The following is a 57,671-nucleotide window of genomic DNA, read 5'->3' as shown; positions in this document are numbered from 1 at the left end:
CCAACGGAATGATGTCGCTGTCAATCAGCGCATCATTTGCGATCAGCATCTCGAGATATTTTCTGTCTTTGGAGGTCAACATTGCCGTATCAGGCGATTTCCAGTGAATTTCGTTGTTCAATACCTGCGATATGCTTATCCAACTCTTGTGCCAGTTCTGCCCGGCGGAGACGTGAGTTGTGCATCGTCGCAACGAATTGATTGACAAGGGGTTAAGAACTGCGGGGGCTTACGAGGTTATTGCCGGAAGCTGGAGAAGTGCGGGAATTTGACCCAGGAAGTGCCGGAACGATATCCGTACCGGCAGAAATTCGTGTAATTGTTACAAGGAAACAGGTTTGCTGCGGCTGAATGGAAAAAAGCATCGTCAAGCGCCTCGCTGCTTCCCATTCTTGATTCTGACTTCTGGATCTTGTCTTCCCGAAATGAATTTCGGACTACAATTCTGGCTTCCGGATCCTGTCTTCCCGAAATGAATTCCCGCCTGCCTCGGTGGAACAGAATGGGCGTGCAGGTCGGATTACCCTTCGACTCGTCCGGGGTGAACATCTCACATCTCACCTCCTGGAACCAACAGCGCCTTCACCTTTCACCGGGTAGTTCTTGACGTCTCCGAAATGAATTTCGGATTACAGTCTCCACCTCCCATCAAGATACGATCTGACCACTTCATCGAGGATTGTATGGTACCGTTGAGGCAAATTCTTGTATTTCGGACGAAGTGACTGCCGCAGCCCTTCAAAATTCTGCCCCGCCGAAACTCCTTCAACCACGTTGGCAAGGTACTCACGAAGTTTCTTCTGGACCTTCTCCCGGGATTCAGGATCTCCCTCCCTCACAATGGCGTCGATTGCCTTTTCTTCACTCCAGCTGCTTTCGAAGAAGTGCTTGAAACAGATGCCACGGAAATACTCCGCCACGGTCCCCCTGTTCAGGCCCCCCAATTCTTCGGCGGTTTCTGAGATTGAGCTTCTCGAGAATCTCTTCGACCTGAGAATCTCGATGATCTGGTCTTCGATATCGACGCGTCCCTTTACGGATGATGCGATCTCTTCCGACACATCCCGAAGTTGTATGAGCGTGCGCCGTTCGGACCGCGCGAGAATGCCGGCCCTTGTAATCGCGCTCTGGAGCTCGCGGACATTCCCGGGCCACCTGTACTGGATGAACGCGTCCATCACTGTTGAGGAAAGCGACAGCGAACCTTCTTCCTTCTTCACAAAATATGCTGCAAGGTACGGGATATCCCCTTTTCGTTCCCTGAGCGCCGGGAGCTCGATCGAAAACACATTCAACCTGTAGTAGAGATCTTCCCGGAAGCGTTTCGCGGCGACGAGATCGCGCAGGTTCTTGTTCGTTGCAGCAATGATCCGGGCATCGGTTTTCATCGCGACGGTGGAGCCGACCCGCTCGAATTCGCCGCTCTGGACTATGCGCAGCAATTTCACCTGGAAGGCCTCACTCGTTTCTCCAATCTCATCAAGGAATATCGTCCCACCGTTCGCGTGTTCAAACCGCCCGATTTTTTCTTTCACGGCCCCTGTGAACGAACCCCTCTCATGGCCGAACAGCTCGCTCTCGAGGAGCGTCTCCGTCAACGCCCCGCAATTGACCGCAACGAACACTTTCCCCTTCCGGCTGCTTAAGTCGTGAACCGCCCTTGCTACGAGCTCTTTGCCGGTACCGCTCTCTCCCAGTATCAGCACGTTCGCGTCACTGACCGAAATTTTCTCGATCAGTCCTACCGCATCCTTCATCTTGCCGGATTTGTCATACACAATCCCGCCGAACACAGAGGCTCCGCTTGACGGTTCTGGTTCCACCGCCTCGAATTCCACCATGTCGCTCACCTGGGCCGACAACGTCTTGATCTCCTCCTTGTAGCGATTGATTTCATCAAGGAGCTCCGATGAACGCGGCGAGCTGTCCGTCGATTTCTGATCGAACAGCTCCTTCTCCAGCATCTGGAGTTTCAGCTCTCCTTCGCGGAGCTTGCTCTCGATCTTCACCTTCTCCGACTCCAGTCTTGCGACGTGTTTTCCGACGACGAAGTAGTCATAGAGGACAGGACCCAGCCACGCGACAGCCAGCATCATCACCGGCGATACGATCGGCAGAACCACGTGGCCTGCGACAAACGCCAGCTGGGCCGACGTGATATACAGTATGGCAAGAAGGACTCCGAACACTCCTCCCCGGAAATAGCCGAAGCGGTGAATCAGCAGGATAAGAATGCACGAAAGAAGAAGAGGGATAAGAACCTTCCCCACGATCGGAGAGACTCTTTTCAGGAACCTTCCTTGAAGCGCGTTGTCAATCAGCGTCGCGTGCAGCCCTACCGCAGGGAACTGGGTGTCGAACGGTGTGGCGACAAAATTCCCCCTCCCCACGCCGATGACGCTGACGAAAACAATCTTGCCCTGCAATCCGGACAGGCTTGTGGAATCACCCGAGAACGATCGGAGCACGTCGACGCAGCTGTAATGCCGGAAGGAGTTGAGTGGTCCGGGGAAATTCAACGACGTCGTGCCATCCCCGTTCATCGGGACTGTGATTGCGCCGGCGCTCGCCGGCAATGAGACCTCGTGGTCGTCCAAACGGACGCGCGAACCGTCGACGGCGGCGAACACGCGAAGCACTTCGAGTCCAAATGCCGGCACTGTTCTTCCGTTTGCATCGAAGAGCAGGGGAAGTTCTGACGGAGAGCCGTCAGTCGTGTTCAGGTGCCCGATCCCTGCAGCCGCCTGGAGAAGCTCACGATACGGCAGCTGGAGCTGGACTCCGTAGAAAACGGGTCTGGGCATCCTGCCAAGGGCCGGGAACTGGTCGGGCGCCAGTGTCGGTGAGGAAAGCTCCTTTGTATCGACCCGGCCGAAGTACGAGGAGCACACAACTCTTCCTGATGAAGCGGCCTTCGCTGCGAGGAGCTCGTCGTGTTCTGGATATTCCAGGTTAGGCTCGCCGAATAGGATGTCGAACGCGATTACTTTCGCGTTGCTCCGCCGGAGAACATCGATGAGGAGCGCGTAGATGTTCCGCTTGAGAGGAAAGCCGCCAAGGGATGAAATATCGTCGTTGTCGAAATACAGGATGACAATATTCGTGTCGGCGGGAACCTGTCCACGCATGTGATACTGCACATCAAGCAGCCCTTGCTCCAGCTTGTTCATCGGTCCGGAAGCGATCCGAAGAAGAAGGAGCACCAGGATGACCACTCCGCTTACTATGATGTATTTCCGTGACATTGCGGCGCGTTGTGATGGGAAATTGTGCTGCTGTACCATGCGGACGAGAAGCGCAGAGAACGACTACCTGCCAAGCCGCTGCATTTGAGCCGCTGCGTACCGTTCTCCGGAGGCGCTCCCCTTGGGGATGGCCTCGGCGATTGCCCGATTCTCTTCGGGCGTGAGCGTGACCTGGACGGCCTGAACATTCTCGCGAAGATACTGAACTGTTTTCGTTCCTGGAATCGGGACAATGTCGTTCCCCTGAGCCATGACCCAAGCCAATGCAAGCTGCGATGGGGTACACCCCTTGGCAGCGGCCAGTTGTTCTATTTTTTCCACGATTTGGAGATTCTTCACAATATTCTCAGGCTGAAAACGAGGATGCGCTTTCTTGCGGAAATCATCCTCGCTCATGTCGGCAGTTGATTTGAACCTCCCCGTCAGGAATCCCCGGCCGAGAGGTGAGTATGGAACGAACCCAATACCGAGCTCACGGCACGTCGGAAGAATCTCCGCCTCAACGTCGCGAGTCCAGAGCGAATACTCCGTCTGCAGCGCCGTAATCGTATGGACCGCTGATGCCCGTCGAATCGTGGCCGCTCCCGCCTCAGAGAGGCCCAGAAACCTGATCTTCCCTTCGCTCTTCAACTGTGCCATGGCGCCCACCGTGTCTTCGATGGGGGTATCAAGATCGACCCTGTGTTGATAATAGAGGTCGATCGTGTCGATGCCGAGCCGCCGCAGACTTGCCTCGCAGGAAGCGCGGACGTACTCCGGCTTGCCGTTCACTCCGAGGAAGCTTCCATCCGGTCCGCGCACGTTGCCGAATTTGGAGGCAATGAAGAGCCCATCCCGCTTCCCCCGGAATGCCTGACCGAGCAGTTGTTCATTGTGACCGATGCCGTACATGTCGGCCGTATCGAAGAACGTTATGCCGAGCTCGATGGCTGCGTGTATCGTCGCAATCGATCCCTGATCGTCTCTCGCACCGTAGAATTCCGACATCCCCATGCAGCCAAGGCCCAGCGCAGAAACCCGTGGGCCGTTCTTTCCTAGTGTTCGTTGCTCCATTTCGCTCCTCAGTGTTTGTTCCCCATCATTCCTTCATCGCGTCTTGCCGGGTCATTCGTCAAGATAATGATGAGCCCGTAGACATTCAATAGAAAAATCTTCCTCGCGTTGCTCATGCCGACAGTGGCCGGATGTTGAACAACTAACCGCAAAGGGCGCAAAGGAACGCGGAAAAAATATTAAGCACTCTTCTTCATCCAAAACCTCAATCTCTTGGCGGCCTTGGCGGTTCATCTTTCTTCCTTCATCTGGATTCTAAGCAAACCGTTAGATGCTTTCAACGATCAGATTTTTCTCGAGATCTCTCAGTCGCCGCGCTTCAAGAAAGAGCATGGTCGCTGCGAGGCACGCCGCAAGGAAATCGGCGATGGGCACCGCCACCCATACGCCATCGAGTCCCAGGAAGTGCGGGAGGATGAGAACGAGAGGAATAACAAACAGTACCTGCTTCGTCGTCGTCAGGATCAACGATTGTTTCGGTCTCCCCACCGCCTGAAAATAGGCCCAACTGACGATCTGGAATCCGGCGAGCGGGAGCATGAAGAGGAAGATCTTCAGCGCCCGCGCCCCCATGCGAATCAGTTCCGCGTCGTCCGAGTTGAAAACACTCATGATCTCAGTGCTGAAGAGCATCGTCACGACGAACCCAAACAGGCATACCGAGGTCGCGATGATGATCCCTTTCCGAAGCGCTTCACGAACGCGCGTGAAGTGTCTGGCACCATAGTTGTACCCGATGATGGGTTGAAGCCCCTGGTTGAGGCCATAGAGAGGCATCCCGATCAGCATCATGAAGCTCGTCCCAATGCCCATGACCGCGATCGCAAGATTGCCGCCGAAGGAGAAGAGCGTTTTGTTGAAGATGAACGTGATGAAGCTTCCTGCCACCTGCATGATAAGAGGCGAAATCCCGATCGCCAGAATTCGCCAGACGATACTCCGGTCAAACGAGAGTCTTCTGAGCTTCAAATAACTCCTTGTTCCGCTGAAGTACACGAGCACCCAAACCGCTCCGATGATCTGTGACAGGACTGTGGCGAGAGCCGATCCGCGGATCCCCATATGGAGCAGGAAAATGAAAATGGGGTTGAGGATAATGTTGAGAAACCCGCTGATAAGGATCGTGACCAACGCCATCCTCGGACTTCCTTCGGCCCTGATGATTCCGTTCATCGAAAAGGAGACGAATTGGAAGGGAATGCCGAAGATCAGGACGCTCAGGTACAGAAGTGCGAGATCGTGCACCTCGCCCACTCCGCCCAACAACGAGAGAAGTGGACCCATAGCCAGATAGATCAGTGTCGAGAGGGTCAGGCTGATGAGAATAACAAGGAGGAAGGCATTCTCCAGAACCCTCTCTGCTTCGTCTCTTTTCTTCTGTCCCAGACTGATCGAGACGACTGCCATCGCACCCATGCCGATGAGTTGGCCAAACCCCATGATCACGATGGTGATGGGAAAAGTGATCGCGATCGCGGAGATGGCGTCAGTCCCAACTCCCCTGCCAACGAATATCCGGTCAACGATATTGTAGGAGGCCAACACCAGCATGCCGACAATAGAGGGGATGGAGTAGCCGGCAATGAGACTGCCTATGGTATCCCGTTCCAGCGCGTCAACGTTCGAGGTCATAGGAGATGGACAAAGTGGATAAGAGCAGAATTGAACGGCATTGTTTAAGATACCACCAAAGTCCCAGTGGTTCAACCGTCTCCTCGTTTTCCGGCAATAATTCGCCACCTGCGGCGCGGCGCTTGTTCCCAAGCCCAGTTCCGCTTACATTGCACACAATCGATACCCCGTCAGAAGGACAATCCGGAATGAAATTGTTCAAACTGATCGTCTTGTGTACCGCGCTTCTCGCATCGCCCGGCCTCATGGCTCAGCCGGTCCATCGGACTCCGGCTCACTACACTCCTCTCCCTTCCATTGTCGAGGGAGCGGGAGCTGAACAGATTTCGCTGAACGGTGCGTGGCGGTTCAATCCGTCTCCCCCTTCCGCGTTCTGGATGTTGAAAGACATCAGCCTCCAGGGGTGGACAACTATTCGTGTCCCAAGCGATTGGACCATGCAGGGATTCACAGTGCCTCCGGGAACACCGGCGGGGTACATCAGATCATTCGAGGTCCCCCGGAGTTGGAAGGATCGCACCATCATACTTCGCTGTGACGGCATTCAGAGCGAGGCGACTGTCTGGGTGAACGGTCACCCTGCCGGATCGCACCTCGGCGGCTTTACCCCATTCGAACTCGACGTGACGCCGTTCGTCAAAGCAGATGGATCGAATACACTCGCAGTGTCCGTCATGAACGAATCTCTTGCCGACACGCTCGCGAGCGGCACGCAGTACGCCGCGTATCAGTTTGGCGGCATCTCCCGCAAAGTGACGCTCTTCGCTGTGCCGCGCGTGTACTGCTCTTCCCTGTCCATCAACACCGATCTTGACCGGAGGTATGAGACTGCGCAACTCGAAGTAGAATTCACGATCTCCAACACAACGGCGATCTCCGCTTCAGGAGGTGAGGTATCCTTCGCTGTTGAAAACGGCCGCGGAAACAACCTTCTTCTGAAACAGAAGACGCTGAAGCTCCCCCTCATCGGGGCTGGCGGACTGGCGAGGCAGAAGTTCAGCGCGATCATCGAGCACCCCGAGAAATGGGATCCCGAACATCCGCGTCTCTACTTCCTGACGATGACGATGAGCCATAACAACCGGTTCGTTGAAGTCGTCCGGAAGCGGTTCGGGATCAGAAAGATTGAAGTCGTCGGCAGCCAGGTGTTCGTGAACGGCTCGCCTGTGAAACTGCGGGGAGTCAACCGGCACGAGACGCATCCGCTTCTGGGCCGGAGCCTGACGAATGAACTTTGGCGCCAGGACGCCGCCCTCTTTCGCGAGGCTAACATCAATTACGTCCGGACATCCCACTATCCGCCGGCCGAGGAATTCCTCGATCAGTGCGATGAACTCGGGCTCTTCGTTGAACTCGAATCGCCGCTCTGCTGGGTCGGCCACGGTGCAAATGAAACTTGGAGCAAGCAGAACCCCCACTCGAACAGATTTTCGGAGCTGATCCTGCAGGCCGTCAGGGAAACTATAGAGTTCAATCGCAACCATCCATCTATCCTGATGTGGTCTCTCGCCAACGAATCGGCATGGGGACCAAACTGGGTCGAAGCCAAGCGGCTTGCTGACAGCCTCGATCCAACGCGCCCCAAGACGTTTCACGACCAGGCGGTTGGGCAGTATAACAACTATGGCAGCACGAGCATGCCGATTGCGAACATTCACTACCCCGGACCGAAAGGGAGCGAAACCGCTTCAGCATTCGACCGCCCTGTTCTCTTTGGCGAGTACTGCCATCTCAACACCTACAACCGCCAGGAGGTCCTGACGGACCCCGGCGTCCGGGACAATTGGGGCATCGGCTTCGCACGAATGTGGGAGAAAATGTACACCACGCGCGCCTGTCTGGGCGGCGCCATCTGGGCCGGCATCGACGACATCTTCTACCTCCCGGGCGGAAAGACAGTCGGGTACGGACCGTGGGGAATCATCGACGGCTGGCGAAGGCCAAAACCGGAATATTGGCATGTGAAGAAAACCTACTCACCCATCCGCGTCAACAACACACGGCTTCCGGTTCCGGCCGCGGGCGAACCGCTTTTGCTGCAGGTAAGCAACCGTCATGACTTCACGAATGTCAACGAGCTATCCATCGTCTGGCGTATAGGCACCGATTCGGGGCATGCATCAGCAGACATCAGGCCGCACAATGACGGCATACTTCCTGTGTTCCTGAACACTCCACCCGCACCGGGAATGACGTTGTCTGTGGACGTTTCCAGCCCGCGCGGTTTCGTTATCGATTCATATTCCATCGCGGTCGGAGATCTCCCATCGCCTCACGTTGTCACGCGCAACGATGAAACCGCGATGAAACTCGACACGGCAGGGCAGACCATGACGGTTACCGGGAAGCGATTCTCGCTGGTCTTCGACAAATCGACCGGAGCGCTCACGAGTGCGGAATTCGACAATCGCACAATCCTCGTCGGCGGTCCCACCTTGATGATACTTGAGCAGCGGTGCAACGAGTGCGCCCCGAATTTCAGCCTCGAAACAAAGCCGTTGAACGAGACATGCACGGCCTGGAAGACAACATCGGTCTCCGTCGCTCAACACCTCGACACTATTTCGCTGATCGTGAAGGGTTCGTACGCGGAAGCCGAGGGGGAATATCGGATACATATCCTCCCCAACGGCGAGCTTGATGTTCGCTATGCGTTTGCCTGTGCGAAAGACATCAACCCGCGACAGTACGGGATGGTCTTCTACGCACCGACGACATTCGACCAGATTGCATGGAAGCGGAACGCACAGTGGTCCGTGTATCCTGAAAATCATATCGGGCGCCCGGAAGGATCTGCATCCGCCCGCCGAACCGGCGGTGAATTCCGGTTCAGAGAAGCACCGACCGGTGATTGGCGATTCGACCGGACGGACCTTGGTACGGCCGACTTCCGATCGACGAAATCGAACGTGGTGCAGGCATCGCTACGCGACAGCGATGGCAATGGCGTTGGCTTGAAATCGGATGGCACACATTCTGTCCGGTCATTCCTGGACGGAAACCGCGTCGCCCTTTTCGTCGCCGATTTCAATTCCGGCGGAGGGGAAATATTCTTCGCGCCGCATCACGCGGCAGACGATCACCCGTTGAAAAAAGGGGACTCCGTGAAGGGGGCGTTTCGTCTGACGCTGATCGGGGCACATCCATGACGATGCACGTGGGCGTTTGACAATGTGGCCATTCCATTGGATATTTGTGAGATGAGCTGTCCCAAAAGAACTTTCGACCTCTTCGAGTAAGTCAAGATTTCTTTAGTTTCGGAGATTTCAGGATCCTCAACGTGGTCGAAATAGCATTGCGACCTACATTTGGGACAGCCCCTTGTTTCAAAGACGATTGACCGAACTACGCAGACATTTCATCACCGACGAACATCCCGAGAACCCAAATGAGAACCCGACTCCTTTTGTCGCTGGCAGCACCGATTCTCTTCCTCTCACTGTCATTCTGCCAAACAAAAAGCGGAGCGACCGCGGACAACGGCACGTGGCTGTTTCTTGACAGTACCGATGTACCTTCATTGCACCAGCACACGAACCACGAAGCAATCCTCAGAAAGTACGTTGACGGATATAATCTCCTTGTTCTCAAAGCGGTCGATATTGTCCAGGCGCACGCAATGGACGGGGGCGGCTACTTCACGGGTATGAAGGCCAAGCCCACAGAATCTCCGATTGGTTACGAGCTGAAGCTCTTCGGCAAATCGCTGCTGAGTCCGCCCCGGACGACGAGCTATTGCAGCGGCTCGAGCTACGGAGTTCTCATCGAGGCATTGAATCTCATCTTCCCCGACGGCGCGTCCCTTATTCCCGATGACCGCTACGAATCGCTCCGCATGCAGGAGCCCGACGGAGGACGCCGGGAAGACGAGATCAAGTTCTGGGGAAAGTGGAACGACGACGGCTGGGGAACGCAGTATGCGTTGGTGCAGTATTCCGGCATGGGCGAGGAGATCACGCCCGAGCGGGCCCGCCCGGGAGATTTCGCAAACATCGCATGGACGTCAGGCCTCGGTCATTCAGTGGTTTTTCTTGGCTGGTTCAAGAAGGACAATCAGCTCGGAATGGTCTTCTGGTCGAGCCAGAAGAGTACCAACGGGTATGGCGACGTGGCGATGTGTCCACTCACCAAAGTGAAGAGCGTGAAGATCGTGCGATTGACCCACCCGGAGAAGGTTTTCACATTTGACGTTCAGCAGAACGTGAACCGGGATCTTCCGGGAGACATTGTGGTCAGTCCAAATAGATGACGGCCCTTTTTCAAACAACTTCAGAGACACAACACTAGTTCTCCTCTGCACTCCGGGCCGCCAGGAAATCGAGAATTGCCTTCAGGCTTTCTTCTGGGGCTTCCTCGTGCGGAACGTGTCCGCATTGAGAAATAACTACCAACCTTGAACTGCGAATATCCTGATGCAACCGGCGGGCCTGCTCGACAGGAATTGCCGGATCGTCCGCGCCCCACAAGATCAAAGTTGGCACTTCGATTGTCTTGATCAAAGCAGAAATTGAATCCGGGTTTGCCGGAACCAGCTGCTTTGCGCACTCAACAAAGGAGTTGAAACTCCCGGGTTGATTGAGGAATGCGGCATGTCTTGAGATCTTCTCGTCTGACAGTCTGGCGTCATCATGAAAGAGACGATGCAGGACATAGCTCGCCCTCGACTGAGCCGGCACAAGATTCATGACAATCCAGTTTATGACCGGTATCCTGAGAATGCCGATGAAAGACGGAAAACTCTGCACGTACGCAGCGGCATCTATCAAGGCCAGCCGCGTGATAGATCCTCCATCATGGCTGGACCGGTCCTTGAAGTACGTGAACAAACAAACCGCCCCGCCGTAGGAATGGCCCACAAGAGTGACATCGTGAAGGTTCTGCGACTTTAGGAAAGCAAGAACGATCTCAGCCTCGTCATCAATGGAGTACTTGCCATCATCAGGCTTTGAAGACAGGCCAAATCCTTTCAGGTCCAGGAAGTACAATGTATTGTCCCGGGCCAGTCGGGATTGGATGTCACGCCAGGTTTCGACAGATGCGCCAAACCCGTGGAGAAACACAATTGTGGAGTTCCCTCTGCCGTGGACCTCATAGCTGATCTGAATCTGATCGGTGTAGGCAAATGTCCGTTTGGATTCGCTCGGTGGCCGGGTGACATCCATCGAACAGCTGCAGAGGAGCAGGATTGAACAGAGAATGCCGATTGTCTTGTACATCGTTCCTCGAGTTCGGTTATATGTTGTTGCCTTGGAAGAAACTACCGTGCACCACGATAGGCACGTTCTTTTACCCAGACCTGGCCCGAACTCCTGGTCGGGATCCATTCCGTCGGAACGATAGCGCTGCAGTCTATCGAATCAACATCAGTTTTTTCGTCTGAATAATGCGATCCGCAGGCGCTCCGCCGACAGGCTCCACCACAAGCCGGTAGAAATAGACTCCGCTGGGTCTCGATGATCCGTTCCATTGCGCGAGGTAGCTGCCAGGAGAGAGCGTCGATCCTACGACCTCTGAAATCTCTCTACCGAGTATATCGTATACTTTCAGGCTCACGTTGCTGAGTTCCGACAATTGGAATGTGATTGCAGTGCTGTGATTCGCTGAAGCAGACACCGGATTTGGAAAGTTCTGAGCGAGCAGGGAGCTTTCAGGTATCCTCAATGAGAACATGGTTTGAGTGCATTTCATCAACGTGTACATGTTCCAACCGGGGCCTCCAATCTGTCCGGCGAGATAGATACCACCTGACGGAGTCAGCGCTACTCCAAAGGGGGCGACAGCTTCGAGCTCAAGAGCCCATAGCAGAGTTCCATCGGGAGCATACTTGATGAGCAGTGGAGTGTTGCCCCCGAACGCCGGGACGCTTCCGGTGATATAGATGTTCCCGGCGACGTCGAGCGCAAGGGCAGAGACTCCATCGTATGGATCGGATGTAGGGTAACGCCTTTCCCATACCAACCTTCCTCTGAAATCATACTTGAGGAGGGTGAACGGGCTGACTGCGACGTAGACGTTTTGCATGTTGTCCACGGCGAGTCCGCGGGGCCAGTCAGAATATGGAATTCCCGGCGAAGTCGATGGTCCATCGTATCGCGCACTCCACAGCAAGTGCCCTTCTTGATCTATTTTTGCCGTCACGACATCGGACATGGTAGTGGAGGTTCTGCTTGTCCCTACGATGTAGCAGTTTCCCAGGATGTCGAGTTCCATAAAATTGGCCGCATCGGATGCTTGGGATCCCCAATCAAACGAATTCGCCCACAGAAGTGTTCCATCTGGATCGTACTTGACGACCAGGAAGTCCCTTCCGGCGGACGACATTGTGGTCGATGAGATGATATAGATCTTGCCAGAGGCATCGATGGAAAGGTCGGCGACATTGGAGGCATTAGAAGGACCTCGAATCGCCCAGAGTTCTCTGCCCTGAGCATCATATTTGATCGTTAGCAGAGCCATCCCCCCATCGGGTTGGGCGGAAAGCCCGGCCACAAACACATTTCCAGAAACGTCCACGTCGAGGGATGTCGCCCAGTCGCTTCCATGTCTCCCGCCATCATACCGCGCAACCCATTGCTGCGCTCCGCTTGCGTCATATTTTATTGTGGCGAAGTCCCGGTCCGAGTTGGCGCCATCGCTTTCTCCGGTAACGTAGACATTTCCCGCCGGATCGACTTTAATCGCCGATGGCCCATCGTACCAATCTCCGGGCCCGTTGTAGCGGGCAGACCATTGCACGCTTCCTTCTGAATTGAATTTCACAGTCAGGTAGTCGGCGGCTTCCGCCGAACCCGAGCTCCCGGTGATGTACATGTTGCCGGCAGCATCCACTGTGAATGCCCTTGGACGTTCGAAGCTGGTGCGAGGTCCATCGTAGCGTGCAACCCATTCTTGTGTTCCGGCGGAAGTGTATTTGAGAGTCGCGTAGTCTTCATTCCCACCCGGAGCCTCACTCGTTCCGGTAACGTACACATTGCCGGAGCGATCAACGGTGATGGCTGTCGCATCATCATATTCACTGCCGGTTCCGTCATAGCGGGCAGTCCACAATCTTGTTCCGGAAGGCGAGTACTTGATTGTGAAATAGTCATCACTCACGTAACGGGTTCCATACGAGCGGCTCATACCGGTGACGTACAGATTGCCCGAAGAATCGAGGGTCACTGCATCAGCCTCGTCGTAGTCATTCACTGCACCGTTGTACCGGTCAAGCCAAACCATGGTCCCCGATGCATCGTATTTCAGTGCCACGAAATCGCCGCGACCGTTTTGTCCATCGCTTCTGCCGACAACGCAGGCATTCCCCGCGTCGTCCACCGCAATTCCGTATGCCATGTCCCCGGAGTTGGCGGGGCCGTTATACTGCTTCGCCCACAATAATGTTCCGCCCGGGCTGTATTTGAGAGTTGAGAAATCAGACCAGTTCGGATCAGTCCCTCCCAACTGGCTCGAGCCCGTCACGAAGATATTCCCCGAAGCATCGGCTGCAATTGACGCGACCCTGTCGTCTTCATGACGCGGCCCGTCGTAGCGTCGTTCCCATATGCGCGTCCCGGTTGCGGTGTACTTCAGCACGAGGTAATCAGTATTGGTTGTGGCATCACCCGTCATCCCAGCAACACACACATTTCCTGCGTTGTCCAGACACAGGTTCATCCCGCGATTGGAGTTGGTTCCCGGCCAGGCATACTGATCGGACCACACCAGGGTTCCACCCGGGGAATATCTCGCAATCAGTGCGTTCGAGAGGCCCTCGTTTGGCATGTCTTGTGCAGCTGCCAAATAGACCCCCCCGCTCCCGAGCACTTCCAACGCAGGCGGGCGATATGGATCCGATAATGAGACCTTCGTACGAACTGCCCATTCCTGATTTCCATCGGTTGAATACTTCACCGTGACGTAATCGTATTCGCCGGTCGTTGAACGGCTCGTTCCCGTCACGTATACATTCCCGGTAGAATCGGCGCCAAGGGCGTAAGCGGCGTCGTCACGCCCACCATCGTACCGCGCGACCCAGAGTCGGGTCCCAGCCGGACTATACTTGATGGTTGAGTAATCCGAACCATTGGATATCGAGCTGCTCGATCCGGTGACAAATACATTTCCGAATCGGTCAACTGCAATGGCAGTCGCATTGTCGGTGCTCGGGCAGTCCTGGGAGCCGTACTGCCGGAACCAATCAATGTGCGCGCTATCAGACGTAGTGTGAGCCAATGCGATCCTGTTTTGCCGGGTGATATGCGGGCGAACACTTGCCGGATTAACATCTGAAGAGAGAAGTTCCTCGGCAGGAGATTTCGACGCCGGGATTCTTCCATGTCGTTGATGCGGCATCTGTGGAGCATTGCTTTGAGTCTGACCGGAAACTGTGATCAGCGCAGAAAACACGCAGAGCAAAAGGAGAACACCAATCCACCGGTATCGGCAGATCCGTGAAAGGCGTCGGAACATTTTGGGTGAGGAGAGAATCATATATCGACGTCCTGAGTCCCGTTGGCGGGGTTTACGATTGCACGCGCAATGGCGCCTGATGTTTTTCCCAAATTCATATCGATGTCATTTGTCGGGATCACTTGCCCCGAGTTGATTACCCCGAATTGTCCCGATGATTTTGATCGGGCCGTTCTGTCGGGGTAAACAATCCATGGTGCCGTTTGTGAGGCGCTGCCGCCAACCCCCCACCCATCCATTCTAACATGGCTAACTACGCCACCTTCATATTCGAAATAGGTGAATACTCCACCCGAGTAGTAAGTGTCACGCCAACCGAACGAAGTCTCCTCCGCGAGTGTTGGTTTGCCTAACTTGGACCACGCTTCCTCACGCGTTGAACCCAGCCCAATTCCGTTGGAGGTCTTACCTTCGTACGGTGGCATCAAATCCATTCTGTAGAATCCTGCATGAGGTGTCTCCGTAAGATCGATGTCCATGTAGAGCATGGCATGCGGTCCCTGATCGTAGATCAGTACCAAGTTCGTTGGGCCGTTACGCCACCATCTATTCGGTCGTCCAAGCTTGCGCACAACAGTAGCTGAATCATCCTTGAATACGACGCCGTCCACGCCCTGATTGAGTACTATCCTGCCCAGCTCTGGATCTGGATCCACGGCGTGTTTGCAGGATGAGGTACAAAGAGAGACTAGGAAGGCCAGGGTCAGAAAGCGACTAGTCTGCATTGGTATTCTGTGCTCCTGTGACTTGGCGGCGGCTAGCGTTTGGGCAACACGTTTACCCCGAAGTAGTTATTCGGGGCCATTGCGTCCGCTCAGTACATTACTTTCCATACGCTCCACAGAACGACGTGCTTGCCATCCGGTGAGAACTGAGGATACTTGAGCGACTTTATTGAGTCCAGCACGGCAATTGTCTTCACGTGACTTCCGTCAGCATTCGTCGTGACAACATTTGACCCCTGAATAAAGACAATTTGTGAACCGTCCGGTGAATAGGAAGGGTCGCGTCCTTGACCCACCGTGCGGACAGTGAGATTATCGACATCAAAGATTCTTATCCCATCAATTCCGCTCATCAGGAAGTGCGAACCATCCACCGTCTTGCCAGATAAGGGGAATGAACCTGACAAAAGTTCTCCCATCAGCTTGTCATCCTGACTCGCCGTGTTAAAAACCCTTATCGAGTTCTTGTTGGTGCCCCTGTCACTTACTTCATATACGATGTGGGTTTCGTCGACGTACGTAGCGAACCATGCATACGTTGAACCTGTATCCTTCCAGATGTACTGGAAGTTGGTGCCATCGATTTTCATCCTCCCGATGCTATGATCACGGTAAAACACGATCTCGTCGAGATTTGGGGATATTCCTGGGTTCACATACAATCCGTTTGGCACACCGAGCTTAACCAGATTGCTGCCATCAGCATCCATAAGATACAACCCCGATGCGGAAGCGGTTGCGGTGCCAAGTAAGATCTTCTTCCCATTTGGCAGGAGGGAGGTATAATTCCATTGAATGGTTGGGTACAGTTGCATTGTGACCGATCCATCATAGCTCACCCGAAAGAGCGCTCCCCCTTCTTTGACAACAAAGACTCCATCGTCCGTGGGGATCGGCGCGCCGCCCACATCTTCCGCGATTACCCAATGGCCACTTCCATCAGTCTCCACAACCTCGGCTGCATAGTGCGTAGGATTTATCACCTGACCATCGTTGGGCATCGCGCAGGAAGCGAGCACACTGGAAACAACGATGGCAAGAGCACCTGTCACAGAACAAAGAGGACTGAGCCGAAGAGTAATCATTGAACTTTCTCACTGACGATGGTTGCGTGCACCGGCTTGCCCCGCTCCGCGGGGTTTGCTGCTTCGTTGTATGTTGCGCTTCCAATTCATGTAAGTTCTAATAGAACGCGATTCCGATCCCGGCTCTGACCATGCGCACGATGGGGGAAACCTTTGGGTTCAGACCCTGACTCATCCGGCCTTCCGCGAATGCGAAGAATCCCCTGAAGATGAAGAGGTCAACACCCACAGCACCAACGATTGTTGCCGTCGTTCCCGAGACTCCGCGAGAAACCACAATATCCGGCCAATGTAAGTAGAAAACACTGTCCTGAGCTGGCTTTGCGCTGGATACTCCAACATATCCTTCCATGTATGGTGAGATGATCCTCCTGGGGGTCGGCCTGCTAAATTTCACGCCGATGAAAAGAGAACTCATATGGAAGTATCCCGCGCTGTGGGAGTCATAAGAATGAGACCCGTGAAACGAATATGTATCATAGTCGAAATTTCCGACTGCCATCAAGTTCGAAGTGAGACTGTAACCGGCTGAGATGTTTGCATTGCTCTCGTGACTCCACAGCGCGGCACCCGCAGCGGAATAAAGTCCCTTGCCTGCTGAAATGAAAACTTTCGGATCCTGCTGTGCGACGGCTGAGATCCAAAGAAGGGCAACAAACACGGCAACAGACATCGATCTCAATGTGCTCAATCTCCTTTCCATCGACGGCACAGTATTACCAACCCCTGCCTTGGCAGCGCAGGGCCTAGCGAGTGCAAAATCGCATTGCGACTCTGAAGTTTTGTTGAGCGAACATCCACCTGCGATTATTTACCTCAGATCTGCACACCGATAGCCCGACAGTAGAAAAGTATCCGGACAACATCAACGTCCGGAAAGTACCGACATGCCTGTAGCGTGGAGTACCGACAGAGAAAAGGCCCTATCCACCAATCCTGCCCATTCCTCCCTGGGAATTCGGAATGGTGAGTTTGAAATATGTGCCGACTTCGTGCTCGCTCCCTGATCGAACGAGAAACTGATAATTGTAGTATGGTACCAGGATGAATCCTCCGTACGGAGTAACTCTCAATCCGTAGGTGGTGGTGTCAGATCGATGGGATACCACCGGTCCAACGCAGATGCCGAAATAGCCGATACCGTATTCAACGCCGAAGTGGTAGTCCAGGGTTTTCGAAGTTCCGTCACCGGCAAGCACGAAGCCATAATATCCCTTCTCGTTCCAAAACATAATGCTTATCTCAAAGCCGCCAACAAAGCCTCCCCCCTCACCAAAGCGATAGCCGAGCTTCAACCCAGGATTGATTAACGTTTGGGCTGGGACTGCCATAGACGACCCAAGCATAAGGATCACTGGGAGAATACGACGACACTGTTTCATGACTTTTTTCATATTCAGTGGTCCGAAGGCGGTTGCAGCTGACGTTTACGCAAACCGGCTTTTTTACGCCAAAGTCGATGGGCGGGTGGTACCACGGCAAACTCACCTGATCAAAATCATTTTCTTCGTCTCCAAAAATCCTCGTGCTGAGCCTATCGAAGCATCTACAGCTTGAAGCCGATAGAAATAGATGCCACTCGGGACATCGGCTTTCCAGGTTACTTGATAGAATCCGGGCGACTTTAGTTCGTTGAGAAGCATGGCGACTTCCTGCCCAAGCAGATTGAAGATCCTCAGACTCACCATACCCGACACGGACAACTGAAAGCTGATCACTGTTGTGGGGTTAAACGGATTTGGAAAGTTCTGAGAGAGAGAATACCCGGATATCCCTTTGCCAGGATCTGAAGCCACGGCGGTGACAAAATCCTGCCGATAAAGAACGATGAATCCATCCCCCCCCACCCACTCATGAACGGTGTTCCCGGTCCGATATGTCGTGATATCAAACAGCGGGGCATTTGTGAATGTATTTAAAGAACGCATGGGGAAGGTGTCCGTGTATTGCAGGAGAGAGCCGTCATAGCCCGAGACAAGAACGCGTTGATGTCCGGAATAGTCGGCTCCGAGGATTTCGAGATCGAGTGATTGGGACGCGAAAGGCTTGTCAAAGTATTCCCACGTCATTCCGCCATCAGATGTCCTGGCCAGTTTCTTCTGATCGCTAGTCGCAATCCAGCCATGGAGTGAGTCCGAAACATCGAACGCTGAATCAAACGACCCAACATTTGACACGAGTGTCCATGTTCTTGCAGTGTCACGCGAGAGCCAAAGCCCTTGCGAATTGGCAAACCAAATATGACCGGGATCTGTCGCCTTGACCTTGAAGAATGAGGAAAGAAGCGTTCCGTTGCCCGCAGGGAATCGTGTCCAACTTGCTCCGCCATCCACGGTCACGAGATTAAACGGCAAGTTGTTTGGTGAGTACCGCACCTCATACGCAAGCCCAATCTGGCGATTGTAGAAATACACGCCTCGCAGTGATTGGGCATCCGGGCCGAAGGGGATCGAAGTCCAGTGTCCCCAAGCGTCTATTGTCTTGTATATCGTCGTCCTGCCCGCGATCCACCCGTTGGTCGAATCAAGCATCTGAATGCTCCCGAGAACCTCATTGCCCAGAGCGAATACCAAAGACCACGACTTGCCCCCATCGGTGGTCTTCATTACCTCGCCGCTGGTTCCATCGACACACCATCCGCGATGATCATCCACGAACGCAAGCCTATACACGCGATTGGTACTCGAGTGACTCACGTTCCGCCATGTGTGCGCGGTGTCGGAGGTGATCCGTAGCCGTGCACCTGAAATGAGGCCTTTCCACGGCGTCGGGAAGAAAACCTTGCGCGGTCGATCAGATGTCGCCTCGATCAGAGTTTGATTCCAGGACTTCCCCCCATCGCGCGATTGAATGAGCACACCTCTCGATGTGATTGCATACGCAGTCATTGAATCCACTGCAAAGAGGCTTGAGATAGAACCGTGGTCGGCCTCTGCGTACTGCAAAGTCCACGTGTGCCCCCCATCAGCCGTCTTGTAGATTCTGTTTTCTTCCCCACCGATCCATCCGACATTCGAATCTGCGAAGGCTATAGTTCCCATGATGAAGCGGAGGCCGCACCAAAGTGTATCCCACGATGACCCCTTGTCCGCACTTCGAAGGATGAAGGAAACCGAATCCGATATCACATGAGAACCGCGCGCGATGGTGCTGGCTCCCAGGGCAAGAATGGCTCCATTCTTCAGCTCGGAGAATTTCGACACAGTGCCGTACGGTGCGAAGTAGTCGCCGGCGAAAAATCGAGGCACCTGGTAGGTAGTCCTCCAGAGCCCATAGAAATTGTCCAGTGTTTGAATCGCTCCTGTTGTTGTCCCTTTTAGCAGCGTTGTTGTCGAAACGGGATGAAATGTCACCGCGTCGGTCATAGACACATTTGTGGAATTCCATGAGCTACCACCATCTGTCGTGTAAACCAATGGGATGTTGTCGCCGGTGTAACTATGTGGAGAAAACACAAAGCCATGAAGTGCGTCAACGAAGGCTATCTCTTTGAGCTCGACCCGCTGGTAGTGGGCTCTGACTTTCCATGTTTCCCCGCCGTCTGTTGTGGCAAGAATGCTGCCTGCCGCATTCACCGCAAATCCGATGCGATCGCTGAGGAAACACATGTCGTTGATCGGGGAAGCAGGAATATCAGGATAGAGCAATGCCCACTGTGAGACAAGGCGGGAAGGAGTTAGAAGAAGCGAACTGAATACTCCGAGACAAACCGCGATTGTCAAATTTGTAGAGAATCTTTTCAAGTGAGTAATCCTCTTAGATTGGCCATGAGGCGAGACCAGGTCGCCTTCTACTTCACAAAAAGTACATTTTGTTTACGAAAGTCCTCCGCGCGTGCCAGATAACCGCGGGAGGGGAAACCGAGGCACCATCAAGACCTATCTCAACAATATCATCTTCTTCGTTTCCATGTATTCACCCCCCTGCAGGCGATAGAAATAGATGCCGCTGGGGACGTTGGAAGCATTCCACGCCAGTTGATAAGTGCCAGCTTCCTTCAGTTCATTGACGAGCAAAGCAACCTCCTGACCGAGTGTGTTGAAAATCCGGATTGAAACGATTGCTCTCTTCGGCAGTGAGTAGGATACGGTTGTGCTTGGATTGAAAGGGTTCGGAAAATTCTGGACAAGCGAGAACATGGTCGGAATTGCAGATTCATTCTTGATCCCAACAAGGACAGTAGTCGCCGGGTCATTGGTCTTTGTATAGAACAGACTGCTTTCGAGTCCAGCGGGTGCTGCGGGTGTTCGGGTGGCTGCATCACCGGCAAAGGCGTTTCCGAACGAGGTGATGTAATAGTAGTATGAAATGCCACGGATTGCCGTGAGGTCGCTGAAGGCATATGTTTTTGTCGTATCATACCTGATGTTGGGGCCGGTCGGTTTCGAACCGCCACATTGATAAATCATACGATATGTGCTGTCTGCCCGACCCGTCGCCCGATAGACTCTATACCCCACAAATCCGTTTGCAGATTCTTTCGGATTGGGATCCCAGGACAACGCAATGCGATCTCCGCCGCCGCGCACGTTAAACGTCGCAGGTGGAAAAGGAGGCTCCGGGATATTAAATCCGGAGTTGAAGTTGGCGACGGCTCGTCTCATCGTTTCAAACAATCTAAGTCGGCCGTTGAGAACGGAATCGTTCTTTGCCTTGGTATTGATCCTTCCGAGTTTGTACTGCAGACCAACGCTCACGCATTCGTCAAACGTCAATCCGTTGACCCCCTCCACCCAGACTACCCTAACACTCTGACCGGGTGCAATGGTGTATGGTCCGAATCCCATTCCGTGCGACCAACCACCCGGAGCGCCGGAGCCGATATTGCCCATCACCGTCTGTTGGTCGAATTTCCCAAGAGAATCAACAAGCCATGCCTGGCGTGGAGCGTGTCCCTCCGTCATTTTCGCGTACTGAATTGCCATCGACGCCTTGTCGAACTGCATGTCAGCGTTCGAGGTCATTGGTACATCCGAGCCCAGGAAGCTTGTGGTCGATGGCTGACTGAGACCAGCATCCGTGTGGTCTGTCGAAGATTTGTCGGCATAGATCGGCCCGTTGCCGGCGATCTGAGCAGCCCCAAGTCTCCAGTTGGTGTCTGCTGCCTGGATATAGGTCGAAACTCCACCGAACGATGTGTTGAATATCGGTGAGCCAATATTATCAAATGTCGCCGCATTTGGTGAACTCACCGCCTGCGGCTTGTTGGCTGCATTGTGGAGGCCCAGCCAAGTAAACATGCATCTGACATCATTCTCCGATTCTTGGATCAGATTGTTTGCAGTGTCAGGGGGATATCCCCGCGCGTCATTCATAGAGTTGGTCCCCCAGCGGGCCGAGTTGTTCACCTCAAACCCCGGACCGGGCCCACCGGGAGCATATCGAAACTGCCAATAGAACGCTACTCCCGTCAGAGTCTTCGCCGTAAGAGGGGGCGTGAGATCAGTATTGCCGGTGTTGGTGAACGTGTAATCCATAATGTGATAGTTATCATGGAACTGTTGGCTGAACGCATAGATCCTGCGTTCGACCGTCAAGCCGAGAACCGTCGTCACCTTGCTATAAATCATACGGTCGGACTTGAGTGTATCGATCACCGCCTTCATGACCTCAGGGTTGGCAATCGAAAGGTTGCCGTTGACGTACACTCGTGGCGGATCGAACTGGGCGTACAGCTCAAACTTCTTTGGAAAGAACTCATTGTCGCCGTTCCACCGCGGTCCGACCACAATGACCTTTGGGTTCCAGGTGGTTCCCGAGTTGTCGGTGAAATTCGTGGCACCGATCCAGAAACCTTTTGCCGCCTGACCGTCGGTGCGGTTGACCAACGCCGGCCAGCGCAAGCCGTATTGCTGCTCGAGCACATTTCCATCTTCAGATTCCCCGCCTTTTTCCGAATACCAATTGTGTAGCGAGCCTATCTGCAGCCACTTGGTCTGTCCTTGGGCCTGAGCCTGATCATTCATAAGGAACAGGAACATTGCCACACTGAGAAGGTGGATCAATGCCACTATTGATTTCACAAGCTTATTCACTTTGTCCTCCATTCTATATCAGCGAAGTCAAATGGACAACAATCAGGTCTTCTTAAGACGCACTTTGAGCAACGGTTTGCGGCAGTTTGTAGTGCTTCTTCGCCGAAGTCCTTCCATTCTCTGCCTTCGGCCCGCGAGAAGGTTCGCCGTATCTGTGCATAGTGAATCCTCCAGATTTTGCCCGGCAATGGCACACAACTTTTAGGCACACCGCGGCATCCGCCGAACTCACCTGAGCAAAATCATCTTCTTCGTCTCCACACAATCTCCTGATTGCAATCGATAGAAGTAGATGCCGCTCGGATATGGCGACGCATTCCATGTTGTTTTGTATGATCCCGCGCTCAGCGTTTCATTCACCAGGGTCGCAACTTCTCTCCCGACAATATCGAACAGCCTGAGAGTCACATGACTGATCGCTGACACCTGAAAGCTTACTGCTGTTGACGGGTTGAACGGGTTTGGATAGTTCTGATAGAGAACGAACTCCTTTGGAAGAGAGAGACGGGGAGCATCAATATTGGTGATACTTCCGTTCGATGCCCGAATAATCAATCCACCACTTCCAACGAGGAGCCCGTTTTGCGCATCATAGAAGGAGATCGCATGCGGACTCTGCCCAATGCCGTCAAGTGATTTGGTCCAGCTCCTTCCTCCATCACTGGTGCTCAGCACTCCCCCTGTTGCTACGGCATAGCCAGTGGTGTGGTCAGGAAAAGACAAACGTTCAAACGTCTGACTAAACGAGAAACCTGCGACGAATTGCCAGCTATAGCCCCCGTCTGAAGAGCGAAGGATGTCCGAAGAGTACATCGTTGCATTGTAGTATCCTACAGCAACGACTGTGTTTGAGTCCACGAAAACAACATCTACTAACACATGCACTACTCCCGGGGACCCGGGAGCTCGAGTCCAGACGGCGCCGCCATTCGTAGTTCGCAGGACAATAGCGCCCCCGCCGAGGGGGCCATTTCCGCCGACGGCAATGCCGTGCGAGTCATCGAAAAAGGAAACAGCGTTGAGGAAATCGGTGATGCCGCTCGATTGCGGCAACCAAGTGGTCCCGCTATCAGTCGTGCATATGATCGTGCCGCCCGATCCGACAGCGTAGGCTCTGCGGTCACTGGTTCGGCAAACATCGACGAGCGTCGCAGTGGTGTTACTCGATTGAGCATACCAGGATTGACCAGCGTCCAAGGTTTGCAGAATCGTTCCTCCATCCCCCACAGCCGTTCCGAGTCTCTTCCCCCAAAAAGAGACAGATCGAATTGCTTTCGACGTACCACTCACGCAGGACTTCCAGGTTTTTCCACCGTCGTTGGTTCTGAGAATCCCTCCACCCATTCCCAAGGCCACCGCGGAGTCTGAATCAAAGGCGTTGACACACGTAAAATTTTGAGATGTGAGGTTTATCTGGAGGTTCTTCCATGTCGTTCCACCATCCGTCGTTCGGACAATTATTCCGGCCTCACCTACGATGAATGCAATATTCGTCCCCCAAATGGACACCGAAGCAAAAGTCCGGTCCAACGCGAGTGGACTATCTGTCCATGTTGCCCCAAAGTCGGTCGTCCTCTGGACCAGGCCAGCCCTGACTCCTGAGCCAACAACAAATCCGAAGCCCGAGTTTGTAATGCAAACTCCTGACCTTGGCAAGCCCGCGTTCAAGGTCTGAAGTTTCCATGTATTTCCGGAATCAGCAGTACACATGACACCATACCCTGCTGCCACGGCGTGTCCGTTCCTTAGACAAGAGATCGCAAAGAGGGGTTGCCCCCGCTCGTTCATAACAAGAATTTGCCAACTGTTCCCACCATCGGTCGACCGGTAAACTAATCCTGTCTGCGTCACAAGGAGAGCAACCCCTGGGCTAGTGAAACTGACAGCGTTAATTTGATCACCTGGAGCGCGCCCGGTGGTCTTCGCCCAGCTCACACCGCCGTCAGTTGTCCTCAGGATCACCCCCTCAAACAATGATCCGCCGACGATAAGGCCATTAAGGGAGTCCGCGAAAGCCACACTGCGTAGCAGTAGGGTGGTGCCGCTTGCCCGCAGAGTCCAATCAATTCCTCCGTTTGTAGTGAGCAAAATGGTCCCCGAACTCCCAACTGCCGCTCCATGTCGGGAATCAGAGAACGAGACCGACGAGAGACCGTACAACGTCGATGTGTTTGTCGTCTTCCAGGATTCTCCCGAATCTGTTGACCGGAGAATAGTCCCGGCAGCACCCACAACAATGATTGTCGATGAGTCGATACACGCAACGCCGGCATAGGTCAGCGTGGGCACGGATGGATTCAGCCATGTCCACTGAATCTGAGAAACGGCTCTTGGACCTTGCCACAAGAAGCAACTAGCGACAAGCAGGACGATTCGTCTACTCATTTTATAACCAACATCCTCTCTGTATATCAGCCGTTCGTTTAAGGGAAGACCTCCACAGAATAAATATCCACAAACAAGTTTGAGCCGATGAGAACTAATGATGATCGCTGAATCGAAAACGGTCACGAATGACATCTAGCCAAGCCTGGTCAGAACTTCTATCTGAGCAGGAGCATTTTCTTAGTTTGCACGAATTCCTCGACCTGCAGTCGATAGAAGTATGTGCCGCTTCGGACGTTGGAAGCATTCCACCGCAGTTGATAAGTGCCAGCTTCCTTCAGGTCATTGACGAGCAGCGCAACTTCTTGGCCAAGGGCGTTGAATATCCTGACTAAAACCATCGTGCTCCTTGGAACCGAGTAGCTGATTGTTGTGCTCGGGTTGAATGGATTGGGGTAGTTCTGAGCAAGCTCAAGTTGACTCGGTATGACGTGCTGGTCAGAGACTAAGTCGGGTGGGAGGAGCCTCCAGTACGTCGAATCACTTAAGCCACCGGGATCTGAAAAGACACAGATGATGGTAACTGCCGAGCCGTGTGGGTCTGGGGCGGACAAGAGAAGATAAGAGCTGTCACTTCCAGACTGAACGATAGAGCTGTTTTGCTTCCAAGTGAAGGTAAGACCATCACCGTCAGGGTCATAGGCGCTGACAGAGAATCTGATCGGTAGGAATCTTGTGTCTGCGAATACCGGACGATGAGAAACGAAGACGGGTTTGTGATTAACCTGCGCCTGCGTTTGTGCGCTGATCAGAACACAGATCGTAAAGAGAGTTACGATTGATATCGACAGTTTCATATGATAACACCTGTGTTGCTGCGAAAGCGGTGACAGCCTACGTTTATTCAGCATGGCGTGGCAAACTCACCTGAGCAAGATCATTTTCTTCGCCTCCAACAACCCTCGTGCTGAGCCTGTCGAGGCATCTCCAGCTTGCAGTCGGTAGAAGTAGATTCCGCTGGGCATCCCAGAACCATCCCACTGCACTTTGTAGACACCCGGTTGGCCTATTTCATTCACGAGTGTGGAAACCTCTTTGCCGAGAACGTCAAATACTTTCAGTGTCACCAATCCGACGGCTGACAGCCGATAGCTGATCGCCGTCGTTGGATTAAAGGGGTTGGGGTAATTCTGACCCAATCCGAATTGTGCTGGTATCGAATTGTCTGCTGGTTCAACCGAACTTGTTTGACCCACCGTAAATTGCCTCGCCTGCGACCACGCCCCCCGAACGCCGTTGGAGACTGCGGAAACATGCCAGTAATATTTGGTCCCGTAATTCAAAGGGCCTACGACTTGAGAGCTGGCCGAGGTTGTGTCATCGAATACAAACGTCATAAACGACGAAGTGTATGGGGAGACCTGGACGACATAGTAAGTTGCTCCCACAGTTGGAATCCATCGGAGCATCGGACTAGCAGAGACGTTGATTGCACTGTCAGCCGGGGAGATGAGTGCCGGCGGTTCTCCTGGATAACTGATGCCATTTATTTTGGCGCCGAGAAGACTCCGCGAGGACCCCTCAGGCCACAAGGCACCAATAAGTCCAATGCCCTCGGCCAGTTGTTCCTGAATCGTTGAATGCGCAAATGCACTGTCTACTGGACTGTAGAAATTGACAAAGAGGACATGGGCTCGCCTGCCAAGCACCATCCGGTATGTTGATGAATCGAATCGCACGTTCATGGTTCCACGCTGCCAGACTGTTCGCGAAATATCACTCAATCGATACCAGAGCTGCGGAGTCCCATAGTAGGTATCGAACCTATAGACATCACCGCTTGAGTCAATTCGTTCGAAGGTCAGTGCCGAACTCTGATAGCGGTGCGAAAGCCTGTGCGTGACCGCATACGATCTTCCCTGGAACGTTGTATCACCGAGGATCGAAGCGGATATAGTGTCTGCTGCTTCGCTCGCGAAGTACGAAAAGTCACGGTATACCCAGGCGTTTCCCTTCCCGAGCGGGTAGAAGGCGTGCATGGTGTCCACCTGAGCCAAAGCGCCCGGCGCACGGCTAAAGAACAGGAAGAGAATAGCCCCTGCGATCCATTCCACACGGATCAGACGGGGCGGCCCGCGAAGGTTTCGTAACCTACCGGTACACAGATGCTTTCTGCTGCCACGTTCCAGGTTCATACATTCCTATGTATCACGATCGTGCGGCGGATCCGTTCTATGTCTTGCTGGCTTCAAAATAAAGGTCTTCGCGATCATTTGTCATTCTGTCTGATCACGGAGGAGCAAAGGCAACAACACAACTATGGACAAAACACACAGCACAATGTATTAGAACATACCGATGATTGCTTTGAATCGTAATCGCCCGAAAGGACGAAAAGAGGGTTAATCCTTAATAGAGAGGATCTCCCCCGCTGTTCGTTGTCATTTGGTCATCGATCTCGTTACCTTGTTCATGTAACGCATCCATCTTCACGGACAACATTCGGGGAATTAATCCAACCGGTTCTCCCCATTTTGCTTTGCGCCCGTCGCGGTTGTATCTAACCGCCCCCGAAAAAGAGCTTCGGGGCAGGCAAGACCGCAAAGAGACGACAAGAGAGTTTTTGAAATGATTTCTATCGAGATGTTTTCTTTGCGGTTCTTTGCGCTCTCGCGGTTGCATTCTATACTTGAAGGGGCGCGAGGAGGTATTCGAAATAAGTGCTACAGCGGGGTTGCCCACACTTTGAGAACGATCATTGGCAATTACTATCCAACGAGTTTAGCGTCCCCTCTCGAGCGTTGGCTCGTGGGGCGAGAGAGGGGTGTGTGCTCTTGACCGGCAAGCTGCAAAAAGTAAGGCACACACCCCTTCCATCCCCTCTCCCACTCACACAAGCAACCGCACAGAGGGGACTGTTCCAGCTTTGAGAAAGAGCAATTACAGTGACAATCCGAAGAAAAAACGTCCCCTGTAGCGGCAGTAAAATAACATTCAAACAAGATGATAGACATATCGAGGATTACCGACTATCTCTACGTGGGTTCCAGAGTCGGGAAGGAACATGCCGACGAATTGAAGGTGCTCAGTTTCAACCTGATCATCTCCATGATTGGTCAACTGCCGCCTGACGAGATTTATACACGTCCCCCCTTCAAGACTTTGTGGGTCAAAACCTATGATACGTTTCTTACTCCCATCACGGTCAAAAAACTGCTCGTGGGAGTCGAGGCCGCATTGCCAATCATCCAGGACAAGGGCAAGGTGCTGGTATTCTGCATGGAGGGGAAACGGCGAAGCGTTGCAATGGCAGCCGCCATCCTTATCAGCATGGGGCATACCGTCGAACAGGCGACCGACCTGTTGACCACCGCCCGAAAGATAGCCGATCCAAGACGCTGGTATATCCGAAGGCAGATCAAAGCCTTTGAACGATACTGGCAGAAACGAGAATCGCGATGGAAAAAACAATAAGAAACATCCGCGTCATCATCAATCCAGCCGCCGGAAAAGACGAGTCCATGTTGCCTACCATCAATGCGTCCATGAAAGAGGCTGGTATCAAGTGGCATGCATCAATTACCCACGAAGCGGGGGATGCGATCCGGTTTGCGAAGGCTGCCATCAGCGAACGAATGGATGCCCTCGCCGTGTACGGCGGTGACGGCACGCTGATGGAAGCGGTTAGCGGCCTCATTGGATCAGAAATTCCGTTGATTATTCTGCCCGGCGGGTCTGCCAATGTCATGGCCACGGAACTTGGCATACCCGCTGATCTTAGAGAAGCCTGCGCCCTCATCAGTCAGGTTCCGCAGACAATGAGAGCTATTGATGTTGGACAGTTCGATACGCGCTATTTTATCACAGCAATGAGCTTTGGATTTGGGGCGGACCTGGTCAAGGGGGCGAACCGTGAGAGCAAGAACAGGATGGGCATCTTCTCCTATTTTCTGTCAGCAGCAGCGGCTTTTAGAAAGTCCAAGAGAGCCATCTATCACCTGGTAATCGACGGACAAGAACACAAAGTGAAGGGCTTCACATGCTTGATATCGAACACGGGAAATCTTGGATTCAGCAGGATATCGTACGACAAGCATATTGATGTCAGTGATGGATTTCTGGATGTCGTTGTTGTCCGCAAAGCAAATCTAGGTCTGTTGAAGCTGATGGCAGTAACGCTGCTCAAGCGGGAACGTCCGCACAATGTGGAGTTGGTAGCGCACTGGCAAGGGAGAGATATCAGGGTTTCCTCAAGCCCAAAACAGACAGTCCAATGCGATGGCGAGATGTTGAACCAGAGTTCTTTTCATATTACTGTCATTCCAGGGGCGATCAATGTGTTAGTTCCCAACAAGAAGGGGAACTCTGTTGAATAAGCGTTTGCTGGCTCTGTATGCCTTCATCGTGATCAGTATCATTGGGCTGACGGTTTTTGTTGTACTGAATCCGGCTTCATCATTCGATCTCGAGATTACACGGGCGATACAGAAACGAAGGAGCTGGGATCCGACGCTCTTGATGAGATTCATCAGCATTTTTGGCGATGCTGCCGGTGTATTTCTTTCGATCTTTGTACCTGCATTGCTCTTCTTTCTCACCAATCGGAAGCGAGAGGCTGCGTTCACTCTCTCTGTCATCATCCCGGATCTATGCAATGTGTTGGTGAAGATAGTGATCGATCGCCCGCGGCCATCATTGGAAGTTGCCAGGGTGCTTGCGCCTTTTACCGAGAGCGGTTTCCCCAGTGGACATGTTGTTCATTATGTCGTGCTGTTTGGTTTTCTCATAGCGGTAATGATCGTCGACAAGACCATTACTTCGTTTTGGAGAATTTGCGTTGGCCTCTTTTCCGCCTTCTTAGTCCTCAGTGTCTCAATCTCCCGGATTTATCTTGGCGCTCATTGGGCCACAGATGTTATCGGCGGCTACCTCTTCGGCGTTGCTTATCTGGGGATATTTCTCCACTACTATTTCAAAGGCCCCAAGTTCAAACACCATACAAAAGCCTGAGTTTCGGGCTGCCCATCCGAACTCCCCAGATTTCTCTTCTTCGTTCAACGCGTTAGGCTCCCTTCATCCGTCAGATTCCTTCCGTTCCTGCCGGGAATTCGACGGTCCGTCCCCTTTTAAGGAACAGTGACCAGCGTTCCGCAGCACTCCGGGGCCTAAACTGATGAAGGCCTGCGATCATGCCCGCGTTCGGGATTAATCCCCTTTCCATCCCTTTGTGCTATTACGTTTCACTAATCTCTTTGGTAACTCATAGAGGGTACAGTTCAAGACAGACGATGACCCAGCCCTCTCTTTTCCCTCCGGTTGTCTCTACAGATCCCGGCTGGAAAAGAAAGCACCACAGTTGGACATGAGTTCGTCAGGCGTCATGAAAGGACATTCTGGTATGAACAAATCTAAGCTCGGTTTCTTTTTGCTTTGTGCTGCGATATTTGCGGGAATTGCGATCTCCACCCTGGGTTGTGCTGGCATGGGACTCATGTATGGAACTGTCAGCGTCAACATCATCGACCAGCCTCTTTGGGGACCGACAGGGTACGATCGCGCGGATTACTATTACTTTCCGGATATAGACTGCTACTACTCTGTTGCCGAACGACAGTATATCTATTGGGACGGGTCTTATTGGAGATATGGCGCGTCGCTGCCGCCCGGCTACGCAACCTATGATCCATACCGCTCATATAAAGTGGTAATCAACGAAGACAAGCCTTATCGATACAATGAGAGTCATAGAGCAGAATACAAAGCATACAAGGGGAAAAAGGATCAACCGGTGATTCGCGACAGCCGCGATCCCAAGTATTCCGGGAAAAAGGAACGTCCCGACCGTGACAACGGGGAAAAACAACAGAATCATTGATTTGCTCTTCAGCACGCAGATCAAGGCAATCCTCACAACCTTGTCGGCTTTGGCGGGTATATCATGCTTGAATACACCGAAAGGATACAGGACTTCAAATGAGTCACTATCAAATGTCTGGTTCAGGACTTTACGATTCAAACTTTCATCTCATTGCAAAGTCAATGGGGGAAAGTCTCTTTGACAATGCCAATCAACGAGTTGGTACGCTCCGGGGGGATACTCTCTTCGACCTTCAAGACAGGAAAATGATGAGTGTGCGCGGCTCGGATATCTACGATGCGTCCGACAAGAGGGTCGCTTCACTATCGGTCGTGAAGAAGGCAATCCAGGGAGTTGTTGAGGGGGTCATGACAACCGCCATGTGGTATTGCTTCATCCGGTGAAGCGGGATCTTGCTGGTCCCTTTCGCTCGCGTGGACATCAACGGTCTGCGGAGGGGATCTGTACACGGTTTCGTTGGCGGTTACGTCAGATGTGAGCTGGAATCACCAGCGGTGCAACAGAGGGAGCGGACGATGAAAGGTTACTTCTCTTTAGCTTTCGTTTTGATTCTATGCCTGAGCTCGTGTACGGACCAATCGGGTTCATCGATCGCGATTGATATCCTCCATTCACCAGTGATCACGAATACTACGAATAGCTTCACTTTCAGTATCGATGCCAGAGGGTATTCCGACAACAGTAATAGTAATCTTAGCTTTCTTTCAGATTCACTGGTTGTCACTCTTTCATCCACCAGCTATTCGTCCGGGCAGGCGATTATTTCTGTCAGTGATGTGTCAAATGCCACGATCTTCTCCGATACGGTCAGATCGAACAAAACGATTGCCATCGCACATCTCAAGACGACGAAGCCAAGGCTTTGCCGGCTTCAGATTTCCAATTTGACGGCAAAGCTCGCGTTCGCGGTTGTGGGTCAATAGAAACAGGGAGTGTCTACATCGGAAGCACCGCCAAGCCAGAGTGCTCATTCTGGAGGAAGGAATCATGAACAATAACACACTCAAACCGCATACGCTGGTCTTTGGAAATGAAATTGACCGGTGTCCTGATTGCCGGCATGTTTGGACGGACGACGCTGAGTGCCACTACAACGACTGCCGGTATTTCTCCCTTGATCAGGAAATGGAGGTCGAGGAAGATGGCTTCGTTTTTCAATTCTCGACAGCGAAACTGCCTGCGACCAATTTCGCTGCATAGGTCACCAGTCAATCAGGGCCAGGGAGTCAATTGAAACCTGGGCATGTTCACGAACTCTGAAGCTTCATCCGTTCTCTTTCATCCATTTGGCTGCGGTCGCGTATCCGCCCCCCGAGGCATCCACGAAATGAACGTGTGAATACTGCCGTTGTCTCACAAGACATGTCATGATGGCCGACGTCGACACGTGGATACCGTACGACACTTCGCCGGCCCGCCTGAGCCCATCGAGATACTCCTCCAACGCTTTCCGTTTCGCACTGTTCCCTGCAAGAACCAGACGAAGATATCCATCGAATTTTCTGAAATCTGTGTTCCAGACCAGATCCTCTTTGTACCTGATCCACTGCGTCCGGCCGGTTCGTACGCCTGCCAAGAAGAACAACCATCCAAAAACAACCTGTAGTCGCTGACGAATCCCGTAACGGAATTTTTGCGTGACGTCCAGGTTCCACGTCCTGACACGCGCTTCGTGTCTGAGTATGAAAGCCGAAAGCGAAACATTCAGGCGGTCTTTCGTGATGGGTCTGCAGGCGTTGGCATCTCCATAGATTTCGGTGATTTTCATGAGCGCTCGCTTGTAGACACGCAGGGTTTGTTCGAGTGGGGCATTCGCCCGCACGATGACAGCTATAGTTTCCTCTTCAGGACTCTTGATCTCGTTCCAGCGGCACTCAAGACCGGAGAAATCCGCCTCAGCATTTGCGTCGGGACTGACGACGTACTCATCAGGAAGTTCCCCGAGTTTCAGTAGTTCTTCAGCATAGTGGGCACCGCCCCCAAAGAATGCGCACTGGTCATAATGCGCCGAAACCCGTTGACGGGCAACGAGGAGCTGCTGACCATGCTCGCGTAGAAACGAGGCTGGGACAAGAGCGGCGCGAAGCTCGAGTGCGAAACTCTGTAGGGCCATTGCCGCCGTCGCTGCGAGGGCTTTCGCGGCTGTCCCGGAGGCTGAGAGCGGCAGGCAAACGAGTGCACCGTCCCCTCCGAACACATAGGGGAGGTCGAGAGGTTTCAGAGCGTTCGTGATGGCTGCGATGACAGAGACGCCGACTGTGTTCACCGCCTTGTATTCGCCGGCAGCGATGGCACCGGTAGAATTCACGACGTCCGCTATGGCAAGGCACCAGTTGTCCGGTAACGGCCGATAGTTCCTGGAATCGGTGAGTTCATCGAAGTGTTCGACCGGCGGGAGTGAAGCGTAGAAGTTCTCTGAATTGTCGATGTCTTTTTTCATACCCCATCCCTACTCTCAAACCGAAGAACAACTATTTGGCAGGTTGCCTGCATTTGTTCCAACATCGTACCGGCCGGAACGAAGATCAAGCACCTATTGCAACAAGACCATCTTCTTGGTCATCGCCGAACCTCCGGCACGGAGCTGGTAAAGATAAACTCCCGTCGAAACCGCCTCACCCCTGCCGTCTCGGCCATCCCACCTCACCGAGTGGCTTCCAGGTGCCTGAACCCCATCGACCAGGGTAATGACTTCTCTCCCCAAAACGTCATACACTTCAAGCGTTACAGAGCTAATAGCTAATAGCTGATAGCTGATAGCTGTGGCGGGATTGAACGGGTTTGGGAAGTTCTGCGAGAGCGAAAACGCTGCCGGCAAGTCCTGGTTCCTGATAGCTGAGGTCACCTGTCCTGGCGCGGTAAGAAGAAGACAGTTGCCAACAGGGCGTTCGCCGGTCGCATCGGAGGGGACGTTCATTATCGCCCCTTCAAGGACGAAGGTCGTCGATCCTCCGCCATCAAGATTCAAGCCCTGATAAACCCCCTGCGCAATCATGATATCGGCAAATTCGTACAGCGTCATGCCTACGCTTGTTGTTTGTCGGCCGTCCACGGCAAAGAAATAGACGGTTGTGCTGTCCCTTGAAAAGCCAACGCCGCTTCGCGGGTTTCTTTGGGATGAGAAGGAAGGAAAAGTACCTTCGATGGAATCGGTCATCCCCCCGATGTTTTTCCCGTTGAGGACGATTCTCGGCCAGCCGCCGACAAGCGTTCCCGGAATACCGGTGTTCAGGTTGGTGCCCAGCCAGAGTTTCACTGTATCACCGACGCTTGCGGTTGTCATCCCATGTTGGGGAGAGAGGTTATATCCGGAAAGCACGAGCGTCTCAGTCCCGAGAGCAGAACTTCCTGAGGTCGACTTTCCTGTCACGAACGCATAGACAGTATCCATCCTTCTCTTGAAGGCGTGCAGGCTTACCTCGTTGATAGCCATTTTCACGGTGTCGGTTGGCGTCGAGGGTCCAAAATAGCGGTTGAAGAGCACAACCGTGTTTGATTTCGGCGCGTCATTGACACCGAACAAATCGATGGCAGCTTTCTGCCCGATGAATGCTTTGCCGGAAAATTGGAACCTCTCAAGCAGTGGCTTGCGGTCGACGGTAAGAGCGAACTGAGAATGGATGTTGTCGAAGATATCGTTCGGAGACCCGGTCATCTTCGTCCCTTTGACGAACTCTTTCTCGATGACACAGTTGTTCTCGTTCTCGCCGGTTGTCAGACTGAAGAAATCAGCATTCAGCGCAGCAACCACTGTCCGGTCCGGCGTTTCGTGCCGACGCGCGATCGACGTGGTTTTTTCTCGGCCAAAAAGCCGGTCGAATGCCCTCGACGCTGTAATTTCAAGCTCGGCGTGTTTGAGGTCGATCTCGAGAACATAGATTCTCCAGGGACCGCTTGCGGGAGCAAGGTAGTAGTATGTGACTCCCGGTCGGACGACGCGGCTTGCCAACACTTCATGCTTCTGGGGGGCGCCGATGGAGCTCCTGGAGCCCGTGTGCAGTCCGGCGCTCGAGTGTCCACAGAGAAACACAGCAAGCAGCGCGATGGCCACTGCCTATCAATAGTCATGCCGACCGCGACGAAACCACAATCGACAATCGGCATTCGACAGTGCTCATACAAACCGTGCCGTTTCTCAATCGACAATCGAAAATCGGCAATCGACAATTCCTTGCGACCCCGGCGCGACTCAAACGCGCGACCTACAGCTTAGAAGGCTGTTGCTCTATCCAACTGAGCTACGGGGTCAACTACCGCCTATCTTCTTCGACGCTTAGTCCCGACTCAAATCGTCGGGATTCTGAAAATGGCAGCCACTCACAAACAGCGTTCGTGGGCCATTTTCGAAAAGGCTGTTGCTCTATCCAACTGAGCTACGGGGTCGTTCAAATTACTTCATTTTCCACGATTCTAATCTCCCCCATCTCACCAAGAATCCAAAAAACCTCGATGCATGGTAAGATTTTATACCAGCTCGTATCCGCTGGTATAGGCTCGTGTTAGTAAATGGTAAGGACATTTTTCTCGACTCGCAATCCCTTCATTCCAGCAGCTGATGATAACGGCATCGTCTGCCCTAATCATCACGTCGAGACGGATCGGAGCAATTCTGCAAAACCAGGGAAGGATACGGTTGGCTACGCGGGATTTCTCAAGGACAAACAACTCCGAAAGTACTCGCGGGCAGAATATCCGTAGCATTTGGTTGGCTTTCGACGGGCAGTCTCAGCGAGAAAGCATCTCGGTCTCGATAGCAGTGCCGAAGAACCAGAGCCCGACTAAAACTCACTTTCTCGCCTTCACATTATCCATTCGTGCAGTTCCATCGGGCGGAATGCTCAAGAGAAAGAGGACTGGCAACGTTTCCAATAACGTGCCCAACGCGCTCAACCTCATAGTTCTCTGCCTCAGAGAAATCCATCATGGCCTGCTCGATACGCTTCGCTGACATCTCAATACAGCTTAATTGCCCGAGGATGGAGGGATTGCCAGCTAAGGACCGCTTCGCGCCACAGAGAGTGAGAGAAATAGTTGCCAACGGATTGTTAATTCTGTGCTGGAATCCTTTTACAACTTCATGCATAGTGCTGAGTTGAGTCTGTCTTGTTTCCAGCTGCCTCAGGTTAAGGATCCTCGCCTCTCACTGCTGTGCAACTTCGTCTTCTCCACTACTGCGAACCGGCAACCGGCAGATGCACTTCAACGCTCAGCCCCTGTCCAGATGTATTTTCAAATTCCATCCGACCCCCATAAAGCTCAACAAGGCGCTTGGCGATTGTGAGACCCAACCCGGATCCTTGCTGCTCGTACGCCGGTCTGTCAAATTGAACATACGCGCCCAGGTTCGTGATTTGGTCGGCGGTCATTCCACGTCCACGGTCCTTCACTTTCAGAACAAAATCGTCCCCTTTGACAGACGTCGTGACCGATACTTTGCTCCCGGCAGGCGAAAATTTGAAAGCGTTGTCGACCAGTTCGTCGAATATCTTCTCAAAGTGCATTCCTGAGACGGCCACCTGGCTCTCCGACAAGTCGAGCTCAAGATCATCCACGCGCCAGTTCTGCTCTGCCTTTTTCCGACTGGTACAACGGATGAGCATCGCGGTCTCCTGGAGCTGCGAGGATTTCAAGAATGCCAACTTCTCCTCGTCAGCGCCGATGACTTCGATCTGCGTAAACATCACGAAATTCTCCAGCAACCTCTGCAGCCTTTTTCCCGACTTGTACAGCAACTTGCCACACTCAACGATTTCGGTTCCTGAGAGCTTGTCCCCGTCATCACGAATGATCTCTGCGAAACCGATGATGCTCGCGAGCGGAGTCCGAATTTCGTGAGGCATTGCAAGCCTGATGCTCGACCGGAGTTGCGAGAGCTTCCTCTCGGCCTCGTCTGTATTTTCCTTACGCTTCGACAAGCGCGAATCGACAGCGGCCAGAAGCTCATCACCCGTGAAGGGCTTCACAAGAAAGTCATCAGCACCGAGAGACATACCTTTTCGCATCGTCTGCTTGTCGGAAAGTCCCGTCACGAAGATAAAGGGGATCGTAGCGTTGGCGGGATCCATCCGGACTCTTTCGATGAACCCGAATCCGTCGAGATTGTCCATCATCACATCGGAAATAATGAGTTCGACCGGTTGATTTTGCACGATCTCGAGCCCCTTTTCACCATCGCCCGCCTCCAAAACAGTATATCCGGACTGGCGCAAAACGCTGCTGATCATGCTTCGGTACATTTCTTCGTCGTCGATGACAAGAATGGGATTCATGTGATTCTCCTTGGTAACAGTCTCAATGTAGCCTTTTCTAGAGTTAATATCAGGACAGTATCAACCATCCACGAATTCGGACGATCTCATGGCGATAGGGGCCAGCTTGCCCGCAGATCCATCCGGCGGACCGAATGAATGAACGTTCTGGAAGTTCCTGAATGTCTTGAGCTTCTGTATAGGTGTCTTTCCTTCCAACCACGGCACAAATCTGAAGTTATTGTGGAAGAAAAGAAATTGGTTGAGATCTCTCTGTAACTCGTACGCCGAGGCAGGAAAGTTCTGATCTGCGGACGAGCCCCTGAATTGCATTTTTGAAGTGATCGAGAAGAGGGCGTCGCTCGAGTGGTTCTCGACGAACGAATGCGCATAGCCCTGCTCTCCTATCAATGCGGGGAAGTCACGATGCGGCCGATGATCATTGGGATTGTGGAATGGCATCCCTTTCCGCGTTCTGATTTCCGAAATCGTGAATGGGAAGCTGTGTGCCACATATTCTACAAAGGACAGCGCTGCCGCAGACGTCATCGCCAAATTCACCTGTGCAACCTGCAAATACGTGGTGGCGTCAATGGCCGAGAAAACCACGGGCTGCAGTCCGCTCAGCCGCATGGCCAGCTTCGTCGTGTGCAGGTGGACAATCCGTCCGGGTGACGGCGCGACCTGATCAATCACAGATGCTATTCTGCTCAGATACAACCGTCCGGTGTGCGACAATTCCGAACAGATGCTTTCGAGTGCCACCGGTGTTGGATGATCAGGAACAATCGACCGAATTTGTTTCCACGGGATAGACATAGGGGGTATCCTTCCAAATTCACTTGGCCAGAATCATCTTCTTCGTCGCAACCAGGCCATCGACCTGCAATCGGGCAAAATACATTCCCGAAGCAAGCATTGGGCCGCGGACAGCGCCGGCATTCCACTGCACGGCATACCGGCCCTCAGTTTGGTATTCGCTTACAAGTGTGTTGATCAAACGCCCGGCGACATCGTAGATTACCAGTCGCACATTTGCTGGTGTGTCCAGTTTGTAGGAAATCGTTGTAGATGGATTGAAGGGGTTCGGATAGTTCTGTTCGAGTGCGAATGTCGCGAGTTTCACTTCGTTGCTTTCCTGCCTATTCCAGGCCAGCATCCCGGCAGAGACCTCAAGATATTTGGCATTTGCATCGCAGATTACCACTCCAGTCAAGAACACTCGAACCGTGTCCGCCGTTGAAAATGTCCTGAGCGTGAAAGACACTTTTCCGACGGCGCCTTCACCTGTCGGCAACGACGAACGATACGGAGCCAGAATCACAACATTGAGTGTCGAATCGTTCTTGAGGTATTGATAGAATTCCATTCCTGCCGCGATGGACCGGTCAGTTCCTTCGTATGCCTGCAGCATGGCACCACCTCGGGTATTGATCGAGAATTGGAAACCCGCAATGGCATCGGTGCTTGTAAGCTCAACCGAGATGACATTGTTCGAAGTTCTTTTCGGGATCAGTGTGTTGCCTGCGAGAGCAGCATGAATCTGGAGGGCCAGTAATAGAGCAATCACCGCTGTGAATCGATTTCCATGTCTTGAGCGTCCGAACATTGTCTTCTCCATCTTGCTGTTTGATTTGCTGCAGCGAGAAGTGCATTGTGAGTGCCAGACTCATCTGGCCGCAACTGCGGAGAAGCCCGGCCTCTGCAAGTGGCGGGATGACAGCGGGTAAGCAGACAATCATGACGCGAGGCAGAAGAACAACGGGGAAGTCAAATCGCTGAAATATTTACAATCGCACAATCGATGACGAGGTGGGGGTGAGAGGCCGTGTACACGTGTCAGCGGCATGGATTTTGGAGCGCCAAAGCTTCTGAGAATCTTCCTTGACTCATTGCTCTGTTTGAAACAACCGAGGAGTTCGATATTGTAACTTCTACATCTTCAGATGGGCCGTCATGCCTCATTTCGCTTGAAATATGCCGGTTTCTCTTGGTACTTCATTTGCGCTCTCTGTGCCTGACCACACAGAGGAGCACGATCATGACAACGGCAATCTACGCTTCCAACGTTCTTCCCTACCTCCGACCTCAATCGGGGCGCTCCAATCCAGAAGAGAAGCAAGTGGCTTTGGATCTGCATAGCGGACCCAATTTCCAGATGCTCATGGAATCAATCTGGACAAACTTCTCCGATGCCATGAGGGTCACAGACTCGGAAGGCGTGATCGTGGCGGTAAACGATGCATACTGCCGATTCGTAGGGATGCAGCGTGGCGAACTCGTCGGGAAGCTGTTTACGGTCGTGTACAACCAGTTGACCGACCGCTCGCGCTCACTCGAGAGCTATTGCAAGAGATTCAATGAGAGAAGCGTGGAGCCATTGATGAACCGTCAGGTCAACCTGGCTAGCGGAGCGACCGTAGATGTCGAGACCTCGAATTCTTTCATCGAAGGACACGACGGTGAAGCGTATAACCTCAGCATCTTTCATGACATTACAGAGCGAAAGCAGATGGAACAGGAACTGGAACGCGAACGTGGATTGCTGCGCACAGTCATTGATAACTTACCTGACCGCATCTTCGCGAAAGATTCCGAAAGCCGATTCATCATCAACAATCAAGCACATATCAAGGGCCTTGGCACACATTCACAATCAGATGTAGTCGGCAAGTCAGATTTTGATTTTCGCACACGCGATGTGGCGGAACGGATGTTCGAGGACGATCAGATGGTGATCCGCTCTGGAAACGCTTTCCTCGAGAAGGAAGAACGCCTGGTTGATCGGTCAGGACGTCCGACCTGCTTTTCGGTCACCAAGGTGCCGATGAGAGACGCTCACGGTAATGTCATCGGCCTCGTGGGTATCAGCCGGGATATCACCGATCGCAAAGAAGCGGAAAAGGCACTTGAGGAAAGCGAGCGGAAATATCACGACCTCTTTAACAATGCAGTGCAGGGGATATTCCAGAGTACCGTCGATGGCAAACTCATCTCGGCAAACTCAGCCCTTCTCATGATGTTGGGGTATGACACTCTCGAAGAACTTGCCTCGTTGAACCTCGCTGATTTGTATGTCAATCCCGACTTGCGAAACGCCCATTCTGCGAAGCTTACCGAGCAAGGGTCCTGTTCAAACGTTGAGCTCACTCTCAAGCGAAGGGACGGCACTGTTATGATTGTGTTGGAACATTCACGCGCCGTCAAGGACTCAGCGGGAGTTGTCGTGGCGTTTGAAGGCATTCTTGAGGACATCACGGAACGAAGAGCCCTCGAAACCCGGGTGCAGGAGCACCTCGCCGCTCTCAAGACATCACAGGAGACTCTTGCGGAGTTGAACGCTCAGAAAGATCGCTTGTTCTCGATCCTCTCGCACGATCTACGGTCGCCGTTTACGAGCATTCTCGGCTTCTGCGAGATTCTGCAAAACGAAGGCGAGTTCCTGTCCGATGTCGAACGCAAGGAATTTCTCGGCCACATAGAAAACTCCGCGAAGAAACAGCTGGAGCTGTTGAATAAGCTGCTCGACTGGTCACGCCTCGAAACCGGGCGGATCAAATTCGAAGCCAAAGATGTCGACCTTTCCGCCGTCGTCGCCATCAGCGTCACTTCCCATCTGGGAACGGCAAAGAAGAAAGATATTACCCTGCGATCGACACTTCCACCTCAGATGAAGACGAGAGGGGACGAAATGATGATCATGCAGGTGTTCAGCAATCTGATCAGCAACGCACTGAAGTTCACACCCGCGGGGGGCGTTATCAGCATCGATTTGAATGAATCGAGCGATGACCAGTGGCTGCTCGCCGTAAAAGATACGGGAGCGGGCATCCCAAAGGACGATTTCAAGAAGTTGTTCAAGATCGAAGAGAAATACACACGGAAGGGATTGGCTGGCGAAGAGGGAACCGGGCTCGGCCTGTCCGTTGTCCATGAGATCGTGAAGAAACACTCAGGCTCGATCACAGTGGAAAGCGAAGTCGGTACAGGCACAACATTTCTCGTTCGATTTCCAAAAATGATTGAGAATGTCGTGCAAAGCGTATTAGTTGTTGATGACGACGAAGGGATACGCGCGCTGCATTCACGGTATCTCAAACGCCAATTCCCCGGATCGCAAATCCTCCAGGCGTGCGACGGAAAGGAAGCCCTTGAACTCGCGAAGCGGTGCCATCCGCGTATCATTCTCACCGATTACTCCATGCCTGAAATGAACGGGTTCGAATTCCTGAACCTCTTGAGACAAGATGAGACAACAAAAGACATCCCCGTATTTGTGATCACAGGTAAGGATTCGACTGCCAGCAAGGAAGCGATGACTCTCAGCGGCGCTGCGGCCGTGCTCACGAAACCCGTCTCGCGGCTGGAACTTCAGGAGGCAATCGAGAAGGTTATGGCTGATAAGTTGTGAATCGCCTGAGAGAAGTCCGTCAAATGTAGAAGTCCGTCAGATGTAGAAGTCCGTCTTCTTACTACGCACAAACTCGGTGAGAAGACGGACTTCTTACTTGTGGGACGGACTTCTACCTGGACTCGTCAAACAGCCTCCCCTCGATTTCGGCCCTCATCCTCTCCTCAGCTGCATAGTCCATCACAAAGGCCTGATACTGCGGGCCAGATTCAAAATTCATCGATCTCACCTTCACACATCTCTTCTTGCTAGGAGTAGAGTCTGAGATCCACTCACGATAATCCGAATATTTCCATTGCTCAGGACAATCCGCCAGGTGAGCCCTGACAGGGTTGAGGTGGATATAGCGACAAAGATGAATCAGATACTCATCGCTATCAATCAACTTCGCCTTTGTATTGCCCTGGTAGAGATACCCGACTCGACCATGCCACGTGTTGAATGCCCGGACATATGATGTGGTGAACGCTCTCAAGACATTCGAAAAGTCTGAAGTACCATCGAGTAATACGATTGCATGGTAGTGATTGGGCATGAGAGCGTAGGCAACAAGTTGTGCGGGAGGTCGGTCACAATACTTGCGTAAGCGCCGAAGGAAGAACGCGTAGTTCTCCGGTTCGAGGAATATCCGATGACCGTCGTTTCCACGATTGTAGATATGGTAGTAGTTGTCGGGAAGGTACTTCATCGCTGCCAGAAGGTAGGAATAAGCAGCGCTTTCTGCTCGGAAAAGAGTTGGCAGAAAAAGACGGGGAGAAGTCCGTCCCGTGTAGAAGTCCGTCTTCTTGCTGAGGTTAAACTCGGCGAGAAGACGGACTTCTTACATGTGGGACAGACTTCTACTTCGGCTTCTTGAGGCGGTAGGACCGTATTTTGCCATAGAGCGTATTGATACGAATACCCAGGATCTTAGCGGCAAGTTCCTTGTCCCAGTTCACCGAAACCAGCACAGCCTCCACGTGCACTTTCTGAATATCGAGCAGAGAGATCGCTGATCCCGCTCGCGGTCCCGTCGAACTGAGACTCGGAACCGGCTCCCCTGCTGAGGCAGAACGCAGCGGCATGGCCAGATCGTCAAAACAAATTACGTCATCCTGCGATAGTATCACGGCACGCTCGATCACGTTTCCCAGCTCACGCACGTTGCCCGGCCAATCATATTTCATCAAGATTTCCAGCGCTCGTTCTTCGACTCGCTTCGGCTGCCGGGCTCCCGCATGAAATCCGAGGAAATGATCGACTAACGCGGGAATGTCATCCTTACGCTCACAGAGCGACGGCACCTGCAGAGTAATGACATTCAGGCGGAAGAGCAGGTCTTCCCGAAACCTTCGTTCCGTGGCCTCCTGGCGAAGGTCGCGATTGGTTGCCGAAACGAGCCGGACGTCCGATTTCAAATTCACGTTCCCTCCCACACGTCGAAACTCGCCTGTCTGCAGGAAGCGGAGAAGCTTCGGTTGAATCGACAGCGGCATCTCCGCAACCTCATCCAGAAAGAGAGTCCCTCCATCGGCTATCTCGACCAATCCCTGTTTCTTGTTTGATGCATCGGTAAATGACCCTTTTTCGTGACCGAAGAGCTCACTCTCGAGCAATGACTCGGGAATTGAAGAACAGTTGACCGCAAGAAATGCCTGGTCTTTTCGCGGACTGTTGACGTGGATGAACTCAGCAACGAGTTCTTTGCCTGTGCCACTTGCTCCCTGAATGAGAACAGTGGAATCAGTCGATGCGACACGAGAAGCGAGATGCATCATCTTGAGAAAGGACTTGTTTTGTCCCACCATGCTTGTGGGTAACACACTGAGAGCAATCTGCCGCTTCAACCCTTTGTTCTGTATCACCAGCCGCTTCCGCTCAATTGCTCTTTCGATCAGAGCAAGAAGGTCGTCGGTATTGTATGGTTTCGTAATGTAGTAGTACGCACCGAGCTTCATGCATTCCACCGCAGTCTTGACTTCATGAACGGCGGTGAGCATGATTACCTCTGTATCAAGATGCTGGTCCTTGATGAACTTCAGCACCTCAACGCCTCCGAGATTGGGCATCATGACATCGAGAAGCACTAGGTCAAACGGAAGGGTTTGCAGCATGGTAATCGCGATGCGGCCATCCGCAGCCGTATTCACGTAGTAGCCTTCAATCTCAAGGACTTTTTTCAAAGGCTGTAGGATGGTCTCTTCGTCATCGACGGCAAGGATGGAAATCGAGGGTTTTTCCAACGCGCACCTTTTCAATAATGAATCAGTTAATGTATAATTATCGTCCCAGAAGCCATCTCGGTGGAGAAGTGACCGTCACCCCAATGATCACCGACAATAGGTGACGGGCACCCCCTACTCCTTTTCGTCCAGCGTTTCCCGAATGGCTTTCAGGACTTCTTCCATCCGATAGGGTTTGGAAATGAACCGCCTCACACCCGACTTGAGGATTTCCGATTTCTGCCCCGGCTCGATGTACCCGCTGGCCATAAGAGCCCGAACGCCCGGTTTCGTTTTTTGCATCAGCTTGAATGCGTCCCAGCCGTTCCTTTTCGGCAAGCCCATGTCCGAAAGCAACAGGTCAATCTGATTCTCGTGTTCGCTGAACCGGTTGACCGCCTCCACACCATCTGACGCCGCGATGACCGTGTATCCATGCAGCTCCAGGAGCTTGGTGAGAAGGTCGCGGAGAACGTCCTCATCTTCAACGACAAGGATAGTCTCCGTGCCCCCCGGCAGGTCCTGATTCTTATCCGCGGCTTCCGCGGTTTTCAGGATAATACCTTCGGCAACAGGAAAGAACAGGTGGAACTTCGTCCCTGCGCCCGGCGTGCTCTCTACATCGATGAATCCATTGTGCGCCTGGATGACGCCGTACACAACCGCCAAGCCCAATCCCGTCCCCTTTCCCTTTTCCTTTGTTGTGAAGAACGGCTCGAATATTCGCAGCCTGGTCGCCTCATCCATCCCGGTACCGGTATCAGATACACTCACTTGTACATAGTGACTCGAACCCGCTTTCGGGAAGCGCGACGATACATCACGTCCCAGGGCCAGATGCGTCGCGATGATAAGGGTTCCTTTGCCGTTCATTGCATCGCGGGCGTTCACACAGAGGTTGAGCAGTGCCTGATGAAGCTGGGTCGGATCCATGGAGACCACGGGAATCGTTTTGTCGAGCCGGAGCGTCACCGTGATCATTTTGGGGAACGTCTCTTCAATCATCTTGGCCAATTCCTTGGCTGCCGAGTTGATGTTCACCGGCTCGAGGGCTGCCTCAGTTTTTCGTGCGAAGGTAAGAATCTGGCGTACCAGCGAAGCGCCGCGCTCCACTGCCTTGTTGATTGAAAAAACGCTCTCTTCGAATTGGACTGTGTTCTCTCTTGTCCGCTCCAGTAACGCCAGTTGGCCAAGAATCATCCCCAAATTATTGTTGAAATCGTGCGCGATACCGCCCGCGAGCGTCACAATGCTGTCCTTCTACTGGGATTGGAGGAACTGGCGTTCAAGCTGCCTCTGTTTCGTGACATCGCGCATGACGCCACGGTATTGGACAACGTTCCCCTTGTTATTCATCACTGCCGTTGCTGTTTCGAGTACCGTGATCCTTTCCCCATCTTTGCGTCTCAGCACGACCTCATAGTCCTTCACAAATCCATGCTGGGCCATTTGCCGATCGAATCGCCCCTTGTCTTCGCTGTCAGCATATCCTTCATTTGCCATGTCAATCGATAGGGTTTCTTGCTTGGATGCATACCCGAGCAACTCGATCCCGGCAGGGTTGATGTCGAGGAGCTTTCCTCCTACTGTACTAAAATAGACCAGATCCTTGGACTCCTCAAACAGCGCTCTGAATTTCTGCTCAGAAGCGCGGAGTAATTCTTCCATTTGTTTGCGCTCGGTAATATGTCGATTGACAACCAGGATGCCAATCGCTGCACCGGTGTTGTCCTTGACAGGGACTTTGGTCGTCAGGAGGCACTTCACAACCTGACCTGTTTTGGGATCAATCTTGATTCGTTCACGGTTGATCAGTGGTTTCCCCGATTCCAGTATGGCTTCCTCCTCTTCAACATGTTCTTGGGCCAGGCCTTGTGGGGCAAAATCCTGATCGGTTTTTCCGATCAGGGCCTCGAGCGACTTCACCCCCAGGGCCTTCATCGCCGCACGGTTGGCCGTGAGGTATCGATGCCTCAAATCTTTCAGACAGACCTCGTCGGGTATGTTTTCGATGAGAGTGAGCAGCAACGTACGCTCTTTTTCCAGCATTTCTTCTGCTTGCTTGAGCGCTGTGATATCCCGATTGATGCCCACGAGGCCGATGATCTTGCCTTCGCGGTCCTTCAGCGGAACTTTTGAAACCATCAGGCTTCGCTCAATCGCTCCGGTCTCAGAATCGATCTTGTTTGCGACCCTGTTCATGGAACTCTTACCACCCGCCAGAACAGTGTTCTCCTCCTCGCTCCAATCTTTCACGAGATGCTCGGGAATCAGGTCTTCATCCTTCATCCCGATGATTTCATCTGCAGAATTCCGGATGAAGGCCTTCACTGTCCCCGAATTCACCACAATGAACCTTCTCTCGGTGTCTTTGACCGCAATCTCGTCCGGAATCGCATCGATGATCGTGCGCAGGAGATTGCGCTCATCCTCCAGGCGTTTCTCTGACTTTCGTTTTTCCGTCACATCGCGGAACAAGCTGAGGAGCAGCTTTTCCTGACCCGCGGATTCGATGAACGAACTGGAAATGTCAAGGTCGATGGATTCGCCATCCCGCAGTGTCGCCGAGCCGAAAAGATTGGAGATGGTCTCACTCGCATCAAAGCGTTGATGGTACAACCTGAGATCATCATCCGGTCCTTCCCTTTGGTAGGCCGCCGAGAGGACATTTCCCAGCAATTCCTCACGAGGTATTCTCACTAGTTTGCAGAATGATGCGTTGGCGTCGATAATCCGGCCTTCCCTATTCGTCAGCCTCATTCCGTCCGCCGAATTGTCCCACACCGAGCGGAAACGCTCTTCCGATAATCGAAGATCGTGTTCGATTTTCTTGCGCTCGGTGATATCTTCCATCGTGGTCTGGACAGATGTTATTTTCCCCTGACTATCCACTGTCACGAAATCACCCACCAGGAACGTCTTCACCACACCATCTTTTGAAACGTACCTACGCTCGTTTCTTGTCCGGATGGATGATATGTCCTTCTTCTTCGTCTCGAATGACGCCCTGGCTATGGACCGCTCACTTTCCGTAATGAAATCAAAAACCGACTTCCCGAGAGCCTCGTCTTTGGAATAGCCGAGGCTCTCGCACCATCGGACATTCACGTTCCAGATCGTGCCTTCCGGCGTCAGAACATGGTATGCCACCGGTGCGTAATCAAAAAGCCACTTGAACTTCCTTTCCGATTCAGCTAACAGATCTTCCGTCCGTTGCCGCTCGGTGATGTCTTCCTTGATGGCGATGAAGTGACTGACCTTGCCATCGACATCGCACAGAGGGGTGATGGTTTGCTCCTCGCTGTAGAGAGACCCATTCTTGCGCCGATTGATGATTTGCCCCCGCCAGGTTCCTCCTGCAAGTATTGTGTCCCAGAGGTCTTTGTAAAACTGCTGATCATGCTTACCAGACTTGACGAGCTCGCGCGGGTTCCTGCCAACTGATTCTTCCAAAGTGTATCCAGTCAGTGTTACAAAAGCCTGGTTGACCCACTCTACGACACCGTCACAGTCGGTGATAACGATGGCGTTTGCTGCCGCTTCCAGGGCGGCGCTCTGCATTCGCAGCGCCTTCTCTGAACGCCTTCGCTCGGTGACGTCACGCACTACCGCAATTATCAGTTCCGGTTGAGCCGGAGACATGGAACTGAGACGAATTTCAACTGGAAACATCGTTCCATCCTTGCGCTTATGCGCCCCTTCAACCGTTCTCACCTTTGCTGATATAGCTTCATGATGGATCGCATCGATTTTATCAGACGAAAGGTTGACCTCAATATCCGACGCAGAAAGCTTCAGGAGTTCATCCATGCTATAGCCAAGGTCCTGGCACGCGCGCACGTTGCAGTTCCGAATCCGCCCCGTAGCCGCCTCCAGGACGTAAATTGGATCACCGGCGTTATCAAGGTAGGACTTCAAATGCTGCTCACTCAAACGAATTTTCTCCTCTGCCCGCCTGCGCTCGGTGACGTCGCGTATGTACCCGCCGATTCCCACTTTCCCCGTTGCGATTGCGACCGGGAATTTCACTGTCTCAAAGCATCGATCTCCAATTAATTCTTCATTGACCGTCAGAGCATTCGAAAGAAGCGTCTGTTCGTCTGTTTTTCTGCACCGAAGAGCAGCCTCCTCGCTCATCAGATCAAAGTCCTTTTTGTGCTTGATTTCATCTTCCGTTTTCCCGTGAAACTTGCACAAGGCACGATTTGCCAAGATATGTCGAAACTTGTCATCTTTCAGAAAAGCCATGTCAGAGGTCGAATCAAGAAATGTCCGGGTCCGATGCTCGCTTTCCCGCAACGCATCCTGAGCACGCTTTCGTTCAATGGCAATAGCGATCTGACCGGCAGCCGATTCAAAGATATTCAGGTCCTTCTGGCTATAAGCACTACTCTTCTGGTAGTCCTGAACCGACATCACGCCGATGACTGTTTCTCTTATCATAAGCGGAACACCCAGCCAGCACTTTGGCGCGGTTCCCCACACTTTGCTCGTGTCGGTTGCGTAACGATCGAGGAGTTTTGTCTCATCAAGCAAGACTGAGCTCTTCGTTTTAAGAACGTCCACCGTGAGCGAGTGTGGATCATCCACCCCGATAGCCGGCCGATCGTTGGTGTCTTTTTCGTCGCTTTTATAGGGAAAGTACAGTGTTTTTCCATCGTCCGTAAGAAGTGCAATGGAAAAGTTGTTCGCCTGCAGGATGCTTGACAAGACACGATGAATGTGCCGAAACAGCTCGTCCACGTTTTCGGTTGAATAGACTGCTCTGGATATTTCAAAGAGCGCCTCAGTAAGTCTCTCCGCCCGGTTGCGCTCGCTGATGTCATTAAAGAGAATCCCAACCCTCTGGCTTCCCTCCCCGCCAATGCGGTAGGCATACACGTCATAATACCGCTCCATCGCCGTGGCTGGTTTCTCAAAACGAATGGCTTTGCCCGTTCGGGCCACTTTCCCGTAGATTTCAAACCAATGTGCGTCATGATTGGGAACCATCTGGCGAATCGTTTTTCCCAATGCTTGTTGGAGCCCCGTATGCTTCTCGAACCCCGGATTGATTTCCAGAAAGCGGTAGTCAAACGCTTTTCCGTCTGGATCATTGAGCATTTCGACGACACAAAATCCTTCATCCATCGACTCGAACAGGGTGCGATACCGTTCCTCACTTTCCCGCAACGCCCGATCAGCTTCATCCATGGCGACCCGGGTTTTCTTCTGCTCTAGCGCCTCTTTGACTGCAAACGGAAGTCGCTTTATGTGCTCTTTTATCACGTAATTCGACGCGCCGGCTTTCATGCACGCCACGGCCGTTTCTTCGTTCATAGAGCCCGTCAGGAGAATGAAGGGAAGCCGGGCGTCGCGTTGCAATGAAAGCTTCAGCGCCTGCATTCCATCGAATTCCGGCATCGAATAGTCAGACACGATAACGTCGGGACGAAATTCCTCCAGTGCTTTCAGAAACGCGTCCTTCGTGTCCACTCTCTGTGAGCTGAACTCGAGTCCGCTCTTGCGTATCTCCCGCTCCGCCAGTATTGCGTCAGTCGGCAGGTCTTCTACAAACAAAATGCGCAACGGATTTGCGTTTTCCATAGTGTTCCTCAACCAATTGTAACTACCATGCCACGAAGGCACAAAAGTTTCAGAGAGTGATCCTCTTGATGCCTGTTTTTATGAGCGGGACATTGAAACTAATGATGAAACCAAGGCGTTTTTGGGTCAACTTCAAATTCCTCTTCGTGCCTTAGTGCCTTGCCCGCCCGACAGCCTGACTCTGTCAGGCGGGCGGGGTGGCTATTCGTTTTCTTGACATCGGCTCGGCAGCCGGTAGAAATCTATCGTATCGGCGATTGGTTCAGAAGCAGCCAATAGTAACCAATGTCTTTGACCGCATCGACGAACTTGTCAAAATCGACAGGTTTCAATATATAGCTGTTCACCCCAAGCTTGTAACTCTCCACGATGTCTTTTTCTTCTCTGGAAGAGGTCAGAACGATGACAGGAATAATCTTCGTCCTCGGGTCACCTTTGATCGCCCTCAGCACTTCGAGTCCGTCCACTTTGGGGAGCTTCAAATCAAGCAGTATGACCCTTGGACCGTTCTCGACCCTCCGGTGACTATACTTGCCACGTGCGAACATGAAATCAAGCGCTTCTTCGCCATCGGCAACAGTGGCAACATGATTGGCGAGGTTGTGTTTCTTGAGGGCCCTGATGGCCAATTCGGCATCGTTTGGATTATCCTCGACGAGCAGGATTTCGACTTCGTTGACGTTGTTCATAGCGTGGTTCCTTTAGCAAGAGGAAATAGTGAATAGGGAATAGGCAATAGTTGGGCGTGAAACATCGTCTGAATGAGTGATGAGTGGAAAGCGATAAGTGGACAGTGATAAGTGGATAGTGGTCAGTGATACGTATCATTTGTTTAATGCTTTCAAGAGACCGTTGAGCAGCTTACTTACTTCCTCACACGAGGCAGACAAATCTTTAGATTCCATGTCCTCCAAGAAATTCATTTCCTTTGCAATTGTAATCAGCGTTTCCAATTCGGCCAAAGATCCCTTTGATATGCCCAGGAACTGTTTGAATTCTCCGGTGGTATTTCTTGCTTGACCTTCGGCAATATTACAGGCAATTGAGACCGACGCCCTCCGCATCTGCGATGTCAGGCCGTAGAGTTCAGTTTTTGGGAATTTCTGCGTGCGTAGATAGACCATCTTCGTCAAAGCGATCGACTTTTGCCAAACAATCAAATCACGATAGGAGAGTATCTTGCTCATGAGTATTCAGCTTCCAGTTATGGGACATGTGAATCAGGAATAGTGGTGAGTGGTTGGTGACGAGTGGTTAGTTGTCTGCTTACCACTTACCACTCTCCACTCTGCACGATTTCAATCCTCCCTGCGCGGAATCGAGAACCAAAATGTCGCGCCCTCCCCCACTTTCCCTTCAGCCCACACCTTTCCGCCGTGGCGATGAATGATGCGCTGCACGATGGCAAGGCCGACACCAGTTCCCTCGAATTCCTCTGCCTTATGCAGGCGCTGGAACACGCCAAACAGCTTATGGGCGTACCGGGGATCGAATCCGACACCAGAGTCTCTTATGAAGTAGGTGTTCACCCCCTCCTCAGTGCGGCCTCCGATTTCGATCCTTCGCACCTCTTTGGGGATCGTGAATTTGATGGCATTGGAAATCAAATTCCTCCAAACCTGCCTCATCAGACTGGGGTCGCAGTCTGCGTCCGGAATAGGAGTCACCGAGAAAGAGAACATTTGTCTGATCTCAGGCGATGCCGCTTCGTGGAAAATTGAATTGGCCAGCGTTTTGATGTCGACTCGTGAGAGGTTCATCTCGTTTCTGCTCACGCGTGACAGGTCAAGCATGTCCGTGATAAGCTCGTCCATTTTCTTCGTGCTCGCGCAGACGACGCTCACGAGCCTCTTCCCTTCCTCATCGAGCTTATTCGAATATTCCTCGGAAAGGATCCGGGAGAAGCCGTCGATAGCCCGCAGCGGGGCACGCAGATCGTGAGAGACAGAGTACGAAAACGCCTCCAGTTCCTTGTTGGCTGATTCAAGTTGTGCGGTACGTTCGACAACGCGCAGTTCCAATTCGGCATTGAGCTTTCGCACTTCTTCTTCAGCGCGTTTGCGATCGCTGATGTCGCGGACGTTGCACTGGACCACTTTGCTATTATTGACGTGATAGACGTGGCTTGTGAATTCCACACTGATGAGCCGCCCTTTGCTTGTCTCCAGCGGCAAATCTTCATACCGGACGTAGTCCTTCCGCAGTAATTCCAGGAAGTTGGTCCTGCTTGCAGCGACATCCTTCAGGAACCCCAGTTCCCATATCTTTTTTCCGAGGAACTCTTCGCGCGAAAAACCCAACATCTCGACCAGGAACGGGTTCACATTGACGACCATCCCCGTTTCAGCGTCGAGGATCAAAATGCCATCCCTCGCCGCTTCAAAGAGCCGCCGATACTGGACTTCCGAATCGCTCAACGCTCTCTCCACCCGTTTCTGGTCTTCGAGAACGCTTAGCAGGTCAAGTCGGGAGTGCTCAGAAACATCGTAGAGCTTGCGCATCTCGTCCTCGATCCGATTGCGCTCGGTGATGTCAGAAGTAACCACAACAACCTCCCAACCTGGAAGCGTAACCGGGACAGCGCTCACATTCGTCCAAATCACTTGTCCATTTTCCTTCACAACACCGGTCTCAACGTCATGGATCGGCCGATGCTCTTTCAGTGCCCGGACGCTGGCAAACTCCGCTTCGGCCATTCGCCTTCCATCTGATGTGAGGTATGTTCGGTTCCTGTAATCTCCTCTTTCCAACCCTTCTTCGGTTATCTCAAGGATCTTTCCCAGGGCCGGATTAGTTGCGGCAACATGACGATTCGTATCCAGAACGGAGACTCCGACCGGTAGCACATCGAAGATCGTTTTGAGTTTCTTTTCGCTCTCCCGCAAGGCTTCCTCTGCCCGTTTGCGGGCCGTGATGTCGTGTCCCTGGGCGATTGTCGCGACAACTGTCTTACCATCCTTATCAAGCACGTTGGCGGAGTTCCACAAGACGATTCGCGAATCTCCATCGTTCCGTTGAATTTCGATCTCAACAGTCTCCCATCGCTCGCCGCCGACTGCTCTGCGTATGAGGTCGAGCGAATGTTCAGCGTTTCCTTCGGAGAACAGTACGTCGATGCTCTTCCCTTTGACTTCTTCCTCTTTATAGCCACTGAGTTGCTCAAACGCATGATTGAATCGGGTAATCACCAACGTTGTATCCCATACAATGATTGGTGCGTTTGCATGGTTGATCAGGTTCTCCAGGTATTCGTTCGTCGCCCGCAATCCTTCTTCCATCCGCTTCTGCTCTGTGATATCAACAAATGTTGCCAGGAAGTCGTCATTGATTGTAATGCCGGAAATGATGATCTCGCGCAAACTTCCATCCTTGCACGTGACGTGATATACCTCAGATTCGATGTCCGCGCCTGTTTCAGCCGCACGTCTGACTGCCGAATCCCAGTTCTGGACCACCCACTGCCTGTATTGCGCTTCTGGATACGCATTGAGCCACCACTCGGCGAGTGTCGGGACATCATCAACCGTGTAGCCGAAAATCTTGACAAACCGCTCGTTTCTAAAGCCAATCACTCCGTCCTTGTTCACATAGCAAAGCGGCAGGGGGGCACTCCCCAGAAGCTTCCGGAACTTTGCCTCGCTTTCGCGCAATGCCATTTCTGCCCGCTTGCCCTCAGTGATGTCTCTTATGAAAACGGTAACTCCAACAATTTTGTCATGTTGAAATATCGGATTCCAATTGAACTCATAGTAAATATCGGGCTCTGGCTGATGTTGTATTTCCGAGAATACTTCGCCCCTCAACGCACGATCTATGCTTTGTTTTGCCAGCGTTCGCAGTTCCGGTATCCGTATGCAATCAAGCAGCTTCATTCCAATATTGATATCAGCATTCCACACGCGCTTCATTTCATCACGATGCTTTTCATTGAACGTTGTGTAGCGATATTCTGCGTCCAATGAAAAGATAATGATGTCGCTTGGACTGTTAATCATAGCTAAAAGCAACCCGTGTTGCGATTCCAACACCTGTTCGGCTCGCTTGCGGGCTGTGATGTCGTGTCCCTGGGCGATTGTCGCAACAACTATCTTACCATCCTTATCAAGGATATTGGCAGAATTCCACAAGACGATTCTCGGATCTCCATCCTTCCGCCGGATTTCGATCTCGACCGTTTCCCACCGTTCGCCCCCAACAGCCCTGCGTATGAGATCGAGTGAATGTTCAGCGTTGCTCTCAGAGAACAGCACATCGATGCTTTTCCCCTTGACTTCTTCTTCTTTGTAACCGCTAAGTTGTTCAAACGCGTGATTGAACCGGGTGATGACCAACGTCGTATCCCACACAATGATTGGCGCATTTGCATAGTTGACCAGGTTTTCCAAATACTCGCTCGTTGCCCGCAGTTCCTCTTCCGCCCGCTTGCGAGCAGTGATATCGGTTGACATTCCGCCGATAGCGTAGATCTTCCCCTCGCTATTGAACAAAGGATATTTGATGCTTAGATATGTGTGCTTTCCATCTTGTTCCAGGTTCTCCTCTTCGAGGATATTCGTACTCCCGGAATCCAGCACCTCCAGATCATTCTTTCGGTGGAGGTCAGCAATTTCTTTTTGCATGGCGACTTCTCTCGTCTTCCCGACTAATTCACTGCGAGATACGGAGAGCAACGTTGTGAGCGCCCGATTCGCCAGAAGGAATCTTCCTTCAGTATCAACGATGTAGATCAACGATGTGGAATTGTCAATAATGCTCTGCAGCAGTGCTTCGTTCTCCCGCAACGTTTCTGCCGATTTGTATTCTTCCCGATAGAAACGACTCTTCTGTTGGCGCCACACCAAGCCGACGCCGGCACCGGCGGCCATGACAAAGGCACACACGGCGATGATCATCAGCCGCAGTTGTTCTTCAAGCGGCTCCTGGATTTCCGTCCGATCCATGCGGGCGACCAGGAACCATGGCGAATCTGGCACCGACCGAACGTCGGCAACTACCGGCACCCCCCGATAGTCTATACTCTCGATGATCCCGTGCACACCAAGGACGGCTTTCACAGATGCGACGCTATCCCGGCTTAACGGGACTCGCAGGTTGTGCGCTGAGTTTTGTTGAAAACGAAGTTCATTCAGAAAAAGAGCGTCGTCTCCGTCGCGTCGGATGATTAGAGTCTCTGCCGTCCGGCTGGGGACCGGCCATGTTTGTATGAGCGGATACAAATATTCGGTGGGATCGATGCGGAGTACCACGATGCCGAGTGGGTGTTTTCGATTGGAGTCATCCACGATCGGAACAAGAATCGCCAGATAGATTTTCTGATCATACTCATTCCGATAGAAGTCCTGGACCATTGTTTTCCCACTGCGCAGGACTTCATTAACATTCTTGCTGGTCAATGTAGTGATCTGAAATGGTGCATCAGGGACCGACATCCGGACAACGCCATTGGCATCGAGCAGAACGACCCGTTCGTAATGATACCCCGACAGCACGCGCCCAAGCCAAACATGCAGCAGCCGTTTCGCCTCAAAATTGCCGGGCTTCGCGAGGAAATCCGATACCAGCCTGGAAAACGCCGGATTGTCGGAGAGGACGGATCCGTCGCCCAACCTCTCTTTTCGGTACTGGACCAATTGGTTCACCTTCAGTTCGGCGATAGCGGAAAGCTGCTCTTCGACCTCCCTCCGGTAATTTCGCTCGTAGTGCCGGTATGCAAAACAACCGCCGGCAAGTATGCCTCCAGCAAGGGCAATGAAGATCAGCAGGAAAACGAGTCCAGTCCGATTCTTTCCGTGATCAGGAGGTCTCATAGATACAGTCCTTTCCAACTACCCTCGCGTCCTTCGCCCTCTTCATGGGGTGCCCGTGACCTCTCGAGAACAATCAGATGGTGACGGTCACCTTCCAACGCCGGGTGAAGTGACCGGCACACATAGAAGGGCGTTGAGATGCGACGGTCACTCTTCGTTTTGTTTGCGGTCATCTTCCTGGCTGGGATAGCGCACCGTCTCGCCCAACCGGAGGAGCAGCTCGTTCACTTCTCGCTTGAGTTCCCGGTTTCTATCCTCGCGCCCGAGTGTGACTTCCTGCCAACGACGTAATTCCTTCAGTTGACTGAGGATTTTCTCTTCCGAATGCTTGCGCTCGGTGATGTCGCGCATGACCACCAAGTCGGCAGATTTTCCTTCATACTGGACAATGCTGGCATTGACTTCGACAGGTATCCTCTCTCCGTTTTTGTGCAACAGCGCAGTTTCATACTTTGCAGGAACTATTTCACCGGCCAGTCTCTTTTGATATCGTTCCAATAGAAACCCCATATTCTCCGGCGGAATCATTTTACTGAATTCGACCCCTTCCACTTCGAGTACCTCATAACCCAGCATGGCCGCAAAGCTGGCATTCGACAATTTCATGACCCCGTCCTGACCAATCATGATGCCGTCGTTTGCCTTGTCAACAACGGCGTGGTATTTCTTCTCACTTTCCAGCAAGGCCTCCTTCGCCATCTTGCGCACGGTGATGTCATTTATCACGGCAAAGAACAGACTCTTCCCTTCCTGTTTATGCAATTGGAGATGAGCTTCGATTGAATACGTCGTGCCGTTCTTTCTCCTGTGCATTGTCTCAAAGACGAGTTTCTTTTGTTCTTCTTGTATTAATGGCCGAATAAAATCTCTGAAAGCCCCTTCGGTATATTGGGGTTTGATATCTATCGGCGTGAGACTTTGCATCTCGGAAAGACTGTACCCGATATTTCTTAAAGCTCCTTGATTAACATATTCAAATCTTAGCGTGGACGAATCGAACACATAGATCTCGTTCAAACTGTTTTCAAGGATATCCAGGAGTCGGAATTGTTCCTTTTCCAATCGCTTGCGTTCGGTGATGTCCTCAAAGACCACGCAGAAGCGGTCCTGCGTATCGCCGGGACGGTAGACGTTGCAGTGATAGTGATGGGCCGTGGGGCCATGGTACATGTCGAAGGTCTGTGAAACGCCGGTGACGGCAACCTCGCCATACCTCTTGATCCACTCCGGTTCGGTGTTGGGCCAAACCTCATGTATCGTCTTCCCTTTGACTTCATCGTTCTTCACGCCGGTGAGGCGCTCATAAGCTTCATTGATGTAGACAAATCGGTAGCTGATGAAATGACCGTCATCTGCGAAAACGGACTCGAACAGAACGAACGCAGCGGTCATGCTCTTGAGAAGCCGATGCAATTCGTCCTTGCTCGCACGAAGCGCATCCTCTGCGCATTTGCGCTCCGTGATGTCCAACACAGTCCCTACAATCGAAATGAGATCGCCTTTTTCATCGTAGACTCCCTGGAACGTAGAGTAGTAGTGCCCGATACTCTGATCCGGGCGAAGGAATCTTTGCTCATAGGCACCCGGGCTATGAGTCTCGATCGCTTTCTTGATCAACTCCTGATCGCGATGACGATCTTCGGGCCACGGCGATAATGCGAGGATTGAATCGATCTGAGGGGTGAATTCCTTCGGATCGAGGCAGAAAATCTTGAACACTTCCTCTGACCACTCAACTTCGCCCGTTTTCACGTTCCATGTCCAGAAACCCAAATGAGCCATTTCCTGGGCTTCTCTCAGTCTTTTCTCGCTCTTCTGCAGCGTCGCCTCCGCGCTCCGGCGCTCCGTAATATCAACAACTGTGGTGATGAAGTACAGCGGTTTCCCTGCGCGGTCGCGCTGCAACACGGTGGCGACATCCGCCCAGACGATGTTTCCCTCTTTGTGGATGTATCGTTTCTCCCAACGGGCTGAATCACGCTCTCGCGCGATGAGCGAATTGATGATCTGCTGATCCCGATCAATGTCATCCCTGTGAGTTAGTTGCTGCCATTTCAGTTTCGATAATTCCTCCGGAGAATAGCCCACCATCTCACAGAAAGCCCTGTTGACTTTTATCCGGCCATCGAGCGAGGTCATCGATTTCCCTACGGAGGCATTCTCAAAGACATTCCTGAATCGCTCTTCGCTTTCGCTCAACGCCGTTTCCGCCTGTTTTCTTTCTGTGAGGTCGCGGGCGGTTGAGAGTGCCCCCGTCACGTTTCCGTTTTCATCCTTCAACACCCTGCACCACCATCCAAGAAAGCGCTTCTGACCGTCCTTGCGCCGCTGCCAACTCTCCAGATAGATGGTGTTGTCAACGCCCTCAAAAAGGGGTTGAACATTGTTGTATGTGTCCTGCTCTCCTTCGAAGTAAAATGCAGCTTCTTTGCCGATCACATCGTCCCCGAAAAACTCGATGCCCGGCCGATTCGCCCATATGTACTCCTTGTTCTTGTTCACCTCCATGATGATATCCGGAACGGCGGCAAGGATTGCTTCCTGGCGCAGCGACAATGTGCGCAAAGAGCTCTCTGCTTGCTTGCGGTCGGTGATGTCCTGGAAGAAGCCAAAGACTTTGCGGCGAGCCAGCTCTGCCGATCCCATAGCGTGAACCTGGCGAAGGTTTCCTTTGGCAGTTATGATCTCCAATTCCAGATCAAATGGCTTTTCGTGCTCGATCGCTCGCTGCACGGCTTGTTCGATGATGGGACGCGACGCTTGTGTATAGAAGTTGATGCCCTTGTCCACAGTGGGCAGGTAGGAAAGGTCCAGTTCATGGATGCGGTAGACGCCCTCTGTCCACGTCTGCTGCAAGGTGTCAATATCGAATTCCCAGCCTCCGACATTTCCCATCAGTTCAGCTTTGGCCAGCAGGCTCTGGCTCTTCTGAAGCGCAGTATCCAGTCGTTTGCGGTCGGTGATGTCCATGATTGTTCCGATCATTCTGACC

38 protein-coding genes and 1 tRNA gene (1 of these 39 running past the window's edge) are annotated in these 57,671 nt (G+C 52.6%); 10 read left to right on the top strand and 29 right to left on the bottom strand.

Annotated elements, in window-relative coordinates; genetic code table 11:
- The 4 genes from NTU47_14195 to NTU47_14180 form a co-directional block, all read right to left on the bottom strand.
- Positions 1 to 121 carry the start of a hypothetical protein gene (locus tag NTU47_14195; protein MCX6134959.1) on the bottom strand. Its footprint begins 770 nt before the window's first position, so the window shows 121 of its 891 coding nt (coding positions 1-121); its start codon is at positions 119 to 121; its stop codon lies beyond the left edge, outside the window.
- Between the two features lie 508 nt (positions 122 to 629).
- A complete protein-coding gene (locus NTU47_14190) occupies positions 630 to 3,245 on the bottom strand; it encodes a sigma 54-interacting transcriptional regulator (protein MCX6134958.1) in 2,616 nt (871 codons plus the stop codon).
- A gap of 63 nt (positions 3,246 to 3,308) precedes the next feature.
- Positions 3,309 to 4,298, bottom strand: coding sequence for an aldo/keto reductase (locus NTU47_14185; protein MCX6134957.1), 990 nt, complete (start codon positions 4,296 to 4,298; stop codon positions 3,309 to 3,311).
- Between the two features lie 267 nt (positions 4,299 to 4,565).
- Positions 4,566 to 5,930 (bottom strand): MATE family efflux transporter, encoded by a 1,365-nt coding sequence (locus NTU47_14180; GenBank protein MCX6134956.1) that lies wholly within the window; start codon positions 5,928 to 5,930, stop codon positions 4,566 to 4,568.
- A 188-nt stretch (positions 5,931 to 6,118) separates the two neighbouring features.
- On the opposite strand from NTU47_14180, the gene NTU47_14175 reads away from it, so the two are divergent.
- Together NTU47_14175 and NTU47_14170 are read left to right on the top strand one after the other, a co-directional pair.
- On the top strand, positions 6,119 to 9,079 hold the full coding sequence (locus tag NTU47_14175) for a hypothetical protein (GenBank protein MCX6134955.1): 2,961 nt from the start codon (positions 6,119 to 6,121) through the stop codon (positions 9,077 to 9,079).
- Between the two features lie 239 nt (positions 9,080 to 9,318).
- Positions 9,319 to 10,179 carry a hypothetical protein gene (locus NTU47_14170; GenBank protein ID MCX6134954.1) on the top strand — a complete coding sequence of 287 codons (861 nt, stop codon included), beginning with the start codon at positions 9,319 to 9,321 and terminating at the stop codon, positions 10,177 to 10,179.
- A gap of 34 nt (positions 10,180 to 10,213) precedes the next feature.
- Here NTU47_14170 and NTU47_14165 read toward each other — a convergent pair whose 3' ends face one another.
- The 11 genes from NTU47_14165 to NTU47_14115 form a co-directional block, all read right to left on the bottom strand.
- A complete protein-coding gene (locus NTU47_14165) occupies positions 10,214 to 11,146 on the bottom strand; it encodes an alpha/beta hydrolase (GenBank protein MCX6134953.1) in 933 nt (310 codons plus the stop codon).
- A gap of 133 nt (positions 11,147 to 11,279) precedes the next feature.
- Positions 11,280 to 14,261 carry an SBBP repeat-containing protein gene (locus NTU47_14160; GenBank protein ID MCX6134952.1) on the bottom strand — a complete coding sequence of 994 codons (2,982 nt, stop codon included), beginning with the start codon at positions 14,259 to 14,261 and terminating at the stop codon, positions 11,280 to 11,282.
- Positions 14,262 to 14,395: 134 nt separating this feature from the next.
- Complete coding sequence (locus NTU47_14155) at positions 14,396 to 15,034, bottom strand: hypothetical protein (GenBank protein MCX6134951.1); 639 nt, start codon at positions 15,032 to 15,034, stop codon at positions 14,396 to 14,398.
- Between the two features lie 158 nt (positions 15,035 to 15,192).
- Entirely contained in the window at positions 15,193 to 16,188 is a 996-nt protein-coding gene (locus NTU47_14150; GenBank protein MCX6134950.1) for a hypothetical protein, read from the bottom strand.
- A 97-nt stretch (positions 16,189 to 16,285) separates the two neighbouring features.
- Entirely contained in the window at positions 16,286 to 16,879 is a 594-nt protein-coding gene (locus tag NTU47_14145; GenBank protein ID MCX6134949.1) for a hypothetical protein, read from the bottom strand.
- A gap of 232 nt (positions 16,880 to 17,111) precedes the next feature.
- A complete protein-coding gene (locus tag NTU47_14140; GenBank protein MCX6134948.1) occupies positions 17,112 to 17,582 on the bottom strand; it encodes a hypothetical protein in 471 nt (156 codons plus the stop codon).
- A gap of 90 nt (positions 17,583 to 17,672) precedes the next feature.
- Entirely contained in the window at positions 17,673 to 19,931 is a 2,259-nt protein-coding gene (locus NTU47_14135) for a YCF48-related protein (protein ID MCX6134947.1), read from the bottom strand.
- A gap of 135 nt (positions 19,932 to 20,066) precedes the next feature.
- Positions 20,067 to 22,223: a T9SS type A sorting domain-containing protein gene (locus tag NTU47_14130; protein ID MCX6134946.1), complete on the bottom strand. Its 2,157-nt coding sequence runs from the start codon at positions 22,221 to 22,223 to the stop codon at positions 20,067 to 20,069.
- Between the two features lie 228 nt (positions 22,224 to 22,451).
- On the bottom strand, positions 22,452 to 24,608 hold the full coding sequence (locus tag NTU47_14125) for a YCF48-related protein (protein MCX6134945.1): 2,157 nt from the start codon (positions 24,606 to 24,608) through the stop codon (positions 22,452 to 22,454).
- 158 nt (positions 24,609 to 24,766) lie between these two features.
- Positions 24,767 to 25,405, bottom strand: coding sequence for a T9SS type A sorting domain-containing protein (locus NTU47_14120; protein ID MCX6134944.1), 639 nt, complete (start codon positions 25,403 to 25,405; stop codon positions 24,767 to 24,769).
- 66 nt (positions 25,406 to 25,471) lie between these two features.
- Positions 25,472 to 26,743 carry a T9SS type A sorting domain-containing protein gene (locus tag NTU47_14115; GenBank protein ID MCX6134943.1) on the bottom strand — a complete coding sequence of 424 codons (1,272 nt, stop codon included), beginning with the start codon at positions 26,741 to 26,743 and terminating at the stop codon, positions 25,472 to 25,474.
- Between the two features lie 808 nt (positions 26,744 to 27,551).
- On the opposite strand from NTU47_14115, the gene NTU47_14110 reads away from it, so the two are divergent.
- The 6 genes from NTU47_14110 (at position 27,552) to NTU47_14085 (ending at position 31,626) form a co-directional block, all read left to right on the top strand.
- On the top strand, positions 27,552 to 28,022 hold the full coding sequence (locus NTU47_14110) for a dual specificity protein phosphatase (GenBank protein MCX6134942.1): 471 nt from the start codon (positions 27,552 to 27,554) through the stop codon (positions 28,020 to 28,022).
- Complete coding sequence (locus NTU47_14105) at positions 28,007 to 28,924, top strand: diacylglycerol kinase family lipid kinase (protein ID MCX6134941.1); 918 nt, start codon at positions 28,007 to 28,009, stop codon at positions 28,922 to 28,924. The genes NTU47_14110 and NTU47_14105 overlap by 16 nt, the downstream gene beginning before the upstream one ends.
- On the top strand, positions 28,917 to 29,558 hold the full coding sequence (locus NTU47_14100; protein ID MCX6134940.1) for a phosphatase PAP2 family protein: 642 nt from the start codon (positions 28,917 to 28,919) through the stop codon (positions 29,556 to 29,558). Before NTU47_14105 ends, NTU47_14100 begins: the two co-directional genes overlap by 8 nt.
- 388 nt (positions 29,559 to 29,946) lie before the next feature.
- Positions 29,947 to 30,423, top strand: a complete 477-nt coding sequence (locus tag NTU47_14095; GenBank protein ID MCX6134939.1) for a hypothetical protein — start codon at positions 29,947 to 29,949, stop codon at positions 30,421 to 30,423.
- A gap of 98 nt (positions 30,424 to 30,521) precedes the next feature.
- Positions 30,522 to 30,809, top strand: coding sequence for a hypothetical protein (locus NTU47_14090; protein MCX6134938.1), 288 nt, complete (start codon positions 30,522 to 30,524; stop codon positions 30,807 to 30,809).
- A gap of 604 nt (positions 30,810 to 31,413) precedes the next feature.
- Complete coding sequence (locus NTU47_14085) at positions 31,414 to 31,626, top strand: hypothetical protein (GenBank protein ID MCX6134937.1); 213 nt, start codon at positions 31,414 to 31,416, stop codon at positions 31,624 to 31,626.
- Positions 31,627 to 31,690: 64 nt separating this feature from the next.
- On the opposite strand, the gene NTU47_14080 is transcribed toward NTU47_14085, so the two are convergent.
- The 3 genes from NTU47_14080 to NTU47_14070 form a co-directional block, all read right to left on the bottom strand.
- Entirely contained in the window at positions 31,691 to 32,866 is a 1,176-nt protein-coding gene (locus tag NTU47_14080) for a DUF3095 domain-containing protein (GenBank protein MCX6134936.1), read from the bottom strand.
- A gap of 93 nt (positions 32,867 to 32,959) precedes the next feature.
- Positions 32,960 to 34,477 carry a phosphodiester glycosidase family protein gene (locus tag NTU47_14075; protein MCX6134935.1) on the bottom strand — a complete coding sequence of 506 codons (1,518 nt, stop codon included), beginning with the start codon at positions 34,475 to 34,477 and terminating at the stop codon, positions 32,960 to 32,962.
- A gap of 123 nt (positions 34,478 to 34,600) precedes the next feature.
- Positions 34,601 to 34,674: transfer RNA gene (locus NTU47_14070), tRNA-Arg, on the bottom strand.
- Between the two features lie 258 nt (positions 34,675 to 34,932).
- On the opposite strand from NTU47_14070, the gene NTU47_14065 reads away from it, so the two are divergent.
- A complete protein-coding gene (locus NTU47_14065; protein MCX6134934.1) occupies positions 34,933 to 35,124 on the top strand; it encodes a hypothetical protein in 192 nt (63 codons plus the stop codon).
- Positions 35,125 to 35,594: 470 nt separating this feature from the next.
- Here the strand turns inward: NTU47_14065 and NTU47_14060 are convergent, their stop codons facing one another.
- Genes NTU47_14060 through NTU47_14050 form a run of 3 tightly spaced genes read right to left on the bottom strand, consistent with a single transcriptional unit; the run spans position 35,595 to position 38,283 of the window.
- Positions 35,595 to 36,695: a hybrid sensor histidine kinase/response regulator gene (locus NTU47_14060; protein MCX6134933.1), complete on the bottom strand. Its 1,101-nt coding sequence runs from the start codon at positions 36,693 to 36,695 to the stop codon at positions 35,595 to 35,597.
- 60 nt (positions 36,696 to 36,755) lie between these two features.
- The gene (locus tag NTU47_14055; protein ID MCX6134932.1) at positions 36,756 to 37,493 is read right to left on the bottom strand and encodes a hypothetical protein; all 738 of its coding nucleotides are present in this window, start codon (positions 37,491 to 37,493) and stop codon (positions 36,756 to 36,758) included.
- A 19-nt stretch (positions 37,494 to 37,512) separates the two neighbouring features.
- A complete protein-coding gene (locus tag NTU47_14050) occupies positions 37,513 to 38,283 on the bottom strand; it encodes a T9SS type A sorting domain-containing protein (protein MCX6134931.1) in 771 nt (256 codons plus the stop codon).
- A 432-nt stretch (positions 38,284 to 38,715) separates the two neighbouring features.
- Between NTU47_14050 and NTU47_14045 the strand changes: the two genes are divergently transcribed.
- Entirely contained in the window at positions 38,716 to 41,085 is a 2,370-nt protein-coding gene (locus tag NTU47_14045; protein ID MCX6134930.1) for a PAS domain S-box protein, read from the top strand.
- Between the two features lie 112 nt (positions 41,086 to 41,197).
- Here NTU47_14045 and NTU47_14040 read toward each other — a convergent pair whose 3' ends face one another.
- The 8 genes from NTU47_14040 to NTU47_14005 all read right to left on the bottom strand — a co-directional run.
- Positions 41,198 to 41,773 (bottom strand): transposase, encoded by a 576-nt coding sequence (locus tag NTU47_14040; protein MCX6134929.1) that lies wholly within the window; start codon positions 41,771 to 41,773, stop codon positions 41,198 to 41,200.
- Positions 41,774 to 41,924: 151 nt separating this feature from the next.
- A complete protein-coding gene (locus NTU47_14035; protein MCX6134928.1) occupies positions 41,925 to 43,307 on the bottom strand; it encodes a sigma-54 dependent transcriptional regulator in 1,383 nt (460 codons plus the stop codon).
- Between the two features lie 114 nt (positions 43,308 to 43,421).
- Positions 43,422 to 44,534 carry a response regulator gene (locus tag NTU47_14030; GenBank protein ID MCX6134927.1) on the bottom strand — a complete coding sequence of 371 codons (1,113 nt, stop codon included), beginning with the start codon at positions 44,532 to 44,534 and terminating at the stop codon, positions 43,422 to 43,424.
- Positions 44,535 to 44,546: 12 nt separating this feature from the next.
- Positions 44,547 to 48,872, bottom strand: a complete 4,326-nt coding sequence (locus NTU47_14025) for a PAS domain S-box protein (protein ID MCX6134926.1) — start codon at positions 48,870 to 48,872, stop codon at positions 44,547 to 44,549.
- 242 nt (positions 48,873 to 49,114) lie between these two features.
- The gene (locus NTU47_14020) at positions 49,115 to 49,561 is read right to left on the bottom strand and encodes a response regulator (protein ID MCX6134925.1); all 447 of its coding nucleotides are present in this window, start codon (positions 49,559 to 49,561) and stop codon (positions 49,115 to 49,117) included.
- Positions 49,562 to 49,696: 135 nt separating this feature from the next.
- Entirely contained in the window at positions 49,697 to 50,059 is a 363-nt protein-coding gene (locus tag NTU47_14015) for a four helix bundle protein (protein ID MCX6134924.1), read from the bottom strand.
- 111 nt (positions 50,060 to 50,170) lie between these two features.
- Entirely contained in the window at positions 50,171 to 54,679 is a 4,509-nt protein-coding gene (locus tag NTU47_14010; protein ID MCX6134923.1) for a PAS domain S-box protein, read from the bottom strand.
- A 147-nt stretch (positions 54,680 to 54,826) separates the two neighbouring features.
- The coding region (locus NTU47_14005; protein ID MCX6134922.1) for a PAS domain S-box protein at positions 54,827 to 57,671 on the bottom strand (2,845 nt) is incomplete at its 5' end.

It is taken from the genome of Ignavibacteriales bacterium, assembly GCA_026390595.1.
In the GTDB taxonomy this organism is placed as follows: Bacteria; Bacteroidota; Ignavibacteria; order UBA10030; family UBA10030; genus UBA9647.
Note: the sequence above shows the minus strand (reverse complement) of the source record. Positions and strands in the feature narration are given on the sequence as shown.

Excerpts from the sequence above, each read along its gene's own strand:
- NTU47_14140 (MCX6134948.1), bottom strand. The coding sequence starts at position 17,582 with ATGAAAAAAGTCATGAAACAGTGTCGTCGTATTCTCCCAGTGATCCTT.
- NTU47_14125 (MCX6134945.1), bottom strand. The coding sequence starts at position 24,608 with ATGAGTAGACGAATCGTCCTGCTTGTCGCTAGTTGCTTCTTGTGGCAA.
- NTU47_14045 (MCX6134930.1), top strand. The coding sequence starts at position 38,716 with ATGACAACGGCAATCTACGCTTCCAACGTTCTTCCCTACCTCCGACCT.
- NTU47_14050 (MCX6134931.1), bottom strand. The coding sequence starts at position 38,283 with ATGTTCGGACGCTCAAGACATGGAAATCGATTCACAGCGGTGATTGCT.
- NTU47_14120 (MCX6134944.1), bottom strand. The coding sequence starts at position 25,405 with ATGAAACTGTCGATATCAATCGTAACTCTCTTTACGATCTGTGTTCTG.
- NTU47_14065 (MCX6134934.1), top strand. The coding sequence starts at position 34,933 with ATGGTAAGGACATTTTTCTCGACTCGCAATCCCTTCATTCCAGCAGCT.
- NTU47_14095 (MCX6134939.1), top strand. The coding sequence starts at position 29,947 with ATGAACAAATCTAAGCTCGGTTTCTTTTTGCTTTGTGCTGCGATATTT.
- NTU47_14170 (MCX6134954.1), top strand. The coding sequence starts at position 9,319 with ATGAGAACCCGACTCCTTTTGTCGCTGGCAGCACCGATTCTCTTCCTC.
- NTU47_14180 (MCX6134956.1), bottom strand. The coding sequence starts at position 5,930 with ATGACCTCGAACGTTGACGCGCTGGAACGGGATACCATAGGCAGTCTC.
- NTU47_14110 (MCX6134942.1), top strand. The coding sequence starts at position 27,552 with ATGATAGACATATCGAGGATTACCGACTATCTCTACGTGGGTTCCAGA.
- NTU47_14185 (MCX6134957.1), bottom strand. The coding sequence starts at position 4,298 with ATGGAGCAACGAACACTAGGAAAGAACGGCCCACGGGTTTCTGCGCTG.
- NTU47_14190 (MCX6134958.1), bottom strand. The coding sequence starts at position 3,245 with ATGTCACGGAAATACATCATAGTAAGCGGAGTGGTCATCCTGGTGCTC.
- NTU47_14165 (MCX6134953.1), bottom strand. The coding sequence starts at position 11,146 with ATGTACAAGACAATCGGCATTCTCTGTTCAATCCTGCTCCTCTGCAGC.
- NTU47_14015 (MCX6134924.1), bottom strand. The coding sequence starts at position 50,059 with ATGAGCAAGATACTCTCCTATCGTGATTTGATTGTTTGGCAAAAGTCG.
- NTU47_14080 (MCX6134936.1), bottom strand. The coding sequence starts at position 32,866 with ATGAAAAAAGACATCGACAATTCAGAGAACTTCTACGCTTCACTCCCG.
- NTU47_14160 (MCX6134952.1), bottom strand. The coding sequence starts at position 14,261 with ATGCCGCATCAACGACATGGAAGAATCCCGGCGTCGAAATCTCCTGCC.
- NTU47_14175 (MCX6134955.1), top strand. The coding sequence starts at position 6,119 with ATGAAATTGTTCAAACTGATCGTCTTGTGTACCGCGCTTCTCGCATCG.
- NTU47_14060 (MCX6134933.1), bottom strand. The coding sequence starts at position 36,695 with ATGAATCCCATTCTTGTCATCGACGACGAAGAAATGTACCGAAGCATG.
- NTU47_14115 (MCX6134943.1), bottom strand. The coding sequence starts at position 26,743 with ATGAACCTGGAACGTGGCAGCAGAAAGCATCTGTGTACCGGTAGGTTA.
- NTU47_14105 (MCX6134941.1), top strand. The coding sequence starts at position 28,007 with ATGGAAAAAACAATAAGAAACATCCGCGTCATCATCAATCCAGCCGCC.
- NTU47_14010 (MCX6134923.1), bottom strand. The coding sequence starts at position 54,679 with ATGAGACCTCCTGATCACGGAAAGAATCGGACTGGACTCGTTTTCCTG.
- NTU47_14020 (MCX6134925.1), bottom strand. The coding sequence starts at position 49,561 with ATGAACAACGTCAACGAAGTCGAAATCCTGCTCGTCGAGGATAATCCA.
- NTU47_14150 (MCX6134950.1), bottom strand. The coding sequence starts at position 16,188 with ATGATTACTCTTCGGCTCAGTCCTCTTTGTTCTGTGACAGGTGCTCTT.
- NTU47_14055 (MCX6134932.1), bottom strand. The coding sequence starts at position 37,493 with ATGTCTATCCCGTGGAAACAAATTCGGTCGATTGTTCCTGATCATCCA.
- NTU47_14085 (MCX6134937.1), top strand. The coding sequence starts at position 31,414 with ATGAACAATAACACACTCAAACCGCATACGCTGGTCTTTGGAAATGAA.
- NTU47_14025 (MCX6134926.1), bottom strand. The coding sequence starts at position 48,872 with ATGGAAAACGCAAATCCGTTGCGCATTTTGTTTGTAGAAGACCTGCCG.
- NTU47_14090 (MCX6134938.1), top strand. The coding sequence starts at position 30,522 with ATGAGTCACTATCAAATGTCTGGTTCAGGACTTTACGATTCAAACTTT.
- NTU47_14040 (MCX6134929.1), bottom strand. The coding sequence starts at position 41,773 with ATGAAGTACCTTCCCGACAACTACTACCATATCTACAATCGTGGAAAC.